The following is a 55,544-nucleotide window of genomic DNA, read 5'->3' on the forward strand; positions in this document are numbered from 1 at the left end:
TTTAATCCAAGCTCTTAGTTGTTCTATATATTCGTTAGAATTAAAAAATATATTTAATACTTGATTGGTAATATTTTATTTTCGATCTGATTTCTCTTTAATTCATCACTTAATAATAATTTTAATCAAATGGGCAATATTTTTAATTAACGCATTATTGATTGTGACCAATATTTTTTTATATTGTAAATTAAACTTAATTAGTCATTTATAAATATAAACAATCGATTAACCAAAATAACTTAGTTAATGTCTATTATCACACTTTATGATTAAACTTTTATAAGATTGAGCAAGATAATCAATAGTTGGGCAACCAAATGATTTCCACTCAAATCCAAATATCACTAAAGTTTGAATAATTTATTGTAGAACAAAACAATTTAAATCAACGTGTAGTGGTGCATTAAGTTATCCATAGATATAATGCTGGTAGCGTTAACTTATACTCTTAACCAAATTCATTACATGTTTTCCCTGTTGATAAAACCTTACCATCTGTTGATTAAAATCTTCAATATAGCTTATCTTATTCTTTAAAAAAGTTGTTCCCATTGTTAACAATTTAGAAGAACAACAAAAAACGGATTGGATGACATTGGGTTATCTTAGCGATTTTCTTGATCCACATGACCAACAAAAAACATTACAAGTTATCCAATAACAAGGCAAGAGGTTTTATTGCTAAAAAGAGCTATAGTCATTCAATTAATTTTATTTATAGTTTATACTTACACCAAAGTATTTACTTTGTTTTTAGTAATACCAAATTATTCACACAAGAAGATAATACAATAAAAATCAAAATTTTATTAATTTTTATTGAGATGATAAGGAATATCATGGATATAATACGTTTCATTCTCCGTCTACCCTACCGCATCTTATGTATCGGTCTAGAAGCGATTCTCTATTTTGCACTTTTTCTACTAATTGTTTTACGATCCTTATTATGGCTGATAAGCCCGATTATTGGTCAAATTAATTGGTCGATACCTAAGTGGTATCCACGTGCTAAAGATATCTATCAATCATCAATTAAAAGACTCAATAACTATAGTTTAATTATTGGTTGTGTTGTTATTGTGGGAATTATTGCCTATTTCAGTGGTAATTATGCCTACCATTGGTACTTAAATAAACCAAAACCTATTGAGCCAGCTCCCGTAATTGTTAATACGTATGGTATTTCTTTTTATGCGCCTAAAGAATCTGGTGTACTTACTAATCCTAATCAATCTTATTTAAAAATCCAATTTACTGGACATAAACGATCACCAGCTCCGATAGATAAAATTGGTAAGGAAATAACTGAGGGAATTCAAATTTCACCTGAAATTAAAGGGACTTGGAGTTGGCATGACGATGTAAATATCTATTTTAAACCAGAACAACCATGGCCAATAGGTGAAACCTATACGGTTAAATTGGATGATTCAAAGTTATTTGATTCTAACAATTTAATAAGTAAAAAGGATGATAATTTTACGTTTAATACAACCGGCTTTTCTTTTGGAATTACAAACAATGAATTATATCAAAATCCTATTGTTCCTGACGAAAAACAAGGTATTTATGAAGTAAAATTCTCTCATCCTGTCGATCAAGCAACCTTTGAAAAAAAATTAAAATTATCACTATTTGAAATAACAAATGGAAGATATGAGCCAAATAAATTTGTCCAAAATGTAAACTTTACAATTAATTATAATAAAGATAAAACAAGTGCTTATATAAAAAGTGATAAATTAGAACTTGCTGATATGGATAGGTATTTATCATTAAAAATTGCAAAGGGTGTAACATCTTCAATAGGAGGATCCCCAACAACTTCAGAAAGTTCGAAAAATATATATATACCAAATAAATATGATCTTAGTATCACTTCATCTGATATTTCCTTTGTTGAACTGTCGAATAATGAAATACGCCAAATTATCACAATTAATTTAGCTTATAATGTTAAAGCTAGTGATTTACAAAAAGCATTGTCAATCTGGCAGTTACCCAATCCAAACGCCAAATATAGTGAAGAATATTATGATAAAATCGATAACACATACAAAACTAAATATTTTATTGATAAAACGGTCCTAGATAAATCGAAAAAATTAACAACTAGATATATTGAGACTGACGATAATAGAACTTATCAAAATCAATTCAGTTTTGAAATAAACGGTGATCAACGTCAACAAATATTTATTACTGTTGATCCATCCTTAACGTCAGATGGTGGCTACACATTTAAGAAGAAATATGAGAAATTGATGCAAATTAATGAATTTGATAAATTGCTTAATTTTGCTGCTACTGGTTCTCTATTATCGCTATCAGGTGATAAAAAGATTCCTGTCGTTTCTCGTAATGTTAGTCAAATAAAGTTAGAACTCAAACGTGTTATTCCATCCCAATTACACCATTTAGTCTACGATAATGAAAGTGATTTTAGTTCAATGAATTTTGAATATTATAAAAGTGATAATTTTGTTGAAAAATATTCAATTACAAAAGATATTAAGGATAAATCAGGTGCTATTCATTACTCTGACTTTGATTTAACTCCATACCTTAGCAAAGATGTTAAGGGAAAAGAAGTTAATCACGGGGTATTTTTATTAAATCTCTATGCCAAAAATGATGATGTAATAGAAGATGAAGAATCTTACGATTATATCAATTCTCGATTCATATTAGTGACAGATTTAGGAATTATAAATAAAAAATCACTTGATGGCTCTTATGATCTCTTTGTGCAATCTATCCACAGTGGGTTACCTGTTGGCGGTGCTAAAGTTTCAATACTCGGTGCCAATGGTATTAAAATTACGACTTCTATCACCGATAACACAGGTCATGTCCATTTCCCACCATTATCAGATTACTATAAAGGTATTAAACCGTTATTATTCTTAATTGAAAAAGATAAAGATATTTCATTTTTGCCGATTTCAAAAGGTTATCGCTATTATGACAGAAAACTTAATTACTCTCGTTTTGATGTAGATGGTCAATACGAAACAATTGACCGAGGAGAGCTACATGCGCATCTATTTTCTGATAGAGGAATCTATCGACCAGGCGATACCTTCCACATAGGGATGATTATTAAAGCAGATGATTGGACTAAATCATTGAATGGAATTAATTTAGTAGCCACTATTTTTGATGCTAAAAATAACCATGTCACAACTAAAAAAATTAAAGTTGATGATTACGGTTTTAATGAGATTTCATTTAAAACAGAGGAAAGTTCTCCAACCGGACAATGGCATGTATATCTATATATTGATGATAATAAAAATTTAATTGATTCGGATAATGATGAACCAAATTTCCTAGGTTCTACTTCAGTGACTATTCGAGAATTTGAACCAGATAAAACTAAAGTTACCGCACAAATAGTAACTGAACACAAACAAGGATGGATTAATCAATCGGATATAATTGCAAAAGTGACAGCGAAAAATCTCTTTGGAACCCCAGCCCAAGAGCGTCGAGTTGAGAGTAAATTATATTTACAACCAACAAAATTTAGTTTTAAAAAATATCAAGATTATCATTTTTATCGAGTAGGTAATAATCGTAGTAATTTCAAAATTGAACTTGAAGACAATTTTACAAATGAAGAAGGGATTGCTGATATTGATTTGCATATTGAAGACTTTGAAGGTCAATATGTAGCCAAATTCTTGACTGATGTATTTGAACCAAATAGTGGTCGTAGTGTTGCTGCAACTGATTCAATTTTGATTTCTGCATCTGATTATTTAGTTGGAGCAAAATCTGATGGTCAATTAAATTATATTAAACGGGATAGCAAGCGTTTACTTAATCTCATTGCAATAAATCCAACTCTAGATCAAATTACACTAGATAATCTCAAACTTGTTACCCTTGAGAAAAAATATCTTTCTGTGTTAGTAGAACAGTCTTCAGGTGTTTATAAGTATGAATCTAAACGGAAGGATATTGTAATTTCACAAATTCCTTTTGAAATTGATAATAAAGGAACTATTTATCAGATTCCAACTAAAACACCGGGTAACTATATTCTTCAATTGTTAAATAACCAAAACGAAATAATATATCAAACCGAATATACGGTAGCCGGATCAGCAAATATAACACGTTCATTAGATCGTAATAGTGAATTAATGTTAAAAATTGACGCTAATCAATACAAACCGGGACAAGATATAGAAATAGCGATAACCGCACCATATACCGGAAGTGGAATCATCACTATAGAAAGGGATAAAGTTTATGCATGGAAGTGGTTTAAAACTAATACTACCAGCTCGGTACAAAAAATCACTTTACCTAAAGAAGTAGAAGGAAATGCCTATATCAATGTGCAGTTTATTCGTGATCCAAATTCAGAAGAAATATTCATGAGTCCTCTTAGTTATGGTATTGTTCCATTTAAGGTTTCAGATGATAAATTTATGGAGAAGGTAACATTAGAAACACCGAAATTAATCAAACCTGGAGAGACGATTCCAATCACAATTAAAACTAATAGCCAACAACGTGTCGCTGTTTTCGCGGTTGATGAAGGTATATTACAAGTTGCTGGCTATCAATTAAAAAATCCAGTTAAAAACTTTATACGTAAAAAAGCCTTATCAGTAAGTACAGATCAGATTTTAGATCTTATCTTACCTGAATATAAACGTTTACTAACTTTATCTGCACCAGGTGGTGATCAAGAAAGTGATGATAAACTTAATGCTCATTTGAATCCATTTAAACGTAAGACTGATGAGCCTGTTACCTACTGGTCCGGAATTATAGACGTTAATGGTGAAAAACAACTCGATTACAAAGTACCTGAATTTTTCAGTGGAAAAATTAGAGTGATGGCTGTGACAGTCGGTAAGAAAACAATGGGCGTTACACAAACGTCTACTACGGTTCGTAATGACTTTGTATTAAGCCCTAATGTACCTTATTTCGTCACGCCAAACGATGAATTTGAAATAAGTTTATTAGTTGCAAATAACATCACTGAAATCGGTAATGAAGAAATCCCAATTAAGGTTAAGCTAACCACAACGCCACATCTAGCTGTTTTAGATGAGTCAATTAAAACCGTCAAGTTAGCTTCAATGAAAGAAGGGACTTTAAGTTTCCGCTTAAAAGCAACCGAACAATTAGGTAGTGGTGATTTACTCTTTACAGCAACCTATAAAGATAAAACGATAACAAGACGAGTAAGTACTTCTGTTCGTCCGGTTAATCCTTATCGAATAAAAACGATTATGGGACGAATGGATGGTAAAACACAAACCTTTTCCGGGTTTAGACAGATGTATCCAGAATTTAATGAACAGAATGCTGGCGTCTCTTATTCTCCAATGATCTTAGCTAAAGCTCTTACCGAATACTTAGATGATTATGAATATTTTTGTTCTGAACAGATTGTTAGTCGTGCTTTACCATTGGTGATTGGCAATAAATATCCTGAATTCAATATGATCACCGATAAAACATTACCGTTTACCGCAGTAATACAAAAACTACAAAGCCGTCAAAATAGTGAAGGCGCAATTGGTTTATGGTATTCAACATACAATGTTGATCCATTTATTACACTTTATACAGTTCATTTCCTACTTGAAGCAAAAGATGCTGGATTAGTAATACCAAAAGATCTACTAGAAAATGCAAATAAATATCTTAAATTAGTTGCGGCTAGTAATTTAACTGATCCTTACAACTTGCGATTACGAGCTTATGCTATTTACTTGCTAACTAGACAAAATATCATTACAACTAATCAAATTGCTTCAATCATTGAGGATTTAAATCATAATTACAAATCTTGGTCTACAGATCTTACGGCGTTGTATTTAGCATCATCATACAAAATGCTGAAAATGGACAAACAAGCAGATAATCTTTTAAAACCGATTTGGAAGGATCTGTCCAAAGCCTATGATAAAGCATGGTGGAATCACAATTATTACGATCCATTAGTCATTGATGCTGGGAAAATCTATTTAATTGCAAAACATTTTGACAATAAAATCAATGATATACCAGCTCAAGCTCTTGAAAATATGACGTTAATGCTAAATGAGGAACGTTATACTACTCAATCGGCTGCTATGACTATGTTGGCTTTAGATAGTTATAATTCTGCAATTAAAGCACATGAGTTAGATGAAAACGATCTTACTATCACAACAAAATCTAACGATCAACAGGCAAAAATTGCAACTATTGCTAAATTGAAACACTTGTTAGCTAAAGGAAAATTCAATGATTCGATTGAGTCTATAAGCTTCCATAACGCTAAAGATTTGCCTGCATGGTATTCAATATCGCAGAAAGGCTTTGATCGTTCAATTCAACAAGAACCGATTAATAAAGGACTTGAAATTTACCGTGAATTTACAGATGACAAGGGTAAGCAAATTGATACTGTAAAATTAGGTGATACTATCAATGTAACCGTTAGAGTCCGTTCATTATCTAAAGAAGGATTAACCAACATTGCAATTGTTGATATGCTACCAGGTGGTTTTGAAGTTGTTCAACAAAAAGCGATTAATAATCATGCTGAATCTGAAAATGATAAGCAAAGTGATGAAGGTGAAAATAATAATTATGATTCTAAAGAACAGTGGATATCCCCAATTGCCATAGGTAAATATACTTGGTATCCAGACTATACAGATGTTAGAGAAGATCGCGTCATTATTTATGGTTCGACAAAAAATGATAAGATACAAACATTTAATTATCAGATAAAAGCAACCAATATTGGCCAGTACGCTGTACCTCCAGCTTATGGTGAAGCAATGTATGATCGGGATATTCAAGCTGTATCTAAAGGTGGAAATAAAATTATTATTGAACCTCGTTAATTAGCCACTAGCAGAGGGTAAACGCCTTCCCTCTGCTATTTTGTATTTATTGCATAATTACTAACATTAGCTTTTTAATTTTATATCACTATTGGTGTAATTAATAAAATGGTAAAACAATTTAGGTATATTGGGAATATTATTGTTATCCTTATTATTCTTTCTTCAATCGTAACAGCCTTTCGTTTAACTCCTAACCCACCGTTAAACCAATCGCTAAATTTTTCCACTATTTTATATGATGAAAATGACAAACTACTGCGCATAACTTTAGCAAATGACCAACGGTATCGAACATGGACACCTCTGGAAAAAATTTCTCCACATATCATTAATGGTCTACTATTACATGAGGATCAGTGGTTTTATTATCATTTTGGATTTAATCCGCTTAGTTTGATAAGGGCATTTTGGGCAACTTATATTGGGGGCGGTAATCGACAAGGAGCATCGACCATTACTATGCAACTGGCACGTATGCACTGGAAAATTAATACTAAAACAATAACTGGTAAATTACTGCAAATAGTTAGAGCTATTGAATTAGAGTTAAAATACTCTAAACATGACATTTTAGAAGCCTATCTTAATTATGCCCCTTTCGGACGCAATATAGAAAGTATTGGTGCTGCATCGTTAATTTATTTTGATAAAACTCCTGATAAAGTCAACTTACCTGAAGCGTTAACATTGACAGTACTTCCTCAATCACCTACTTATCGTATCGACAAGAAAAAAGGCATTGCAGGTGAAGCATTAGTTAATGCTAGACAACGATTATTTGAACGTTGGCAAGAACACTATAAAACCGAAGAAAATATAGCTGTGCTATTTGATTTACCACTAATGATGCGTCAACCAGAACAATTACCGTTTATCGCCCCCCATTTCACCAACCAAATACTTCAACAACAAATTCAAAAGCCGAAAACTGAACAACAAGTCATTAAAACTACAATAAAAATAGATCTACAAACAATTATTGAACAGCAAGTCAAAGCATTTATTGAACGCAATAAAATAAATGGAATTTATAACACTTCTGTGTTACTTGTTGATAACAACACAATGGAGGTGAAAGCATTAGTTGGATCTGCCGATTATTTTAATCATAGCATTCAAGGGCAAGTTAACGGAACTGATGCTAAACGTTCACCAGGCTCAACACTAAAACCTTTTATCTATGCCTTGGGTATGGATCAAAGTATTATTCATCCTAAAACAGTATTAAAAGATGTCGCAACAGATTTTGGATTTTATACGCCAGAGAATTTTGATCACCATTTTAAAGGTCCTATCTCTGTTACAGATGCGCTAATTCACAGTCGTAACATTCCTGCGGTACATGTTGCCGGTAAATTAAAAAAACCTTCATTTTATCAATTCTTAAAACAAGCCCACATTCGTGAGATGAACTCAGAAGATCACTATGGTTTAGCTTTAGTTCTCGGCGGAGGTGAAGTGACAGCCCAAGAATTAGCAACACTATATGCAATGTTAGCTAATCAAGGTATTTGGCAACCGTTAAGAATGATTAGAAATACCGATAATCAACCACGTTTAAGTCAACGCCTATTGAGTCCTGAAGCGAGTTTCATGACATTAGATATGTTATTAAAAAACACACGCAATGAAGATATTTTAGCTAAAAAGCAGCAATCTTTAACACCTATATATTGGAAAACTGGCACATCTTGGGGATTTCGAGATGCATGGACAGCGGGAGGATTTAATAATTATACCCTTATTGTTTGGATGGGTAATTTTGACGGGCATAGCAATAATGCTTTTGTTGGTGCTAATGCCGCAGCCCCTCTATTTTTCAATATTATTGATTCAATAACCGCTTATTATCCAAATCAAAAAGGTTATAAAAACACCATTCCACCTAACTTAACGCAAGTCGATATTTGTTTACCTAGTGGGAATTTAGTCACGCAATGGTGTAAGATAAAGGGTAAAACATGGTTTATACCAGGTGTATCACCGATTAATATTGATACAGTTTATCGTCCTGTTGTAATTGATAATAAAACGAATAAAGTGGCTTGCCCTCCTTTCAATCCGAAAGATACACATGTAGAAGTTTATGAATATTGGTCATCTGACTTAGTTAAAGTATTCGCCAAAGCGGGAATTCCCAAAAAAACACCACCTAATAGTGCGCATTGTGAAATAACACAAAATTATATAGGTTCTCCTCCACGTATTACTTCACCTTTAAAAAACGTTGTTTATAAATTAAGGCTAAGTAATAAAGAAAATGAGAAAATTGTGCTAAATGCGATTGCTGATGGTGAAGTTAAGAAATTATATTGGTTTGTCGATAAAAATTTTCTTGGTAGTAGTTCAGTTGAAAATACACTGGATTGGGTTCCTAACAAAAGTGGCATTTACAAAATATCTGTAATCGATGATCTAGGGCAAAGCGACAGCAGAAAATTAAAAGTAGACTTAATTGATTAATCAAAACAAGACTAATACTCTTATTAACGCTATAACTCAATATGAGCGTTAAACAAAGTGGTAGTATTTTTAATATTTTCATTCTTATTCATTGAATGTTGTTTATTCTTAATAATTTAACTCATTATTTCAGTTATTTTTTGATGGTTATCCTAATGGCGATTATCACATTTTATCGTTAAGCTTTTATAAGATGGTTCAATAAAGTCTATCGTTGCACAGCCAAAAACAACATCTACAAAGCCAATTACGGCTAATGGTTTATTTTTAAAGAGTTTTCCTGACCATTGCATCTTATATTCATGATCTTTATCTTTGCCATTCAAAGGCGTTGGCTGTGCATCGCCATTTTGATAATCATGATCAAATAGAATGCTATTGTTCTTATTTTTAACCACTAATCTTTCACAAGCTGGATAACCAAATGGTGCAAAACATTTTGTTACGTAGTAATGTAATCCATAAGCTTGAGCTACATAATCATAAGCTTTGTCATTACTCTCTTGCCAGTTTAATAAAGTTAGTTGCTGTTGAGCAAACGGATTTTTTTCCCCAATATAAACAAAAGAAGTTTTATAAGGATCGAAATCTGGCGGGAGCTGGTTAGCCATTATTGCAAATCCGAAATTATATTCAGTTTCATCTATTCCGCCTGAATAAACATCTTTTATAGCAAATGCCGACAATTGGTTAATGGAAAAACTATACAATTGATTTTTAACATAATCATATACGAATAAGGTGTCTGTTTCTGATATTTTACTTGCAGATAAAAAACGTTGTCGATTTTTTTTAGTTAATAAATATTGCTCTTTTTTGTAATTATCCGTTGGGTCTGGTTCAAAAATGTTAGTTTCTCTTCTACCATCCTTGTCATAAGGATTAAAGATGATTTTTTCCGATACGGATGTAAAATAGAATTTAGGCCCCATATGTTCTATTGGAAAAAGTTCAAATATATCTAGTGTTTTTTGTGTATTGCCAATTGCATAAAAGCTGCAACTCAATAAGAACAATAAACATATCGAAACTATTTTTTTTGGCATTTTATTATTTTTCCTGCTCTTTTAACCATGCTATTTCTTGTGCCCAAATATCCGGGTTAATCGTTTCAAGAATAAGAGGTATTTCATCAATCCGTGAGTCTTGCATAATAAATTTAAATGCGGTTTCACCAATGGTACCTTTACCTAAGCTGTCATGACGGTCAACATGGCTGGCGAGTTCACTTTTGGCATCGTTTAAATGCATACCACGTAAATATTTAAAACCAACAATTTTTTCAAATTCATCGAAAGTTTCTTTGCAGGCTTTTTCGCTGCGCAAATCATAACCGGCAGCAAAAGCATGACAAGTATCAATACAAACGCCAACACGGCTTTTGTCTTCTACTTTATCGATAATTTGCGCAAGATGTTCAAATTTATAGCCTAAGTTAGAGCCTTGTCCAGCAGTGTTTTCGATAACCGCAACGACATCTTTAGTTTTATCTAAGGTAATATTGATTGACTCAGAAATGCGGGATAAACATTCATCAACCGAAATTTTTTGTAAATGACTACCTGGATGAAAATTGAGTAACGTTAAACCTAATTGTTCACAACGTTGCATCTCATCTAAAAAAGCAGTACGAGATTTTGCCAATTGTTCACTATCTGGGCTACCTAAATTAATTAGATAACTATCATGTGGTAGAATTTGTTTACTGGTGAATCCATATCGTTCACAACGTTTTTTGAAACTATCAATCACTGCAGTTTCAAGCGGTTTTGCATGCCATTGCCGCTGATTTTTAGTAAATAGAGCGAAAGCTGTAGCGCCAATTTGATAGGCATTTATTGGCGCATTATCCACACCACCAGCTGCACTCACATGTGCTCCAATGTATTTCATATTTTTCCCCCTAATTATTCGTTTGAGCCACTATTGCGTTGAAGTTGATCACGTAAATTAGGTGGAACGCCCTTAATAACGAGTGAATCAGTTTGCGGGTCCCATTTTATACGTTCACCTAATAGGTCAGAGTTAAAACTTATGGTTAATCCACCACCACTGCCTGAGAATTTTTTCAATTGACGTAAGGCACTACGATCAACTGGGAATGTATCTTCTAAATCATATTCGCTATTTTTTACAAATTCCATAAAGTTGTTTTCGTTACTTGTTGGTAATTCATTAGCAAGATTTTTCAGCTCTATCTCTTCCCCTGCTTGTAATTGAGCTTGACAATAGTTATAGACATTTTCACGAGCACTAGTTTTATCTTGTTTGTCAAATTGCATCTCTTGACAGTAATCATCTACCGCTTTAACAAGGGTTTTATTTTGCGCTTTTGCGTCTAATCCTTCACTGGCACCTAAGTAGTCCATGAAAAAATCAGATACTTTTCGCCCTACTCGGCCTTTTAAGAAAGTTAAATAACGTTTTGATTCTGCTGAGGTTTCCCATTCAGTAATATCAATACGGGCAATAATATCAGCATGATCGATATCTAGATATTGGGTTTCAGAGATATTAAGCTCCTCATTCACTAACATGCTTAAGCAACTATTTAATACAGCAATAATTAGGTATTCAACTGCAAGGTATCGATAGTGGCAAAAAACAACTGTGCCACCTTCTGCAAATGGATATTTAGCTAATTCATTACGCAGCTGTTTGGTTGATTCTTGACTAAAATTAAGAAAATCTTGATTACCTAAACGTAACTCTTTAAGTGATTGTTCAAAAAGGCTTTCACTACTAAATAAACCATATGCTTTACTTTTATTGTTGTAAATTCTATTAATATCTTCAATCAAGTTAGCAACAGCTTGTTCATTACCGAGGAGTGAATCACGAAGTTGTAGTTCAATTTCAGTATCACTTTTTCTAATTAATTTATGTAGAACTATATTCTCAATTTGTACGCTCATGGAGATTCCTATTTGGATCGATAATTTAATGGGGTATATTTTAACAAAGCACTAAAAAAGTGCTATCATCAATTTGTAACTCTGCTAAACTAAGTAATATTGTTGTAGTCAATTTTATACTTTACGTATCCTTGTTCTAAAACTTCTTTATAACTTTTAACCTTTTATCAATGTGAATCAAAATGACAAACTCACACGATATTTATGATGATTTTAAACATAAAAAAATCAGCTTATTGTTTTGGCAATATGCGCTTCCATCTATTATCGGCACAACAGTGAATACGCTGTATAACATTATTGATGGAATTTTTATTGGCCATTGGATTGGTCGTGAAGCACTAAGTGGCGCTGGTATTATTTTACCAGTTATGAATCTTGCTGCGGGTATTGGCATGCTGGTAGGTATTGGTTCTGCCAGTCGAATATCTATATTTTTAGGTCGAGGAGAAATCGATAAAGCAGAAAAAGTTGCGGGAACATCTTTTATGTTAACAGCCGTACTTAGTGGTATCACTTTAGCCTTACTACTCTATTTTATCGATCCTGTTTTGCACTTTATTGGTTCAAGCCCAACCAACCATATTTATGCTCGTGAGTTTTTAGAAGTATTTTTACCGGGTAGTATTTTTATCACATTAACATTCAATTATAACAATATGATGCGCGCAAGCGGTTACCCATTTAAAGCAATGGTAACCATGTTTATTAGTGTGATTGCCAACATTATTTTAGCGCCAATTTTTATTATAGGTTTAGGTTGGGGAATGAGAGGAGCAGCTTTTGCCACTACACTCTCAATGTTCATAAGCTTTTTATTTGTGATGCAACATTTTATTAGTAAAAACAGTAATATAAAGCTATATCGTCGTAACTTTAGTCTTAATTTTAGCTACATTAAAGCAATTTTATCCATTGGCATGTCACCATTTGCTATGCAAGTTGCCGCCTCCGTGGTAGTTGTTTTTATAAACTGGCAGTTAACCCGTTATGCCCCCATTTCACATGTTTCTAGTGATGATGCGATCGCTGGTTATTCTAATGCTAATCGATTAATTACATTGATTATCATGGTTGTCATTGGTGTAAATCAAGGTATGCAACCGATTATTGGTTATAATTACGGCTCTAAAAATTATGTCCGGGTGAAAGAAACGTTTATCTATGCAGTTAAAATTGCCACAGTTATCACCAGTGTTGGCTTTATATTTGGTTGCTTTATTCCTGACGTGCTGGTTAGAGCGTTTAGTTCTGATGTCGATTTAGTGGCGATATCGGCTATTGCACTACGTTATACTACATTTTCATTTGCTTTTGTCGGCTTTCAGATGGTAACAACTAGCTTTTTCCAATGTATCGGGATGGCCAAGATTTCTATTTTGTTAAGCCTTTCAAGACAACTTTTAATTTTACTACCAACACTTTATATTTTACCATTATTCTTCGATTTAGATGGCGTTTGGGCAGCATCACCAACTGCAGACCTTTTATCAACGGGTATCGCTTATGCCGCATTATATTGGTATTTCAAATCGATAAAAAGAAGACATCGTTTAGCTTAAGCTCTTTTATATTAAACAGTTAGTTAATGAAGATTGATTTTATAACTCTAAAAAATGAAAAAGGCGGACTTGGTCCGCCTTTTTCATTTGAATTTAACTGTAGTTTAGTTAATTCTCACTAAAACTAAATTCTAATTAACCAAAAATTATTGACAAATTGGATGCTCCACACCACCTTCACAAGCTTTTTCAAATAAATCCATCGCTTTATCGTGATCTTTTTTTAGGTCAGCCATGCCATTTTCATACATGACAGCTAAATTAAACTGGGCTTCAGGTATACCTTGTTCAGCTGCTTTTTCATACCAGTATCGAGCTTTAATTGCATCTTTTTTAATACCTTGACCAAAAAAATACATATCACCTAAAAAAGATTGAGCATAAGACAAACCTTGTTCTGCTGATTTTTCAAGTAGTTCTTTTGCTTTTAATGGATCTTTTTCAACACCTCGTCCTTCTTTATACATGCCACCTAAATTTAATTGCGCATACTTATCATTTTTTGCAACACCTTTTTCATACCACTCTTTCGCTTTAGCGTAGTCTTGTTCAACGCCATTACCTTTATCATACATAGTACCTACATTGGATTCGGCTGTTCCACTGCCTTGTGCAATAGCTTTATCAAACCATTCTCTCGCTTTAACATAGTCTTTTTCAACACCATCTACCCCATTGAGGTATCTATAGCCTAACTCATTTAGTGCAACTGGATCATTTTGCTCGGTGGCAATTTTTAGCACTTCATCATATGGTACATTATCATATTTAGCTGCATTAACCGAACATGCAAAAAATAAAATTAATAAACCACTTGTAAGCATTTTTTTCATATTAGTTATTCCTTTTCATCCTTTAATATTTTTATATATTTACAACAAAAATAATATCATTATATTAGCAATATTTAATTGATTTTCAAATAGAAAACAATGTTGTTTTTAGAGGGCTTAAATAGGAATACAGACAGTCAAATTGGAAAATTAATCTATTCTTAGTTATCAGCAAATTAATAATTAGGATTAGTGAAATTATTGTCTTTAGTTCAATTAAAATCAATTGATAATACCGTTTTTAATTATTCATTACACTTGATAATGTAACCATAATCAAACAAATAAAGATAAATAACATACCAACCCAAGCTATTAATGACAGCGATTCGCCAACAATTAACATAGCGAGAATTGCAGCAATAACCGGTTCCAATAAGCTAATGGTAGTTGCTAAACTGGCAGATATTTTTGATAATCCATATCCATAGCATAGATATCCCAAAAACATTGGAATCAATGCCATATAACAGCCAACTGCAATATTATTCCATGCTGCAAAAAATGACGTTCCCGTTATTAACATCACTGGAATCAGTAATAAACCGCCACAACCAAATGTAGCACCCATGGCCGCTTTACTATCTATACCTTTTAACATTAATTGTCTTGCTGACCATGAGTAAAGAGCATAAGTAAAACCAGCAATAAGTCCTAATAAAATTCCCAAACCAAGATGATTATATTCAATTGTGAGCGAAGCATTTTCAGAAAATGCTAACATAGTCATGCCGATAATACCCAATAAAGCACCAATAACCCATTGTTTAGCCACTTGGAAATCACGACTAATATATTCAATTATGGCTGATAAGATTGGTGCTGATCCTATTGAAACAACTGTACCGATAGTAACACCCGATAAACGCATCGATGAATAAAATGCCAAAGGATAGATAGCCACGGCTAAGGCTCCTACAACTAAAAAACGGCTATGAGCTGTCAATAATGAGTGGTTTTGCTTGATATTATAAATAGCTAATCCGCATTGCAATATCCCCCCAATGCCCATTGCGAAGGAACCAATAAATAAAGGAGATAAAGTAGGAGCAAAAGTGGCTGCTGTGCCAGTTGTGCCCCATAATAGCGATGCCAAAATAACAGCAAAAATACCGAAATACTGATTCATCAACAAGTAAATTATTCGATATTTTGTACTTGCTCACGAATTTGCTCAATCAACACTTTGAGTTCAATTGCGCTTGCGGTTACATCAGCATTAATTGATTTTGAAGCAATAGTATTAGATTCACGGTTGAACTCTTGCATCATAAAATCGAGTCGACGACCTACTGCCTCATTTTTCTTTAAGATCGAATATGTTTCGTTAACATGCGTCATTAACCGATCTAGTTCTTCAGCGACATCAATTTTTTGGGCAACCATAACAATTTCCTGTTCTAAACGTGAATTATCAAGGTCAATATTAGCTTCTTCAAACTTATTTTTTAATCGTTCTTTTTGCCATTCTAAAATCTGCGGCATCCAAGTACGAATTTTATCAACTTCCACGCTTATCGCTTGTAAGCGCTGAGTAATTAATTCACAAAGCGCTTTACCTTCACGCTCCCGAACGGCGATAAACTCATCAATGGCGGTTTCAAGTAAAGCCAAAATTTCTTGCGAAATAGTATCCAAATTTTGTTCTTTGCTTGACATGACACCGGGCCAACGTAAAACATCAAGCGGATTTATTTGTCCCGTTTGATACTCACGTTTTATCCAGTCACCAGCTGTTAATATTTGTTTAGCAAGTTCAATGTTTAATGACAATTCTTGATGTTGTGCTGCTGGATCTAATTCGAAACGTAAATTACATTCGACTTTTCCGCGCGTTAATCGAGTACGAAGTCGTTCACGAATAATTGGCTCAAGAGAGCGAAACTGTTCGGGTAAACGAATATAGGTTTCTAAGTAGCGTTGATTGACCGAACGTAACTCCCAAGAAGCACTACCCCATGATTGGTTCAACTCTTTTCGCGCATATGCGGTCATACTAGAAATCATAATAGGTCCTAAATTTATAAAAAACTTGCTGGGCATTGTATCACAAATTCTGTATAATGTGCTCTTAGCTTAGGCTAAACATCAACGCTTTCTTGTTGATGTCCTCCTAAATGATTTAATAAGTTCAAAGATAAATTTTAAAATAAAACTGCTGGAGAATTGCATGCGCCCGTCTGGTCGATCCGCGGAACAAGTCCGCCCAATCAAAATAACCCGTCATTACACTAAGCATGCAGAAGGTTCTGTATTAGTCGAGTTTGGTGAAACAAAAGTACTTTGTAATGCAACAATTGAAGAATCTGTACCTCGCTTTTTAAAAGGTCAAAATCAAGGTTGGGTAACCGCTGAATATGGTATGTTGCCTCGAGCAACCAATTCAAGAACTCAACGTGAAGCGGCAAAAGGAAAACAAACAGGCCGTACGATGGAAATTCAACGCCTTATTGCCCGTTCATTACGCGCAATGATTGACCTAAAATTATTAGGGGAATATACCATTACATTAGATTGTGATGTTATCCAAGCTGATGGAGGCACTAGAACAGCATCAATAACTGGTGCTAGTGTGGCATTAGTTGACGCAATAAACATGATGTTAGAAAGTGGTAAAATCAAGCAAAACCCAATTAAATCTTTAGTGGCTGCCGTATCGGTAGGCATTGTTAATAGTGAAGCGGTATGCGACTTAGAATATATTGAAGATTCTAATGCCGAAACCGATATGAATGTGGTAATGACTGATGATGGTCGTATCATTGAAGTTCAAGGTACTGCCGAAGGTGAACCATTTAGTCATGAAGAATTATTAACTTTATTAGAACTGGCAAAAAATGGCATTACAACCATTATAGAAGCACAAAAACAAGCTTTAAAAGATTAATTGGAGAGGATCGATGAAATCATATAAGAGTGAATTTATAGAATTTGCTTTAGATAGGCAAGCATTAAAATTTGGTGAGTTTACCTTAAAATCAGGACGGAAAAGTCCCTATTTTTTTAATGCAGGACTATTTAATACCGGAAAGGATTTGGCGTTATTAGGTCGTTTTTATGCCGCTGCATTAATGGATGCAAATTTAAAATATGATGTCATCTTTGGTCCTGCCTATAAAGGTATCCCAATTGTCTCATCTACAGTTGTGGCTTTATCCGAGCACCACAATGTTGATGTACCTTATTGCTTTAACCGAAAAGAAGCTAAAGATCATGGTGAAGGTGGTAATTTAGTTGGTAGTTCTATTTATCAACAACGCGTCATGTTAGTTGATGATGTAATTACCGCTGGTACTGCAATTCGTGAATCAATGCGAATTTTAGAAGATAATCAATCTAAACTTGCTGGCGTATTAATCTGTCTTGATCGTCAAGAAAAAGGTAGAGGTGAATTATCCGCTATTCAAGAAATCAAACAAACTTATAGTTGTGACGTAATTTCGATTATCACTTTAGATGATTTGATCCAATATCTTTATCGTGATCCATCACGTAAAGACCAAGTAGTCCAAGTCGAAGCATATCGTTCTGAATATGGCATTAAATAACCAAGCGTCGTAAGACGCTTTTTTTATATTTGCAAGTTTTTACAATTATTTGACAACTTTTCAATTAAATTAATTATAATTTTTCCTATCTTTCTACATTAATTTACTTAAGCCCATTTCTCTAGACTGAATTAAGGAAATAAAATGAAAAAAACATTTATATTAATTTTGTTACTCAATATAAGCACCATATTTCCATCTCAGGCAAACTATAACGAGTTAAACGTCAGTAACTCTTATTTAGAACTGCAACAATTAAAATATGGAAAAGATCTCATTCCTGTGGGGCAAATTAATTCAAGTATTATTGATAGCATTAAATTAAAACCTGATACAGTTGAATTTTCTATTACTTTAGAAACAGAAGGTGCAACACCTACTGAAGCTTCAGATCTTAACGTTGAGACAATGAAGAAATTAAAAAATTACCTAAACACACTTAATATCACCGATGATAATTTAGTCACCATAGACTACAAAAACAGTGTTAAAACAATTGCGAAAGAAAACAATCAAGAAGATAACCATTATCAAGCGTTTCTTAATATTGTATTAACTATTGATGATAATGACAGTTTTATCAATCTAAATAAAGCCCTTGATAAATATAATATAAATGATATTTCTCAGCTTGAAGAAGAGAAGTTAACTAACTATTATCTATTCCAAATTACTGCAGTCGCTAATAGTGAAAGTAAAGCAAAAGAAGATCTATACCAAAAATATACTAATATCGCGAATGATTTAAAAAATATTGGTTTAACAAATGTTTCAATTAAGAGCTCGTTTGTCAGACAAATTGATACAGACAAAATTAATGAGCAACGTTATTTTGTTAATAACACTTTAAAAATAAAAATAAATAGACTCGATCTTATCGGTAAGATTATTGCCAAAGCACAAGAGTTAAAAATGAAAGTCAATAATGACATCTCTTATAGCGTATCACCAGAAGCCATTCAAACTGCAGTAAAAGAGCATGAAACTCTTTTATTAAACCAATTAACTACTAAAGTTCAACGTTTAATGGCTAAACAATATGTCGTTGGTGCACCTATTTCACTTGAAATTCAATCAAGATATCCTGAAGCAATTTATGAAAGAAATAACTCTAGTAGTGATCAAATGATGTTCAAAATGGTTTCAATGAAGAACTATAGTAATGTTGATATTTATACACCACCTGAATATGAAATCACCCTAACCTTATCAGGCTCATTCGAAACGCTTAAAAAGGTCGAGCACAACTGATTTAGTGTAAGTCTTTATAAGGTAATTAAGATTGATTAGATTAGATTTCATTTGGTTGATAATTTATTAACTAAATGAAATCTTGCAGACTATTTTGAATGACTTTGAACAAAGAATTTCGCATTATCGTAATGATAGATAATTTGTGAAAAATCGAAAGGTTCACCTGAAGAAGTATAAAAGATCTCTTCAACACATAAAGCGGGATCGCCAGCATTTAAACCTAAATAAGGAGCGATATCTTGATCCAATTTTATGGCTTTAAAATATTTGTCTGAAAAACCAATATTGACCTTACAAATATCTTTTACATAACTAAAGATTGAGTTTTCAGCAATTTCTTTATTTAAATAAGAAACAATTTTTTTTCGATAATAAGATTGTTCAAAGCCATATACTTTACCTTCAACCAAACGCAACCGTTTTATATAATAAACATACTCATCATCTTCGCACTGGAGGTATTCTTTAACTTTGGCATTAGGTTGCATAACATCAACATTAAATACTTGCGATGAGCCAGGTAAATCATTGAGATCGACACTAAACCCATGACTTTCTAAGAAATTTAGATAACCTCGTTTTTTGGGTTGCCGAACAAAAATACCACTACCTTGGATTTGATAAATTACGCCATGTCTTTCAAGACGATTTAGTGCCTTAATAATAGTGGTTCGACTGACTTGATATTGCTGAATTAAACCTTCGATATTAGGCAACTGCGTACCTTTAGGCAAATTTTGCTGATAAATCGCTTGCTGGATTTTTTTCGCTACATCTTGATATTTTAACATTTGTTATTCTTTATTATTGTTATAAATAGTTTTTATTTTATACCTGTAAATTAATTATTAAATCAAAATTGCGAGAAAACGGGATCTAGATCACAAACAATAAAATTGGTCATTAACAATTTTTATTTTAGGAATAATATAGCCTCTCTTACCTGTTGAAAGGAGCTTAATTGATGTCATCTAAAATTAGAGATTATGATAAATTAGCAGTCGATATATTAAACGAATTGGGCGGTGAAAATAATATTGTTTCTGTTGCACGTTGTGCAACTCGCTTACGTGTCGTCACGCAATCTACCCCCGAAAATGCCAAAGAAAAAATTGCCAGTTTTTCGGGTGTTATCACGGTAGTTGAAAAAGGTGGACAAATTCAAATTGTAATAGGTACAAATGTTGACAAAGTCTACAATGCGTTTACTAAATTGATGAGTGGTAATAACAAAGTTGATGTAAATAGTAAAAGTAGTATTTTGAATCGTATCATCGCGACAATGTCAGCGGTTTTTGCCCCATTTGTCTATGTGTTAGCGGGAGCAGGAATATTACAAGGAATCTTGATTTTAATTAATCTGGCCTTTCCCGGTTTTGAAAAAACGAACACTTGTCAAGTATTTAGTTTTATCTCTTGGGCACCATTCACTTTTTTACCTATATTTATTGCCATTACCGCATCGCAACATTTCCGTTGTAATATCTATATTGCGGTAGCATGTTGTGCAGCACTACTTTCACCGACCTGGGCAGAGATAGCAAAATTTATTAAAGAAGGTGGAACATTTGATTTATTTGGTTTACCGTTGTCTGAAACCACTTATATGTCAACCGTATTACCACCACTGTTTTTAGTCTGGATACTCTCTCATTTAGAGCGTTTCTTAGAACCTAGATTACATAGCATTATTAAACCATTGTTCATGCCATTCATCTGTTTAGTTATCATGGTACCACTAACGTTACTAGTAGTTGGACCTCTTACTGCTGGGGCTGCACGCTATATATCAATCGGATACAACTATTTAGTTGATTTTGCTCCATGGTTAGCTGGTGCTATTATTGGGGCATTCTGGCAAGTACTTGTTATATTCGGCGTCCATTGGGGAATAACTCCAATAGTTTTAGAAAACATGAAGCTAAATGGTCAAGATTCATTCCAAGCTTATCAAACTATTGCGGTAATCGGTCAAGTTGGTGCGGCACTTGGATTCTATATCAAAACACGTTCTTCCGAGATGAAAGGGGTATCAATATCAGCATTTGTAACTGGTCTATTTGGTATTACTGAACCAGCAATTTATGGGGTTAACTTACGCTTCAAAAAACCATTTATTTACGGTTGTGCGTGTGCATCAATTGGTGGTATTGTCGCCGGTTTCTTTACACCTTACTTCTACGCTTATGCCCCATTAGCTGGTCCATTAACTATTGTTAATACGATTAATCCAGAACATTATAATTCAGTAATCGGTGTATCCATTGGTTCGTTAATTGCGTTATTTGGACCAGTTATTCTTATACAAATTTTTGGTACCAATGAAAATAACCAAAATAATGAAAAAATTGAAAATGATACGCCAAAAATTGTTCTTGATAAAATCAATATTACTAGTCCCATGATCGGTAAAGCATTACCTCTGAGTGAAGTACCAGATCCAGCATTTGCTCAGAAATTGATGGGTGAAGGTATTGCAATAGAACCAACTGAGAACCATGTTTATGCACCTTATAATGGTAAAGTGACCGCCGTTTTTGAAAGTTCAAAACATGCTATCGGTTTAACTTTAGATAATGGCGTAGAATTATTAATTCACGTTGGTATTGACACTGTTAATCTAACTAACAATGAATTTAGTTACCATGTGAGTATGGGACAACAAGTTAAAACGGGTGATTTATTAATTAGCTTTGATCCACAAGCAATTAAGCAAGCTGGTTACCCATTAATCACACCAATTATTATTGTTAATACTGATCAGTACCAATTGATCACATTAACTGAAAATAAAGACGTAAATATTGACGATATCATATTCGAAATTAAGCAATAACAAGGAACCAAAAATGACTAAGAAACCATTTTTATGGGGTGGCGCATTAGCAGCCCACCAATTTGAAGGCGGCTGGAATGAAGGGGGCAAAGGACCGAGCGTGGTTGATGTCATGACCGCTGGTGCTCATGGCGTTGCAAGACAAATCACTCAAGATATCGAAGCAGGTAAATTTTATCCAAATCACACTGCAATTGATTTTTATCATCATTATAAAGAGGATATTAAGTTATTTGCTGAATTAGGTTTGAAATGTTTACGTACTTCAATTGCTTGGACACGAATCTTTCCTAATGGTGATGAGTTAGAACCAAATGAAGCTGGTCTACAGTTTTATGATGATGTGTTTGATGAACTTATTGCTAATGGAATTGAACCGGTTATCACCCTTTCACACTTTGAAATTCCATTACATATTGCTCGTCATTATGGTGGATTTAGAAATCGTAAAACCGTTGAATTTTTCGAACGTTTCGCAATTAGTTGTTTTGAGCGCTACAAAAATAAAGTCAAATATTGGATGACGTTCAACGAAATTAATAATCAAATGGATACCAGTAATCCAATCTTCTTTTGGACTAATTCAGGTGTGCAAGTTAAACCTGGTGAAAATCCACAAGAAGTACTTTATCAAGTGGCACACTACGAATTACTAGCCAGTGCTAAAGCAGTGATTGCTGGTAAGAAAATTAATCCTGATTTTGAAATCGGTTGTATGATTTCGCATGTGCCAATCTATCCATATTCTTGTAATCCTGAAGATATGATGGCATCAGAAATTGCTATGCATCAACGCTTCTTCTTCCCTGATGTACATGTACGTGGTTATTACCCTGCTTATGCATTAAAAGAGTTTGAACGAGAAGGTTACAAACTTGACATCACTGAAGATGATTTAGCCTGTTTAAAACAAGGAACAGTTGACTACATCGGCTTTAGTTATTACATGTCAACAGTGGTAAAAGCTGATGCTAAAAATGAACATCGTGACAATATCGTCAATGGTGCGCTACCAAATGCGGTAGAAAATCCATACATTAAAAGCAGTGACTGGGGATGGCCAATCGATCCAGAAGGATTACGTTATACTCTTAACCGTTTATATGATCGTTATCAATTACCACTATTCATTGTTGAAAATGGTTTTGGTGCGATAGATGAACTAGAACATGATAACCAAATTCATGATAAACCACGTATTGAATACCTTGGTGCTCATATCAAAGCGATGCAAAAAGCGATGGATTACGATGGTGTTGATGTGATTGGTTATACAGCATGGGGAATTATCGACGTAGTATCTTTCACTACTGGTGAAATGAAAAAACGTTATGGCGTAATTTATGTTGATCGTGACAATGAAGGTAAAGGCAGCATGAAACGCTATAAAAAAGAATCATTTGAATGGTATAAAAATGTGATTAAGACTAATGGTCAAAGTTTAAAATAATCATTTAGCTATAAATTCAAAATAACAACCAAAGATCTGATTTATCAAAATGAAATCAGATCTTTTATCATTAACTATTCTCACCATAACCTAACACTAAAAAATAACTATTTGATCGTAAGTTAACAATCAAAATTGGAAAATTAGCTGTTTTTCAACTTGAGGATCTATTAAAGTGACATGAAAACCAATTAATCTTATACCTCGATTATTTCGTCTTTCTAACCACACTTTATAAGCCTGCTCAATCAGATCATCCTTATCCAATTTTGACCAGACATGCTCTTGGGTTGTCAGTTGAAAATCATCAAATTTAAATTTGACACCTTGCCTTGCAATCGATAAATCAGCACGAACTTTGCTTAATCTTTTTTCGAGTTCATCAAATAACGGATCAAATTGAGCTAAACACTCATCCCAACTATAAATATCATCAACTAAAGTACGCTCTACGCCTACGGATTTACGTTGTCTATCATTACAAACTTCACGTTCATCTATACCTTGACAACGTTCATATAAAATTCGACCAAATTTACCAAACTGATTCAGCAATTTTGTTAGGTCATAATTGACCACATCCTTACAAGTATACAATCCCAATTCAGTTAGCTTTTTCTCAGTTACTTTACCCACACCAGGAATTTTTTTTAGCGGTAACTGCTCAATAAAACTCCCTACTTGTTCGGGTGTAATCACATATTGGCCATTTGGCTTATTCATGTCAGAGGCTATTTTAGCTAAGAACTTAAGTGGTGCCACACCAGCCGAAGCAGTGAGTTCGAGTTCTTTATATATCGCTTGACGGATATCTTGAGCAATTAAAGTGGCAGAGCCGTGAAAAAGTTTACAATCAGTCACATCTAGATAAGCTTCATCAAGGGAGAGTGTTTCAATAGCTTGAGTATATCGTTTAAAGATTTGCTGAATTTGAGTAGAAACTTCTTTATAAACAGCATGCCGACCGGGGATAACTTTAAGATTAGGACAGAGCTTAATTGCCTGTGCCATGGACATAGCACTATGGACACCAAATTGACGAGCTAAGTAATTTGCAGTTGATACCACACCTCGCTTACGCGGATCCCCCCCTACCGCAATAGGAATATTGCGATAACGGGGATTGTCTCTCATTTCGACAGCGGCATAAAAACAATCCATATCGACATGAATAATTTTTCGCATAATAGATGTAATAGCATTAAAAAAAATAACTGTATAAATATACAATATCACACCTTAACTTTATCTGCAAATTACTCACTATTATTTAGTTAACTTATCAAAATCAGTTAAGCCTTTTTTATCATGAGGATCGCCAATCCAACGAATTGGTTGTTCAAATTTCGGATTTATTATACTTTTTTCTGGAGTATAGGATTTATAACTAAGCCCAGCTAAATCAGACCAAGTATGAATCAAGTCTTGAGTACTGAATTTTCTATTCACATAGGACTGATAGTAATTGGGATGACTAGCTAGCCATTTGGGTGATTGCCATAGCATGAATGGTACAGTATACATCACCTTAGTAGGTGCTTTTTCATTACGACCTAGAATATCATGCGGAGCGGTCTGATAAACATCTTCACCATGATCCGAAAAATACAACATAAAACCATTTGGTTGACTATCTTTAAATAAATTAAATAGATTAGTTGTTACAAAATCATTATAGGTTATCGCATTATCATAACTGTTATAAACCTTTAACTTATCATTATCCAGTTTAAATGCTAAATCTGATTTATTATTAAAACGCTGATAATCAGTACTTTGAGGATAGCGTAATTCATATTTCATATGCGTACCAAGCAAGTGAATGACGATAAATTTCTTTTCAGCAGGATCATGTAATACTTTTTTAAATGGTTCAAATACCGATGAGTCATATTGTCGTGAACTTTGATTACGATCATTATTCATGTAAAACTGTTCATCAGCTTGTTTAGAAAACATAGTCAACATCGTATTACGTTTTGTCATCGTCTGTTGATTAGTGATCCAAAAGGTTTTATAACCAGCTTGCTTCATAAGGTGAATAAGAGATGGTTTGCTAAGATATAAATCTGGATTTTGTTCATCAGCCAAAGTTAGGGCTTGCTGTAATATTTCAATAGTATAAGGTCTTGATGAAACCACATCATTAAACACAACAAAATCAGGATTATCTTGCTTAAATTGTTCTATCAACGGTGTAGTATTGCGTTCATAACCATAAATCCCCATACGATTACGTGTAGTCGATTCACCAATCACCAATACTAATGTTCTTGGTATATCACCATTAGCATCCGTTAAGTTTTCAAACTTAGGCAATGTTTGCAAATGATTTAAAATATTCTCCATATTCGACAATTGTGAACGATAAGCTAAATAATTATTGATCAATTGCCACGGCACTGTGGTTTCCATACGCGTTAACAAATGCTGAGTTGCTTGTTGAAACGACATTTTTTTTATTACAACACTAATACACAGCGGCATTAATGCATAAATAACAATGATTATCGACACTAACCATTTAGTCATATTTTTAACATAAATAGGTTTGACTTTAAGCCATAGAAAAAAACCAAGCAAAATATAAATTAGCAATACTATAACTAACTTAATGCTTAAATATTGAGAGATAAACTCATGTGATTCATTGTAATTGGACTCAGCCATTACAAAAAAGACACTCTGTGAAAATTCTTGTCGATATATGATAAAATAACCAATAGAAATTAAAGATAATCCCCCAATTATAATGCCATAAACAGTAGCAATTTTTTTTGTATAACGAGGGAAAAATAATACTGGTACTAGCCAAATCATGCTGTAAATAATTGAATCACGTAAGCCAATAAAATTAGCATGTCCAGACAAAGCAATATAGAGTTGCAAACTGCAAGAGAAGTAACAAAAAAATAAAATTACATAGATCAATGAAGGCCAATTAAAACTTACAGAATTATCTAACTTTTGCATAGCTACCATTATTCACCATTAATAATGGTCACTAAACTAACAAAAGCAGATTAACAAAACCTTAAGAGCAAATAAAAGCCCCCGAAAAAGTGGCTAAATAATATATAAACAATTTGGATAGATTAGATTTACGTTAATAATCAATATCACCATTTTTAGATCAAGAATTAAGCTTATTTTTTAAACTTCGCATAAATGCATAATCTACTTCAAGCGAATAACAGCCTTGTTGCCAATTTGAAAGATAATTAATTTGTTTTTGATTTAATTTTATAAAGATAGTGTTTGTATTTTTCTCTATAGTGCATTTTTTAATCGCTAGCGCCAACTCTCGCCGATCGCGTGTTTTCAACGGCTCACTGCTGGCTATAGCCTTTTCGTTCGCAAAGCTTTCTTCATGGCAATGTCGCTGAAACCACAAACTATAACTTTCATGATTATAAGCATACGGATAACTTACCCCAAATTCAGTTATATTAACGTTAGATAGCCGTTTTGCTAGTGACTAGTGTATTCAGTGGAAATGCACAGGTCGTTATCGGTTTGTTTTTAAGTGTTTTTAATTTTATTACCCGTACTTTAAATGGATAACCTAGCAATTCAGTTAATATATACACGCCTTGATTATATGCACGTAAAAACACCCCTTCTTTAAATCATAAAACACCTTCAAATTGTGATTGTTCTTCTAATTTTTGAATAAAATTCATTACTACCCTTTTTATTTGTAACAATTATACTAAAACTTTCTAATAGTAATATTAAGTTAAATATGTATTTATTCTTTGTAGACCGCTCGTAAAGACTGATTTTTTCCCAAACTTGTATTTGTCCTATCCATGCGTCAGCAGCAAACCGATCAGATAAGCCTGCAGCTATATCTGATGATACTGCATATTGATCTCTTGGATAAAACCAAAGTAATCCACTGTCCGGCTAGTCAGAATCGGGATAGCTATATTTAATTGACATCCCCGATTCACTAAATAATCCTCCACCAATATGACGCCAATAACGACCTCCATCCGAAAAAGATGGTTTTATGAGGAATAATTTATAAATAAAAGTTTCAAATGATAAGTACTTTTAACTAAAATCCATATTTTCGAAAATGCATTAACTATTATACATTTAACCGACTGTTTAATAACGTATTTCACTCCATGTATCAAAATCATCTACGAGAATTATCACTAAAATTCATCCACATTGTATTTTATTAATATTATTCTCTTATTGAATACATACGCCTCTTAGTTGTTGAGCGTAGGCCCAAACACCTATTTGCCCAATCCATGCGTCAGCAGCAAACCGATCAGACAAACCTTTAGCTATATCTGATGATACATCATATTGATCTCTTGTATAAAACCAAAGTAATCCACTTCTTGGCCAGTCAGAATCCGGGTAACTATACTTAGTTGACATTCCCCATTCACTTAACAATCCCTCACCTATCGTCCGAGTAAATGCATCCCATGCCAGTGGGTATTTCGTCCATGAAGCTGGTGCATTCGGGGAATTTGACATTTCTGCCCGTGAAGGTATATTTTGTTCCCCTCCACACAAATGTACTATTTGTTCATATGTATAATGATTATCTCCTTGACCATGTGGTACAGCCCAAACTCCTGATAAATTAAAGGAATAGACTTGTTCGGGTATTTGTTCACTATGCTTGAACTTCGCGGTTATAGTCACCAGTCCTATTGGTTTTTTTTTCAACATAACATTACCCGCTTTATCAACAACCACACTATCTTTAGGATTTGCGGAAACGTTATAATCAAAATCCTCTTGATGACCAGTCATAACTAATTGAAATTTCGCTCCTGGAAAACCAGTGGTAGGGAAATGAGGAGAAGCTGACACTTTAAAACCATTAATTGGATCAAAAACATTCGCATTATAACCACCACCGCAATAACTATTTCTTACTCTCGAATTATCAAAATTCCAACCTCTTGTCACTCTAAGATCTACAAAATCTTCATCCAAAGATAATTCAAATTCATTATCAGCATAACCCGTCAAAATACATTCTATCCTACCTTGGTATTCAATTGGACGGGCACTTCCCCATGTCATAGTAGGAAAAGTTATCATCTGATTTGGTTTTGCATAACAAATGTCAGGTTTAGCCATAATTTTATATTTTTGAGTGATATCAACATATTCGCTTTCATTAGGAACACCATATTCGGAATAGGTTTTTACTTTCGTTGTAATAGTTAAAGTTAACGGCATGGAAATGTCACTACCACAACCAATTATTTTTTCATTATTTTCGATTTTTATCCCTTTATTATCAAACCAACTATAGGTTGTTTTTTCTACGGTGAACGGAGTGTTATTGCGAATGCCATCACCATCGGTATCATCATAATTAGCCGTCACATCTAAATCATCCATTGCATAATCCTTAATAATAAAGTCCTTAATTGTTAAATTACCATCAAACTGATTGATTTGTGTGTCACTTAAGTTATTGGTATTTGAACTATATAAAACACCATTAACAGTAAAACCATGTTTTTTCGATGCCCCTTCAATATCGACAACTTTCGGTTTATTACCAATAATGACATTTATACTATGTGCTGTAAGTGCTAGGCTTTTTTGACTGACGCCTAAAAAGCATAAAATAAATAAAATATAAATAAACGGTTTAACCAGAGATAAACAAACGGATAATAATGAAGAATTTGTTAAAGAAAAAATACAACACATTGTATTTGCTATCAAATCTCCACCAGGTGAAAGCTGAACTAAACAGCGTTTTGTTTTTTTTGTTCTTTGGCTAAATTGATATGGACTAAGACTAGATATTAACTTGGATTTTCTGTGAAAAGATAAACTATCGAGAAAAAGTAAACTTGAATTGAGGTAATTAGCTGAAATTAAATTATAGGTTGAGCAGGTTTGGTGTTTGGTGTTTGGTGTTTTAAATTATAATGCATATTCGACATCCTGTCAATTAACTTTATGTTTAATTTGATATTTTATCTTCAATTGTTAGTTTGATTAACTAAATAATGATCGATAATCCTACTGAAAATTGTTTAAAATTATAAAGACATAAAAAAACCTCGCAACCACTTTTTGAGGCTAAATTGTTAAATTTTGTAAATATTATTAGTAAGATAACCAGCTAAATCACAGTTTTTAATTATTTAAAAAACTCTCCTCAACTTTTTCAACTTAAAATCCTAACTTTCAATACCTAATAACTCCGCTATCTTTTGATTTTCATTAAGCTGATTTGGTGCAGCATTAAAAATAATTTTTCCATTATCAATAACGAGGCAACGTGAGAAGTGGTTAAGAGAATCATCTAAATAATGCGAGACCATCATTAAAGTAAGGTTGAATTCGCTACAAACTTGATTAACAAGAGCCAGCATTTCAAAACGTAATGCTTGGTCAAGCGCAGAAAATGGTTCATCAAGGAGTAAAATTGGACGATGTTGTATTAAACAGCGTGCCAGTGCAACACGTTGCCGTTGACCTCCTGAAAGTTGTTCGGGATAACGTTGGTTAAAGCCTTCCAATCCGACACGCACTAATATGTCACCAATTATTGTCTGTTCTGCTCGGCTAAGTTTTAATAATGGTTTAATACCTAACGCTATATTTTGTTCGACGGTAAGATGGCTGAATAAATTATTGTTTTGGAATAGCATCGATACCGGTCGTTTACCCGGTAAAGTGGTAGTAACATTTTGCTGATTGAGAATGATTTGTCCGCCATTGGGAAAAATAAACCCGGCTATTAAACTGAGTAATGTACTTTTGCCTGCACCGCTTGGGCCAACAATGACCACTCTTTCTTTAGCGGCAATATTAAGCACAAAGTGCATGTTGAAGTTATCATATTGATACTCAGTATTTTGAAGTTCGATCATAATCCATAACAACCAATAAGCTAAATGATAAAATTAATAAAATTGCCGCTGTTACTATACTTTCTTTGTAATGATAATGCGATATCTGTTGATATAAATAATAAGGTAAAGTGGTGACTGACTGCCCACCAAATAAGGCAATTACACCAAAATCGCCCAATGACAATATGCCAGCAAATGCAAAACTCATTAATATTGTTCTTCTTAACCCTCTAAAATCAATTAGATAAAAGTGAGTTAAACCATTAATATTCAGTGATTGGGTAAGTCGCCAATATCGAGCGGTAATATCATACATTGGTACGGCAAGATTTTTTATAATAAATGGTAACGCCATCAATCCATTACAAACCATCATCAATAAGCAGATAAAAATGGCATTATTACTATAGTCAAATAGTAATAAAAATAATCCTGATGCCAATACCATACTTGGTATGGCTAGAATAAGTGATGCAATTAATAATAGTCCATTACTCAATCGAGGTTGTCTATTTATCAGTAATCGACTATTGGTCCAAAGTAATAGTAACCCCAGTATCATGGCAATAATTGATGAACCAAAAGCAATAATGATTGAAAAAAGTAAAGCTTGCTGTAATGAAAAGGTCAACAATGAGAATTGAAAGAAATAGATACCTTGAAACAGGATAGTCAGCATAGGTAACAATATAAATAATCCACCGATCAAAATTAGCACTGAACTAACAATTTTTAATCCTTTGGGTAAAGGTAAACGATAGTCTGTTTGAGTAAAGTTTACCGTTAATTTTTTATCGATTCTGTTTATCTTTTGCATTAATCCAATGAAGGCAATACAACAAACTAGTTGTAAACAGGCAAGTAATGCTGCTTGTAACAGATCAAAATCACGAATTGCTTGATAAATAGCAACTTCAAGCGTGGTATATTTAGGCCCGCCACCTAATGCTAAAACAATGGCAAAACTTGAAAAACATAACATAAAAATTAATGCCGCCATAGGTAATATTTGTCTACGCAGTAATGGCCATTCAATAATCTTAAAAAAAGTTACACTGGTAAAATTTAATTGTGCAGCTAAATGTTTTTGTTCAATAGGTACGCTTTGTAAGGTTTGATAAAATAGGCAGCAGGCATAAGGGAAATTCAGGAATACATGCGCCAATAAAATGCCTTGTAAACCATAAATTGAAAATGAGAATGGTATCTGTAATATTTGGCAGACACTAGATAATAAACCTTGTCGCCCGTAAACCGATAGTAAACCAGTCACAACAACTAGTGTTGGTAATATAAAGGTAATAGGCATCATCTTCAATAACAACTTTTTACCTTTAAAATCCACTAAAGATAATGCCTTAGCCATTAATATGGCTGCGATTAGTGATAATAATGTCGACAATACAGCTTGGTAAAAAGTTATCCATATAATATGCAATATGTAACTATCAAAATAGATGCTTAAATTTCCTGACTGCAAGGCAAATTTCCAGATAGCGAGAAGTGCTGAACTTAATATGATTAAAATTAAACTAGCAGCACTGATACCTGGTAATAACGATCTGAATTTTAACATTAATAATACTTAACTATTTACTTATTGCTGACTGCCACTCACGAATCCAACCTTTTTGATGTTTTTCAATCTCTTCCGGTGTAAATTCTAGCGATTTATCAATGGTATTAATTTGCTTATAAGCATCGGGTAGATCCGTCTTAATAATTGGATACATCACATTTTTTTCAGCAAATTGACGTTGTATCTCAGGTGTTAGCAAGTAACGTAAAAATTGTCGAGCTAAATCAGCTTTTTGGCTATATTTAATGATGCCAGCCACTTCGACTTGGCGATAGTGACCTTCAGCAAAAATCGCGGCGGCGTAGCTATGATTATTTTCATTAATAATATGTGCTATCGGCGATGTGCTATAACTTAATACCAAATCCGCCTCATCTTTTAAGAACATACCATAGGCTTCACTCCAACCTTTAGTTACTGTGACCGTATGTTTAGCCACTTGTTGCCATGCATTTGCCGCCTCGTCACCATAGACCTTTTTCATCCAAAACAATAAACCTAGTCCTGGAGTGCTGGTTCTAGGATCTTGATAAATGATTTTCCAATTAGCTTGGTTTTCGACCAATTCATGTAATGAATGAGGAGGATTTTTAATCTTATCTTGATTATAGATAAAAGCGAAATAGCCAAAATCGTAAGGAATAAAACTATCATCCCACCAATCAGTATTGAGGTTATCGGGTTTACTAATTTGATGCGGAATTAAAATATCCGCTTGCTTGGCTTGTGCTAATAGATTGTTATCTAATCCTAAAATAACATCAGCATTTGTTTTGTCGCCTTCAAGGCGAATGCGATTTAAAACAGATACACCATCCCCCAATGTGACAACATCAAGTTGGCAATTACATTGCGCTTCGAAGCCTTTTTTAATTGCTTCACCCGGCCCCCATTGTGACATAAATGAGTTGTAACTATAAACAGTTAGAGTTGGTTGTTGTGCATTTGCTAAATGACTAAATAGTGAAAATGAAAATATAACAGATAGTAAAAAGTTTTTACGAAACATTTTGCCTCCAAAGTAATGTGTAAAAGACAAAAGGTTTGAGTAGATATAATAACTCAAATCCCTCCGCTGGCATTATCCAGTTCAGGTTCGACGAGTTATGTCAGTTTTTCTGACACTCTCAGCCCTTCAGGGCACCCCGTTGAGAACGATGAATAGTTTAGTAGTAGCAAATAGAATTGTAAACAAGCGATGTGTTGATAAATACAAATTTATACAAATTAAAACACGGTAAGATTATAGGCAATCAGTGACAATTGTTGTGTTTGTCGGTATTATATGCCTCATTTTATGATTATTGATTAGGTACAATGTGAACATTCAACAACTATTAACGCAACGAGTTTCGCAAGCAATGATTATGGCTGGTGCAGATAAAAACTGTGATGCTTTAATCAAGCAATCAGCCAAAGTTCAATTTGGTGACTATCAAGCAAATGGTATCATGGCTACCGCTAAAAAATTGGGTATGCCACCACGCGCATTGGCAGAAAAAGTATTACAACATCTGGATATTGAAGATATTGCCGATAAAGTAGAAATTGCTGGACCGGGTTTTATTAATATCTTTTTAAAAAATAGTTGGATTGCCGAGCAGAACGAAGTAGCATTAAGTAGCGATAAATTGAATATCACCTTACCGGCTAAACCACAAACTATTGTGGTTGATTACTCAGCACCAAACGTAGCAAAAGAGATGCATGTTGGTCATTTACGCTCAACGATTATTGGTGATGCGAGTGTTAGAGTCTTAAATTTTCTTGGCCACAATGTGATTCGAGCTAATCACGTTGGTGATTGGGGAACCCAATTTGGTATGTTAATCGCTTACCTTGAAAAAATGCAAAACGAACAGGCCCACGATATGGATCTATCGGATCTAGAATCTTTTTATCGTGCAGCAAAAAAACATTATGACGAAGATGAAGTCTTTGCTGAAAAAGCCCGTAATTATGTCGTTAAGCTTCAAGGTGGTGATGAGTATTGCCGTGAAATGTGGCGAAAACTGGTTGATATTACCATGACGCAAAATATTGCCACATATAAACGACTCAATGTCACACTTTCACTAGAAGATACCATGGGTGAAAGTATCTATAACAGTATGCTTCCGGGCATTGTTGCCGATCTTAAACAGAAAAAATTAGCCGTTGAAAGTGAAGGCGCTATCGTTGTGTTTTTAGATGAGTATAAAAATAAAGAAGGCGAACCAATGGGTGTTATCATCCAAAAACGAGATGGTGGTTATCTTTATGCAACAACCGATATTGCTTGTGCCAAATACCGTTATGAAACGCTACACGCGGATCGTATTTTATATTATACCGATTCACGCCAACACCAACATTTAGAACAAGTTTGGGCGATTGTACATAAAGCAAAATATGTCCCAGAATCTTTAAAACTTGAACATCATATGTTTGGTATGATGTTAGGTAAAGATGGTAAACCATTTAAAACGCGTTCAGGTGATACCGTTAAACTAAATGATTTACTCGATGAAGCAACTGAGCGAGCAGCAACATTAATTAAAAGCAAAAATCCTGATCTTTCTGATACCGAGCTGGCTCAAGTGGTTGATGCAGTTGCCATTGGTGCGGTTAAATATGCTGATCTATCCAAAAATAGAACGACTGATTATGTATTTGATTGGGATAATATGCTGTCATTTGAAGGCAATACAGCGCCTTATTTACAGTATGCCTATACCCGTGTACTTTCAGTATTTAAAAAATCAAATATCAATGAAGACAATCTAGATGGTCATATCGATTTAGGTACTGAAAAGGAACGCGCATTAGCAATTCGTTTGAATCAATTTGATGAAACAATCACAACTGTTGCCGCCGAAGGTACGCCACATGTTCTTTGTGCGTATCTGTATGATATCGCTACCCTATTTTCAAGTTTTTATGAACACTGCCCTATTTTGGCCGCAGAAAATGAAAGTTTAAAAGTTAGCAGATTGAAACTGGCCTTATTAACAGCCAAAACGCTTAAAACGGGTTTAGATATGCTTGGCATTAAAACCGTTGACAAAATGTAAGCTTATTTGCCACCGATATGATTAAATATCGGTGGTTTTGTTGGTATTTAGTTATCCGCTTAGACATCAACCTGTTTAGCTATACAAATCGATAATCCATCAACCTGCTCCTTGGCAAAATTAGCAAATTCAACAAAATGTGGCGTTGTATTATGTAAGTCAATCGCCTGCTGTGATTGCCATGTTTCTACTACTATATAAATATTGGGATTCTCAATACTTTGATTCAGCTCATACCGAACACAACCATGTTCAGCTCGACTACCGATAACTAATCGTTTAAATATAGGTTTAAATGCTTCATGATACTCTGGTTTTATCGTAATGGTGGCAATAATGTTTAGTTGTGACATATTCTACCCTTATAAGTAAACTTGTTTTGTAATGATTGAAATCCTACTGTTAAGAATAAACAGCTTTTAATAATCATGCTAATCTCATTTTTTCGACCACTATACTTATTATTAAATAGTAAGTTAGGCATATGTAATTTAATAGTTTACTCTTTGAAATTATAAATAGACTTTTTTTAGTTTGAAAAATCTAAAAAATAATACTTTAACCTTTTCATTTATTTAAATATTTTTAAAATTAAAATACTTGATCTTAACAATGAATCCATTAAAATCTTTCCCACTTCGGAAAAATAATAAAGTGTAAACTTCCATGACAACTTGTGTTTTCATTGCTATAAGAAATATCCTAACAGGTTTATTTTGATCCTCCTTTTTGGGGGATTTTTTTTATCCATTTTTTATTAAAACTTAATAGTAACCAAATTTTAGAGGCGCATTATGACCGATAATAAACAAATGTTATCAACTAGTCGAGATCAGAGCTTGAAAGCATATTTGATGAACAAAATTAAACAAAATGGTGGTTGGGTTAATTCACATATGCATGCTGATCGTGCTTTTACTATCACTGTAGATAGTTTTGATGTCTACCAAAAACAGACTTTAATTGAAAAATGGGACACGCTTGATAAAGTGAAAGCAGCAATGACCGAAGATGATTATTATCGGCATTTTAGCATGGCGGTTGAACGCATGATTGAACAAGGTGTTACTGCCATGGGTTCATTTGTTGACATTGATCCGATTGCCGAAGAGCGAGCAATTAGAGGTGCGCTACGAGCTCGTGAAACATATAAAAACGATATTACGATTAAATTAGTCAATCAAACTCTTAAAGGAGTCATTGATAAAGAAGCCCGATACTGGTTTGATAAAGGTGCTGATTTAGTAGATATTATTGGTGGTTTGCCGCGTCGAGATGAGCGAGATCATGGTGATGGAATGGGATTAAAACATTTAGATGTGTTAATGCAAACCGGTAAAGCATTAGGCAAAATGGTACATGTCCATGTTGACCAGTTTAACTCATCAGATGAAATCGAAACCGAGCAACTTACTGATAAAACCATTGAGCATGGTATGCATGGTCGCGTGGTGGCTATTCATAGTATTTCAATTACCGCTCATAGTTTAGAATATCGTCAAAAACTCTACCAAAAAATGAAAGAAGCTAAAATGATGGTAATTGCTTGCCCATTTGCTTGGATCGATAGCCCGCGCCGTGAAGAACATGGCCCTACCCGCAATTCATTAACGCCAGTCGATGAACTTGCTGCCGCCGGGATACCTGTTGCTATTGGAACAGATAACGTCAGTGATTATATGTTACCTTTTTCAACCGGTAATATGTGGGAAGAGCTTAAATTATTAGTCACTGGCTGTCGTTATACAGATTTAGATAATGTGGTAAATGTTGCCACCAAAAATGGGCGTATGGTATTAGGCATTGAATAATTGTCTGATTAAAAATTTAACTGAGATTTAATCATCTTTAAAAATAAAAATCCCACCCAGAGAATAACTGAGTGGGATTATATTTATTGATTATTATTTATAATTGATGAATTGCTGAAGAAAGCCTAGAAAGGTAATTGCTAAGACTTGATTTTATATCATCTTCTGCTTGTTGTCTTAATTCACTACGAGAATAGTAATTACCGTCTGTACTATCAAATTCGTAACTAGGTTTATCACCGGTGTAGGTATACTTAACTTGTCTTGAACTTTTTTCAGCTGAAAATCTGTCATAATAACCACTTAATCCAGAAATATTTACGCTAAGGTTTAAACTATAATTATTTACTAATGTTTCAGTTTGTAAATTATATTCTTTTTCACCATTCTTTTTAGTGTCATTTGTTACTGAACCACCATCATCCGAATATCTCTCTTCTTCGCTAAGATTAATAGTAATGTCACTATTTCTGCTGTTGTTAACTAATATAATAGCATCATCATTTTTGAAATAATCTTCAACAAAATTAGAAAATGAATTTGTATTACCAGTCACATATAATCTTTTTTTACCTTGGTCAGCATAGCTTATTGCTTTTTGTTGCGAATCTCGATAATTACCATACTTTGCATAAGTATTCGCGGCATGTTGATAATCTTTTGCTGCTTGTCGATATTGATAACTTTGAGTCGCATTTTTAGCTATTTTTTCACCTTGAGAATAAGAATCAAACGCTTCTTTTTTTCTTGCTTTTTTTTCATAGTAAAGAGTTAATTTTTCAGTATCTTTGTAATGTCCTAATGGCTTATAAATAAAACTAATAGTTCTAAAACAAGCTAGCGCTGCATGATAATCACCACTCCGTATTTCCTGTTTAGCAAGATTGTATAATATTTGTGCCGCAAGCTGCCTATATTTAGTATCAGCATGAATATAGGCTTTTTCGATATTTTTATCGTAATATCTATCTAAAGATTTTTTATATAACGCTGCTCTTTCTTCATAATCACCAGCAGAATTAGTTGGGATAGCATTTGCTTGTTGAGTATAAAAGTTAGCAATATTTTGTTTTAGACGTTCACTAGGATATTTATCCAAAAAGAATGCTAATTCGGAACTGTAAAAGTGATCACTCAAACGCTGATTAAGCTCTAATAATTTCTCATATGTTTCTTGACGTTGTTCATCATTGCTCTTTGTGGTATTAGCTAATTCATTTTCATATTTATTCATCACCTCGGTAACTAACTGCCGCAGCTGTGCGGCATCAGTTTGCTTAAAGTTTGCTTCACTTTTTTTCTCTATTTTTGTCGCTAATAAATTGATACTTTCAATATAACTTCCTTCAGCGTATGCTTCTTGAAATGTGCGTTAGTGCGCACAAGAAACTAATAAAAATATTGATAAAGAAGCCAAACTAATTTTCATTAATTTTTTAATTTTCATAAAGTTTTCCTTTATAGGTATGAAAGATCTTGAGCAATACTATCAAGTATTGATCTTAATTCAGCACTTTGTTCGCTTTTAGCTCTTTGTTCTAATTCATGTGGAGATTCTAAAACACCTTCGTTATAGTCATGTACATGTGAAGGTACCTCTCCCCCCCAATAATGAACCTCATATTTTTCTGAAGATTTTTCTATAGTAAATGAGCTACTTGAATTAATAAGTCCTGTAATGCTTATTTCAGTCAATAATGTTAAGCTATTGCGATAAGTTCTGGTTGACTCGTTGTAAGACACTTCTTTAAAAGTTTCGACCTGAGTTGTATGCCCTTGAGCATCGGTCTGTTCTACATATTTATCAAATACTTTTTCGCGTTTTATTTCCATGTTATACGATTGTTGAGGGGAATAATAACGGCTATTACAAGTCACATTAATTATGATATCTGCACCAGATGGAGAACTGACAAAGGAGAGATAATTAGCAGAAAAAGCTGAGCTTACATCAGAACAGTGATCGTCTGAATGAAAATAAACCGATATTAAACCTTTATCAAGATACTTTTCAGCTAAAGAAGCTGCATCTTTATAACGTCCAAAACGACTATATACGTCTGCGGCTTGCCTATAATATTCGCCAACTGAACGAAAAGTTGAGCGTTTGTCAGCGCCTTTTGCCAGCATTTTTCCTTTTTGATAAGCCTCTTCGGCCATTAAAGTAGCGTGTTTTTTAGCATTATCATAAGCGCGTTTATTACTGTCTTTATATTTACCTAGTGGTTGATATACTGATGATGCTTGACTAAATGCCTCAGACGCAGCGTTATAATCTTTCTGTTTTTCTAAATTTCTACCTTGATCATAGAAATCTTTAGCGGCAATCTGCATATATTTGCTATTAGCATTTTTATATAAAGTAGCAATATTTTTATAACTGTAGTAAGACAAACCACTTTTATATAACTCAGCTTTTGTATGATAGCTATCAGAATCAGTACCTGTGATTGATTTACCATAATCATAAAAATCTTTAGCAATAATTTGCCTCAAACTTTCAGCAGGATATTTATCAAAAAAGTTCACTAATTCCGCACTGTAAAAACGGTTAGTTAAGCGCTTATTCATCTCTAACAGTTTTTGATAGATTTCAATGCGTTTTTTATAATCAGTATTATTGGTGCTGGCTAATTCATCCTCATATTTATTCATTACATCAGTGACTAACTGACGCAGCTGGACTGCATCAGTTTGCTTAAAGTTTGCTTCACTTTTTTCCTCTATTTTTGCCGCTAATAGATTGATGCTTTCAAGATAGTTCCCTTCAGCATAAGCATCCTGAGATGTGCGTTCGTGAGTACAACTCATTAATAAAAACATTAATAAACCGGCAATAATAATTCTTATCATGTTTTTCCTTGTTGAAAATTGTCCATTAAAGGGAACAAAGATCTTGAGCAGTACTTTCTAGCAATGATTTTAATTTAGTGATCAGTTCTCTTTTTGCTACTGGTAGTAAATCATCATCATTTTCATAATAGCTTGAAGCTCTTGCATAGATAGTGTCAGAAAAGTCAATAATTCCTTCCATCCTTACTACTGTCTCTAGACTTAAACTATTGTTATTAGTATCCAATTTCGTATAGTAAGTTTCATCTTTTAACGTTGGGATTTGAATCCTATTCCCTTGAGCATCGATATGTTCTATGTATTTATCAAATACTTTTCGGGTGTTTGGTATGTCAATCTGTGATCTTGTACTGTCATATTCTTTATCAACAGTTATTTTAATTTTGAGATCAGCACCAACTGGAGAAGAAACAAAGGTGACATAATCCTTATTTAGTAACAATTTTACCTCAGAGCAGTATTCGGAAGCATAGCAATAAACTTTTATTATCCCTTTGCGTTTATAGGTGTTAGCTAAAGAAGTAGCATCTTTATAACGTCCATAATGACGATAAGCATCCACAGCTTGCTCATAATATTTGGCAACTTGACGAAATTCTAGGCGTTGCATTGCAATTTCTGAAAGCATTTTTGCCTGCTGATAAGCCTCTTCTGCCATTAAAGTAGCCTGTTTTTTACCATTATTATACGCACGTTTGTCACTGTCTTTATATTTACCTAGAGGTTGATATACTGATGATGCTTGACTAAATGCCTCAGCTGCAGCTTTATAGTCGTTTTGGGTTTCGAAATTTACCCCTTGGTCATACAAATCTTTAGCAATGTTTTGCCTCAAACTATCAGCAGGATATTTATCTAAAACGTTTACTAATTCCGTACTGTAAAAACGGTTACTTAAACGCTTATTCATCTCTAACAGTTTTTCATAGATTTCAATGCGTTTTTTATAATCAGTATTATTGATGCTGGCTAATTCATCCTCATATTTGTTCATCACATCATTAACCAGCTTACTGAGTTTTTCGGCATCAGTTTGCTTAAAGTTTGCTTCACTTTTTTCCTCTATTTTTGCCGCTAATAGATTGATGCTTTCAAGATAGTTCCCTTCAGCATAAGCATTTTGAGATGTGCGTTCGTGAGTACAACTCACTAATAAAAACATTAATAAACTGGCAATAATAATTCTCATTTTATTTTTCCTTATTAAAAATTGTCCATTATAGATATGAAAGATCTTTGGCAATATCGTCTAATCTTGAGTTTAGCTCGGATAATAAATCTCTTTTGGCTTGAGTATATAAATCATCTTTCGATTTTAAGCGGCCATCATTGTGATTATGAAATTTGGCAGGTACATTACCACTATAAATATAGTCATGTTTAACTGAAGTTTCTTCAATTTTAAATGATTTGCTATAACTATAGATACCGTGAACCTCAATGTTAGCAGTTAGGGTTAATTTGTTACTATGAGTTACTGTTTGTAAATTATATCGTTGATCTTTGTAAGTTTTGATTTGAGTTGTATTACCGTTTTTATCTTTTGCTTCAATATATTTATCAAAGACTTGCTCAATCTTAGTTTCGTTGGTTACTGATTTATCTAGAACGACAAAATCACTTTTAAAGTCAATTCGGATATCTATCTCTGCACTACTCGAGTAATTGGCAAATTGAATATAATTTGCACTTAATTTATCTCTTATTTCATCGGTGAAGTTTGAACCATAGTAATAAACGTTAATTATGCCTTTTTTAGCATAAGTATCAGCTAATGAACTCGCGTCAAAATATTGTCCATATGGCCGATATATAGATGCTGCTTGCGCATAATACTTGGCAACTTCTCGATATTCATAACGCTTTGTCGCATTCATTGCCAGTTGTTTGGCTTGTTGATAAGCCTCTTGAGCCTGCTGGGTAGCATATTTTTTGTCATTATCTTTCGCAAGTTTGTCACTATCTTTATATTTACCTAGTGGTTTGTATATCGATGAAGCCTGACTAAAGGCTTGAGCAGCAGCTTTATAATTTAACTGTTGTTCGAATTGTTTACCTTGGTCATAGTAATTTTTGGCTGCCATCTGCATATATTTAGTATTGGCATTTTTATATAAAATAGCGGCATTTTTATAATTGTCGTATGACAAACTATTTTTATATAATTCGGCTTTTGTTCGATAACTTTCACTGTCATTGCCAGTAATGTAATTACCATAATCATAATACTCTTTAGCAAGAGTTTGTTTTAATTGCCTAGTGTCATACTTGTCATTGAAAAAACTGATCTGATCAGAATAAAAGCGATGACTTAATATCTCTTTCATAGTTAATAAATGCTTATATGCATCTATTTTTTGTGGATAATCATATTGATGGAAGTGGTTTAGGTCTTTTTCATAAAACTGCATTACACTACTAACTATAGTTTGTAGACGCTTAACGTCCTGTTGATCAAACTTTGCTGGCCCTTTTTCATCCAAACTGGCAGCTAAAAGATTGATACTTTCTATATAGCGACCTTCCTTAAATGCATCTTCAGCTGTTCGCGTATGGCATGCCGTTAATAAAAATATACAAAAGATAGCAATAATCTTGCGCATAAACTTCCTTTCTTTACTTATTTTTTACTACTAGTTATTTTAAGTATTTCATATCCATTTTTTGATATGTTTATATAAAAATGGCTATTTTTATCAGTTTATTAAAAAACTGTTGGTTGAGTTTATGCTAAACTTTTAACTAATTATTAACTTTTGTTGCTACTTTTTTTACTATTTGTTATTAATTATTAACAATAAATGCTATTAGTGGTTTTGGTTAATGTTTAAAATTAATTGGCGGGATGATGTTACCCTTAAATAAAATAATCATTTTTATTTAAGGGTTAGCAAAATTTTACATTCGTGTTGGTTTTTTATTCACTTTTTGACGAGCAGTTCGACTAGACTGATTGAGTTTAATACGCTTTGGTCTAACAATACGTTTGTCAGAGGAAGATTTGGTTGTAAAGCTTTTTATTTCAGCTGGTAAACCAACTAACTCACGTAAGTAATTGACAGAATCAATACCTAATTCCATCCATGTACCTCGAGATAAACCTTTTGGTAAAGTAATATTACCATAACGAATGCGTAACAAGCGACTAACTTGAACATCAATTGCTTCCCACATACGACGGACTTCTCGATTACGACCTTCGGTAATAACGACATTAAACCATTGATTCAATCCATCACCACCTTGAGGTTTAATTGAGTTAAATGCAGCTGGCCCATCTTCTAACTGAACACCTTTGCGAAGTTGATTAAGTTGTTGATCGGTAATATTACCAAATACTCGAACAGCATACTCACGTTCAATTTCATGCCGTGGATGCATGAGGCGATTAGCCAATTCGCCATCCGTTGTGAATAGCAATAAACCCGATGTATTTATATCAAGTCGACCAATGTTAATCCAGCGTGCATTTTTTAAGCGAGGTAATCTCTCAAACACGGTTGCTCGCCCTTGTGGATCATTTCGAGAACAGATTTCGCCTTCAGGTTTATAATAAGCTAAAACACGACAAACCTCTTTTTCTTTACTTCTTAACTGAACTAAATGACCATTGATACGAATTTTTGGACTAGCATTGACATCTACACGATCACCTAAAGACGCAATTTTACCATCAACACTAATTTTTCCAGCCACAATCATAGCTTCAATTTCACGACGTGAACCATTGCCTAAATTTGCCAATACTTTTTGTAATTTTTCAGTATTATCTGATTGTGAACTTTTACGATTCGACGTTTGGCTTAATTTGGTATTTTTTTTACGAGCGATATCGCTTTCTTGCTCAATTAGTTTATCTGCTCCTCGTTGTTTTTTGGAAAATGCAGATCTATTTTGTTTCATATAATCCTCACTGTTACCTTCTCAGGTATCATTTATTAACTCAATAACTCATTGATATATTATTAATTAGTTTACTCAAATGGTCTAATATCACCACTACCTTGACGAATAATATCTGGATAATCGTTAGTTAAATCAATCACTGTTGTAGGCTGTTCACTAATATAACCACCATGAACGATAGCATCTAGTTGGTGACCAATTTTATCTTCAATTTCTTCGGGATCAGACTGAGCTTCATTTTCATTAGGTAAAATAAGCGTAGTTGTCATTAAAGGTTGTCCTAATAATTCAAGAAGCGCTAAATCAATTTTATTATCAGGAATACGCAGTCCAATCGTTTTGCGTTTTTCATTCATCAAACGTCGTGGTACTTCTTTGCTTGCTTGTAGAATAAAAACATATTTACCTGGGGTATTATTTTTTAATAATCGAAAGGTAGTGTTATCAACAAAAGCATAAGAAGAAAGCTCAGATAAATCTCGGCACATTAAGGTAAAGTTATGGTGTTTATCTAAATTACGGATTTGACAAATACGATCTACACCATATTTATTATCAAGTAAACAACCTAGCGAATAACCTGAATCAGTAGGAAATGCAATGACGCCACCATCATTTAATATTTTGACGACTTGATCTAATAACCTTGTTTGTGGGTTATCAGGATGAATATAAAAAGTTTGGCTCATAATATTCTTCTTTATTGATAGCAGGTTAAAATAATGTGAGGAAAGTTTTTTTTCATCACGGTTTATAGCGCTAATTGATACTATTTTAGTTCAATATGTTTATTATATCCAGTTATGCCAAATAGGTGTAACGCTACCAGGCAATGGTGTAGTTTTACCAAGGTCAAGATAATTAAGCAAATCATGGAAATCCGAACCTTGTGACGCAAGTAATTTAAATTCATTAGCCAATTTTGCTAATCGCTGTAAATCATCTTGAGTTTGGCGGCTCTGAGAAACTTCAATACCATCACCTCCATATGATTTAAATTCACTAATTAATAATTTTAGTTTAGTTAAGGTCAAATCATAACGTGTCGGGTGAGCTAAAACCGCTTGTCCACCTGCCGCATGTATCGCATTAACCGCATCAGCAATACTGCACCATTTGGCAGGAACATAAGCATAACCACTTTTACCCAGATATTTTTTAAATGCTCGTTTAATATCTTTAACATAATTATTAGCGACTAAAAAGCGCGCAAAATGAGCTCGAGATACAATATCACCTTTAGAAAATTGTTGAGCTTGCTCATAAGCATTGCCTATGCTTACTTTGGCTAATTTTTCACTAATACTGATTGCTCTATCAATACGACTTTGTTCTTGTGCAGTTAATAATTCAAGCAAGTGAGAATTTTGAATATCGATATTCAAACCAACAATATGAATTTCATTATTCTTCCACATTGTTGACACTTCAACCCCATAGATTAATTTAACCGGCAAATTATCTCGTGCTATGGTCGCTTTCGCATCTAACAACCCCTTGATAGTATCGTGATCGGTAATCGCTAGCATATTGATTTGATTATCAGCAGCTCTTTTGACCAGTTCACTTGGCGTTAAAATTCCATCTGATGCTGTTGTGTGCGAATGTAAGTCAACAATCACTTTTTTCTCGAAAATTATTTTTAAACGTGTAATATACCACACAATTTGCACGACCACTAAAAGGTATATTATGAAAGATCAAATTCTGCTTGCTCAGCAAGATACGCTAGCTATTATTCAAGAACTTTTAGAAGATGGAAGTGATCCACATGCTCTGTATATTATTGAACATCATATTTCATCACAACACTTTGATAAACTAGAAAAAGTTGCTGTTGAAGCTTATAAATTAGGCTATGAAGCAACCGATCCTGATGAAGATGTTGATGATGCAGGTAATGTGGTAATTGGTTTTGATATTATTACGGAAAGTCCGTTAAATGCGGAATTAATTAATGCTCAAATCGCCGAAATTATAACTCTGGCAAACCAATTTGGTGTTAATTATGACGGTTGGGGAACCTATTTTGAAGATGGTAGTGATGAACAATTCGATGAAGATGACGTTAGCGAGACCATTCATTAATAAATAATCAGCTATTATTTATGACTATTCTTATCCGCCAACAGACGGATAAGAATAGTGTTAACATTTAGTTTAGTTGTTCAACACGGCTAGTTCGTTTATGATCAGCCGTTACAGTACGAAGCAAAACCGAAGCGTTGTTATTTATCGCTACAGGGCCATTGTAAGCCTGCCAATTTTTACCTTGATCTGTCGAATATTCGATAGTTAAGCCCGGAAAAACAACATTAGCAATTAATTTACCGTTTTCAATTTTGGCGCCAGGCAATGGTAAACGATAGTCAATAGCAGCAAGATCTAATTTAGTTAACTCACGTTGGCCAATTAAATTAGCAAATTGATTCCAATCATTTAGCAGTTTTTGCTGATCAACATATTTTGTTTTACCTTTTTCAAATTCGCGATCTTTTTGATAATTAGTTTCCCAATCAGCTTTATGCCATGCACGCTCTGCAACACTAAGCAATCTTGGATAGGTCATATAAGCCATTTTATCTTCTGTACGAATATTTTCAGTCCAGATTTGTGCTGATAATCCATAGGCTCCTGGCCAATCCATGGTACCTTTGGCTGCAAAAGCGTCACCATTGCGATCAAACGAAGTTTCAGCATTTTGCGGTAAATTATTCGGTGCAAAACTGAATATTTTGCGTTCATCATTGAAACGTGAAGCCCAATAGTAGCCACTTTCTTTAGGATTAACTTCATAAGGCATATCTAAATAAACATAATCAGGATTTGAAACTATCACTTTGTAGCCTTTATTGGCAAACTCATTGACTGAATCGTATCCTCCCCAATATAAGTTATCCCAGAAATTGACAACAACATCATCAGTGGCAAAAGCTTTGGCATTGGTAGCGAATTTTACGCCATCTTGCCAAGCTTGCATGCGATTAATACCATTATTTTTAATGATTTTACTTACTTCGATAGCAAAATAACTTGGCAAATGCTCGATATTTTCTACAACACCTTTACTAACAAAAGTTTGGCACGCTTGTGATTTTGCCCATGGATGATCTTCAACGCTCTGATCTATTAAGCCTTTACCCGCCTCTTTTTTAGCTGCATGGATATCTTGATAACCGTTGCCGAAGTGAATATTTTTAGCTTCATCACCACCAAAATGCCATGTTGAAATCGGTTGTCCAGCTTCAACGTGCATTTTGGCAATTTCACTAATAACTTTATTAGCAAATTTTTTCGAAGAATCTAAACATGGATTTAGATAACTTTGGCGATTGTAGAATTGCACTGTAGTAGTATTCGAAGTATCAGTAGGATCAAGTAATCGATATTCATTCGCTGCTTCGGTTTTTCCTTGCTTCATTAAGCGTTGATATCTCACTTCCATTGACAAAATAGCTGCTCTAGCATGTGCAGGCATATCTATTTCAGGGATCACTTCAATGAATCGGTCATTGGCATACTTGACTATTTCAATATAATCTGCACGACTAAGATAACCACTACCATTATTATTACTATCTGGACCTGAACCTAATTGGGGTAATAAGCACTGCTTTTCAGTTAAATCATGACAACGTTTGCTACCAAAATCGGTAAGTTCAGGTAGATCTGGAATTTCTATGCGCCAACCTTCGTCATCACTTAAATGAAAATGGAACTTATTCATTTTATATTTTGACATCATATCTAGTAATTGTAAGATCGCTTTTTTACTTTTAAAGTTTCGACCGATATCTAGCATCATACCTCGATACTCAAAACGAGGCGCATCTTCAACTGAAAGTGTGTTAATAATTTGCGGTTTACTAACTGTGATTGACGATAATATCGATTCTACAGCATAAAAAATTCCACTTTCATCAAATGCTATGATAGTAGCGCCCTGTGGACTTATATCTAACTTATAACTGCCATTTACACCTTTTTCAAATGCAGTTTTTTCAATTGATGCATTGACTTTAAATCCTTGCTTTGTCACCGCAATATTTAATTGTTGGAAATGATTTGCTAACACTAATTGGCTCGGTTTTGCTAAGTCATTAAGTATAAGATTAACACCACTTTGATTTAGGGTAATGGTTTCTTTACCAACAGTTAATTTAACTGGTGTTGGTAAAATTTGACCTTTTAATAAATTAGCATCAATTTTTTGAATATCATTATTACGTTGATAACGGTTTTCGGGGGTCATTAATATATTATGGTCATTAGGTGATATCTTCCATTGTTCACCTAATGGTGCCACAAATGCCGATAAATTATCTGAATCAGTATTGGTGTTGGTAATTATTTTAGGTTTAGCATCAGTTGAAGTCACATACCATCGAGGCATGACATCACTCTCACTGATCTGCCAATATTCACCAATAATTGGGATAGCTACTACTGAATTGGCGGGAATATTGGTAAATTTCTCTGTTGGTTCTAATTTATGTAAATCGCCAGTTATATGGGTTATTTTATACTGTTCATTATTTACTGCTAAAATCATTCGAATATTATGAAAATAGATTGCCCAATCTTTACTTGTTATTGCTGGACCAGTGTTTTTAAGCATTAGAGTAACTTTGTTACAAGCAGCCCAATCTGCACCTAATGCAGCACAATCTACCCCATCATTAACGGCATTATTATCGACTATTTGATAATTTAAATGGAGTTGTGAACTAAGCCTATCAACAATTTTTTGTGATGCGTTAACCGATTGCATAGCTCCGAGAGTTAATAATGTTGCTATAGAAGTAGCAAGCATAGCTGATTTAAACTTTTTCATAACGGTTACCTATTTTTGTTGAGCGTTAAACACTGTGAATGGAATAGTGACAATAAACTTAATATCACGTTCATCTTGGAAAATATTGCCATAACCACCGCCCCAGCTGTTGATATGATTTTCATGGTTGTTATATTTAGTGTAGTGTAATTGGAATGAAGTATCTTTAGCCCATGTATCTTGAATTGTATAACCTAAATCAAAATTATAAGCCGATTCTACTAAACGATTTTTTTGATTTTTTGCTTTTGAATCTGGTTTGGCATCCCAACCATAAGCATAAGATGCACCAGTTTTCCAACCAGTCAAATAATGATTTAGATGGCCTAAATCATATGTCACCTCAAAAAATGCTGCTTTTTCGCCATTGGCATTAAAGTCAGAACGAGAATTCCACCAAACATCTAATCGCCCATTAGATGAGGCATAATCAGGCGTCATACGTTGTAAAAAGAACCCTTGTTCACCTTCTGCTTTTACCGACACACCTTCAAGTCGTAAACCAACAGGACCAACTTGGTAACCTAAAGTCGCTGCTTGTAACCACGCTAAACCATCATAAACATTGGCGCCTTTATGAGATTGGTCTTTAGCACCATAAAACTGATAACTCATGGTTAAAGGATTATTTAACACATCTGTTTTATAAGAAGCTTTCGCAAAAAATTGATTCATATAATTCTGAGCTTGGCCAAAGGCGCTTTCGAGTACAAGATCATTCTTAAAATCATATTTCATGCCGGCTGAGTGTAAAAAATCGATTTTTTTACCCTTTTGCCAACGTTTGAATTCATAGAGGCGTTTATACCAAGGCGCTTTGTATTTATCTGTCCACATATAGGACATGGATAAAGCACCAGCAGCATCAAAATCAAGTACGGTGCCAACTTCTGCTCCCCGATAAGTACCTGGTAATAAACTCCAGTGTGGAGCTAACAAAGTTTGCCCAGACGGTTGAATATAACCTGCTTTGACCCAAAACAGTTCATCAAGTTTAAAATTAAGTTGAACTTTATAAAAACTTAAGCCACTGACATCTTTTTTCCAATCTTCATCCCAACGCGTATTTGCACCACTAAAACCAATTTCATTCGGATGCCCTTTACCACCATTACTGACTTCCCAAGCACCATAACCGCCCAACTCAATAGCGAGTCGATCAGCGATATAACCTGATCTAAAATCTAAATTAGTATTAAATGACGAATGTCTGAGATTTTTTTCATATTTATGTTCATCAAGATTTTTTCTTTCGCGATCACGATTCCAGAAAAATACATGACCAGTTAATGATGCATCATCAATAAAATCATTAGTATATTCAGCTTGTACCGGACATATATTGGTTAATACGGTAATAGATAAAAAAAGCTTAGTAAAAAGATTAAAACGACAAGATAAAATCGGTAAATTATTATGATTCATAGTTGCTTCCCTAAAATTATACTGTGTAACTGACCACAAAATTCCCTAATATTTAATTGGTTTTTATAAGTCAAACTGAATGTATTACTACTTTGAATTGCTATTTGAACAACATTTATGAAACATATTTAACGTTGAAATAGGATAAATATGCATTTTTATAATGCATAAACATATTTTAGTTCGCAAATTAATTGATCTAAATCCGTGATCTAAATCACCAAAAAAATAAAATTTTAGCTTTTAAAAGTAAAATTACCCTTACTTTTTTCACGCTAAAAATTAATTATTCTTCAATCAAAAATTCAAAAGGTACCAACTAAAAATAATAGTTCTGAATAAAGACATTAATAAACAGGTAAATAATAAAAAAGAGAAATGTATAACATTTCTCTTGATAATTGATTTCGATAAAACTGAAAACAGTTGTTTTAATTTTCGGTATCTAATTCTTCAAAACTTTTCACCAATTCATCAATTGCTTTCATCTGTTTTAAGAAAGGTTCGAGTTTTGCTAATGGTAATGCAGAAGGACCATCGCATTTTGCACTACTCGGATCAGGGTGAGACTCTAAAAATAGTCCAGCAATACCAACGGCCATTCCCGAACGAGCAAGCTCAGTAACTTGACCACGACGACCACCTGATGCAGCGCCCATTGGATCACGACATTGTAGAGCATGGGTAACATCGAAAATTACTGGCGAGCCATTACTGGCTTTTTTCATGATATTAAAACCAAGCATATCAACAACTAGATTATCATAACCAAAGCAACTACCGCGATCACAAAGAATCACTTGGTCATTACCTGCTTCTTCAAATTTTTCGACAATATTACCCATTTGACCAGGGCTAACAAATTGTGGTTTTTTAACATTAATTACGGCACCTGTTTTAGCCATTGCAACAACTAAATCAGTTTGCCTTGCTAAAAAAGCCGGTAATTGTATAACATCGACAACATCTGCCACAGGTTGACACTGTTCTTCCGTGTGGACGTCAGTGATAATTTTAACACCTAACTGCTGTTTTAATTCTTGGAATATTTTCATTCCTTCTTCTAATCCAGGTCCTCGATAAGAGTGAACTGATGAACGATTTGCTTTATCAAAAGAAGCCTTAAAAATGTAAGGAATATTTAATTTATCGGTTACTGTTACGTAGTGCTCACATATTCTCATCGCTAAATCGCGAGATTCGAGCACATTCATACCACCGAATAACACGAATGGTAAATCATTTGCTACCGTAATATTACCGACTTTTACTCTTTTTTGTTTAATCATAAATTTAATCCTAGTTAAGGTTTAAACCAACGACCGAGGGTGACTCTGTCATTGCCACTATAGTCGGTGATGGTTTCAACTAATTGAAATCCGTGTTGTTTAAAAATAGTTTGCACCGCTAAGCCTTGCTTCCAGCCATGTTCAATAAGCAACCAACCGTATTGATTTAAATGCTTGGTTGCACCTTGAATAATGACTTTAATATCAGCAAGGCCATCATCCTCAGAAACTAAGGCGCTTCTTGGCTCATAGCGAATATCGCCTTGAGATAGGTGAATATCAGTTGGCTCGATATATGGAGGATTACTGGTTATCATCGAGAATTTACGATTTTTAATTGGTTTATACCAATCACCCTGTAAGAAATAAACATTGTTTACGCCTATTTGATTAGCATTTTCTTGGGCTAAAATCAAAGCATCTTTATTTTTTTCAATTGCAGTAAATAAACAATCTGGTCGCTCAGTGGCCATAGCAATAGCAATAGCACCAGTTCCTGTTCCCAAATCTAAAACTTCACAAGGGACTTTAGGTAAATACTCTAAACCTAATTCAACAACTTTTTCCGTATCAGGTCTTGGAATTAAAGTCGAATTTGAAACATTAAACTTCAATGACCAAAATTCCTTTTCTCCAGTGATATAGGCAATAGGCTCTCCTTCTTGACGTCTTTTTAAATAGCCATCTAAAGCAATTAGTTCATCATCAGTTAATAATGTTTCACTAAAAGCCATCAAAAAGGTACGTGTTTTATGTGTGACGAAACTTAATAAAATTTCAGCATCACGTTTTGGACTTTCGCTGTCGGTTAAGGATTGTGATGCAGATTTAAGCCATTGTAAATAGGTCATTCATCCTGTTCCGATAAAGCTGCAAGTTGATCTGCTTGATATTCTTGTACAATTGGTTCAATCAACATATCTAATTTACCTTCCATGACCTCATCTAGACGATAAATAGTAAGATTAATACGATGATCAGTAACTCGGCCTTGAGGATAGTTATAAGTTCGAATACGATCTGAACGATCACCTGAACCAAGTAAATTACGTCTGGTTGACGCTTCCTCTTGTTGACGTTTACGCATTTCAGCATCTTGAATACGGGCAGCTAATACCGACATCGCCTTAGCTTTATTTTTGTGCTGTGAACGTTCATCCTGGCATTCAACTACTATTCCAGTTGGAATATGGGTAATACGAATTGCTGAATCAGTAGTATTAACATGCTGACCACCAGCACCTGATGATCGATAAGTATCAATTTTCAAATCTGCAGGATTTATTTCTGGCATTTCAGCTTCTGGAATTTCTGGTAAAACAGCAACAGTACAAGCCGAAGTGTGAATCCGCCCTTGAGATTCAGTCTCTGGTACACGTTGAACTCGGTGACCACCAGATTCAAATTTTAACTGTCCATATACACCATCACCACTTACTAACATAATAACTTCTTTATATCCGCCATGTTCTCCATCATTTGAACTCATGATTTCGACACGCCAATTGCGAGATTCAGCATATCTAGTATACATTCTCGCTAAATCACCAGCAAAAATAGCCGCTTCATCACCACCAGTACCAGCCCGCACCTCAACAAAACAGTTATAATCATCATTTGGATCTTTAGGTAACAATAGAACTTGTAATTGTTTTTCTTGCTGCTCTACTTGGCTTAATGCTTCGTTTAATTCTTCTTGAGCCATTTCACTCATTTCCGGATCAGAAAGCATCATTTTGGCAGTTTCAATATCTTCTTGTGTTTGCTTCCAATTAGCAAAGCATTTAACCACATCGGTTAACTGTGCATATTCTTTTGAAAGGGTACGAAATCGGTTTTGATCGGCTATAACCGCTGCATCAGATAGTAATGCTTGAACCTCTTCATAACGCTCTTGTAGCGTTTCCAACTTACTGATAATTGAAGGTTTCATAACTCTGTATTTTTGCTAATGATTAAATGAATTAGCTCGGCATTATATACTTAATTGCCTGTAAAATACAGTTCCTACTTATTTATGACGAAGCTAAATTAATCAATGAATAACAACATATTGGTATTAAATAATTAATTGTCTCTTTAAATAATGATTACATGTATCAGCAATTTTCTATTTGTTAGTTTCAAAATGTTTTAATATTTTTAGATATTCAAGAATAAATCAACCAAAACCATATTAATTAAAGCTTTCACTTGTTAGTGAAAAATGATTTTTAAAGTGATAAATCTTGCTAAACGGACTAATCATTTCATAATTTAATTTTGTGATCTATTCACCATAGCATGATTGCTTAAAGTTAAATAGCTATTGGGATTTATCATAATTATAAAGTCATTAAGAAAAATAACTCTATCTATACCCTTTTTTATTTGAACAAAATAGTAATATTTCAAAGGCGAATATTATTAAAACCAATTGCCAAAACAGAATCTACAATCATGATTAAACTGACTGTTAATGAAATAGCTGATTCCCTTTTTAGCCGATAGAAATAAATGATATTTACAACTAAGATAAGCATTAATTTATTGGTATAATATCTAAGTAATTTTATTGTTAAATTTAAATTAATATCTTAAAAATCAGATTAATAACTGAATTCTGAAATGTTTTTTATTACTGATTGAAAGTTATTATATCAAGTGTATAGTTATGTTATATCCGGTGGAGATTACTGTGAAAAAAATTTTAAAAGGATGCGAAAATGAACCAAACTATATGGAAACTAGACAATACTATCAAACACTATGATTGGGGGAGTATCGATGGCATAACCAATTTATTTGCTATTCCCAATCCGACGTCGGAACCTATGGCTGAAATTTGGATGGGCATGCATCCACTTGGTTGCTCTTTAGCAATTGATGAAAAGCTAGGTAAAATAAGGCTTGATAAGTTAATAAAAGACAATCCACAGCAAATTTTAGGTAATAAAACCTTTCAGCATTTTGGTTCACTCCCCTTTTTATTCAAAATTCTTTCAGCAAACAAAGCATTATCTATTCAAGTTCACCCAACATTGGAAAATGCTAAAATTGGCTTTGCAAAAGAGAACCAACAAGGTATTGCTAGTGATGCACCCAATCGAAATTATAAAGATCCCAATCATAAGCCTGAACTTATTTATGCATTAACTCCATTCAAAGCTATGCGTTCATTCCGTGCTATTGATGAAATTATCATGTTGTTTGAAAAAATTGCCTTATCCAATTTAACTATCCCAATATCACAATTAAAAAACCACCGTCATCCTGACCAATTAAAACATTTTTTTGAATACTTATTAACTCTTCCAACTCAAACAAAGACCGCATTAATTAAACAGCTTTTGATGAAAATCAGTACATTTAATGACGAACCCTATTTAACCATTAAGACTCTAGCTAAAGATTATCCTGATGATATTGGTTTATTCATGCCATTATTATTAAATGTAATTGAACTGAAACCAGGACAAGCTATGTTTCTATCAGCCAAAACACCGCATGCCTACCTATCTGGTACCGGTCTAGAGATTATGGCTAATTCCGACAATGTATTAAGAGCTGGCCTCACCCATAAATATATTGATAGTTTAGAACTAATTAATAATACTAATTTTGAAAGTATGGCGTTAAATCAATTATTAACTAAACCAGTTATCAAAGATAATAAAATTGATTTTCCCGTACCGGTTGATGATTTTAAATTTGAGATCATAAAAAGTGACCAAAATTTGCATAGTGAAAAAGTAGATAGTGCGCAAATTGTGTTATGTCTTGATGGAGAAATCACCTTATCAACTGAATCACAGTCATTAATTTTACACAAAGGTGAATCGGCTTTAATCGCTTACCAAACTGATGTATATCATTATCAAGGTTTAGGCGTATTAGCTAAAGCATTTGATTAATAAGTTAATAACAAGATAAATACCATTTATTGGCATACAAAAATAATTTGCAAAAATCCTGACAAAGGATTTTCCGTACAAGAAAATTATGCAAATTTGGTATGACAATATATTCAATCTATTGGATTTGATAGCGTAATAAACGAATAATCATTAATTAAGGTTATTTTTTATATTTATTTTAAAATTAGTGGGTTATTTTTGATTAAAAAACCCCTTTCCTCAAAATTTTCTATTAAGATTAAATGAGCTTTTAAATCAATCATAAACAATAATTTTATGAATAATTAAAAGATTATGTT

39 protein-coding genes and 1 riboswitch are annotated in these 55,544 nt (G+C 33.6%); of the genes, 13 read left to right on the top strand and 26 right to left on the bottom strand.

The genetic code is table 11. The features are described 5' to 3' along the window. Positions 1-553: 553 nt before the first annotated feature. The 3 genes from B6D18_RS12985 to pbpC all read left to right on the top strand — a co-directional run bounded on the left by B6D18_RS12985 (position 554) and on the right by pbpC (position 9,341). Positions 554-664 (top strand): DUF1698 domain-containing protein, encoded by a 111-nt coding sequence (locus B6D18_RS12985; RefSeq protein WP_371328873.1) that lies wholly within the window; start codon positions 554-556, stop codon positions 662-664. 178 nt (positions 665-842) lie between these two features. Next, on the top strand, positions 843-6,875 hold the full coding sequence (locus B6D18_RS05685) for an alpha-2-macroglobulin (protein WP_158092527.1): 6,033 nt from the start codon (positions 843-845) through the stop codon (positions 6,873-6,875). Between the two features lie 108 nt (positions 6,876-6,983). Then, positions 6,984-9,341: a penicillin-binding protein 1C gene (gene pbpC, locus B6D18_RS05690; RefSeq protein ID WP_086363565.1), complete on the top strand. Its 2,358-nt coding sequence runs from the start codon at positions 6,984-6,986 to the stop codon at positions 9,339-9,341. Positions 9,342-9,493: 152 nt separating this feature from the next. Here pbpC and B6D18_RS05695 read toward each other — a convergent pair whose 3' ends face one another. From B6D18_RS05695 to yejK, 3 genes are read right to left on the bottom strand one after another with little or no spacing between them, the layout of a single operon-like run. Further along, positions 9,494-10,387 carry a hypothetical protein gene (locus B6D18_RS05695; protein WP_086363566.1) on the bottom strand — a complete coding sequence of 298 codons (894 nt, stop codon included), beginning with the start codon at positions 10,385-10,387 and terminating at the stop codon, positions 9,494-9,496. 4 nt (positions 10,388-10,391) lie between these two features. Beyond that, positions 10,392-11,234: a deoxyribonuclease IV gene (nfo, locus tag B6D18_RS05700; protein WP_086363567.1), complete on the bottom strand. Its 843-nt coding sequence runs from the start codon at positions 11,232-11,234 to the stop codon at positions 10,392-10,394. A gap of 14 nt (positions 11,235-11,248) precedes the next feature. Beyond that, the gene (gene yejK, locus B6D18_RS05705) at positions 11,249-12,256 is read right to left on the bottom strand and encodes a nucleoid-associated protein YejK (RefSeq protein WP_086320544.1); all 1,008 of its coding nucleotides are present in this window, start codon (positions 12,254-12,256) and stop codon (positions 11,249-11,251) included. A gap of 182 nt (positions 12,257-12,438) precedes the next feature. Between yejK and B6D18_RS05710 the strand changes: the two genes are divergently transcribed. Then, positions 12,439-13,818, top strand: coding sequence for an MATE family efflux transporter (locus B6D18_RS05710; protein WP_086363568.1), 1,380 nt, complete (start codon positions 12,439-12,441; stop codon positions 13,816-13,818). Between the two features lie 146 nt (positions 13,819-13,964). On the opposite strand, the gene B6D18_RS05715 is transcribed toward B6D18_RS05710, so the two are convergent. The 3 genes from B6D18_RS05715 to B6D18_RS05725 form a co-directional block, all read right to left on the bottom strand. Further along, positions 13,965-14,651 (bottom strand): tetratricopeptide repeat protein, encoded by a 687-nt coding sequence (locus B6D18_RS05715; RefSeq protein ID WP_086363569.1) that lies wholly within the window; start codon positions 14,649-14,651, stop codon positions 13,965-13,967. A gap of 241 nt (positions 14,652-14,892) precedes the next feature. Continuing rightward, on the bottom strand, positions 14,893-15,780 hold the full coding sequence (locus B6D18_RS05720) for a DMT family transporter (protein WP_086320546.1): 888 nt from the start codon (positions 15,778-15,780) through the stop codon (positions 14,893-14,895). Between the two features lie 11 nt (positions 15,781-15,791). Further along, entirely contained in the window at positions 15,792-16,658 is an 867-nt protein-coding gene (locus B6D18_RS05725) for a YicC/YloC family endoribonuclease (RefSeq protein ID WP_086320547.1), read from the bottom strand. A 163-nt stretch (positions 16,659-16,821) separates the two neighbouring features. On the opposite strand from B6D18_RS05725, the gene rph reads away from it, so the two are divergent. The 3 genes from rph (at position 16,822) to B6D18_RS05740 (ending at position 19,450) form a co-directional block, all read left to right on the top strand. Then, positions 16,822-17,538 carry a ribonuclease PH gene (gene rph / locus B6D18_RS05730; RefSeq protein WP_086363570.1) on the top strand — a complete coding sequence of 239 codons (717 nt, stop codon included), beginning with the start codon at positions 16,822-16,824 and terminating at the stop codon, positions 17,536-17,538. A gap of 13 nt (positions 17,539-17,551) precedes the next feature. After that, positions 17,552-18,199 (top strand): orotate phosphoribosyltransferase, encoded by a 648-nt coding sequence (gene pyrE, locus B6D18_RS05735; protein WP_086354000.1) that lies wholly within the window; start codon positions 17,552-17,554, stop codon positions 18,197-18,199. A gap of 144 nt (positions 18,200-18,343) precedes the next feature. Further along, on the top strand, positions 18,344-19,450 hold the full coding sequence (locus B6D18_RS05740; RefSeq protein ID WP_086363571.1) for an SIMPL domain-containing protein: 1,107 nt from the start codon (positions 18,344-18,346) through the stop codon (positions 19,448-19,450). A gap of 89 nt (positions 19,451-19,539) precedes the next feature. Here the strand turns inward: B6D18_RS05740 and B6D18_RS05745 are convergent, their stop codons facing one another. Then, the gene (locus B6D18_RS05745; RefSeq protein WP_086363572.1) at positions 19,540-20,244 is read right to left on the bottom strand and encodes a GntR family transcriptional regulator; all 705 of its coding nucleotides are present in this window, start codon (positions 20,242-20,244) and stop codon (positions 19,540-19,542) included. 173 nt (positions 20,245-20,417) lie between these two features. Between B6D18_RS05745 and B6D18_RS05750 the strand changes: the two genes are divergently transcribed. Then, on the top strand, positions 20,418-22,289 hold the full coding sequence (locus B6D18_RS05750) for a glucose PTS transporter subunit IIA (RefSeq protein WP_086363573.1): 1,872 nt from the start codon (positions 20,418-20,420) through the stop codon (positions 22,287-22,289). A gap of 13 nt (positions 22,290-22,302) precedes the next feature. Further along, positions 22,303-23,739, top strand: coding sequence for a 6-phospho-beta-glucosidase (locus tag B6D18_RS05755; RefSeq protein WP_086363574.1), 1,437 nt, complete (start codon positions 22,303-22,305; stop codon positions 23,737-23,739). Between the two features lie 129 nt (positions 23,740-23,868). On the opposite strand, the gene dinB is transcribed toward B6D18_RS05755, so the two are convergent. The 6 genes from dinB to thiB form a co-directional block, all read right to left on the bottom strand. Then, positions 23,869-24,924: a DNA polymerase IV gene (dinB, locus tag B6D18_RS05760; protein ID WP_086363591.1), complete on the bottom strand. Its 1,056-nt coding sequence runs from the start codon at positions 24,922-24,924 to the stop codon at positions 23,869-23,871. Positions 24,925-25,005: 81 nt separating this feature from the next. Continuing rightward, entirely contained in the window at positions 25,006-26,712 is a 1,707-nt protein-coding gene (gene cptA, locus B6D18_RS05765; RefSeq protein WP_086363592.1) for a phosphoethanolamine transferase CptA, read from the bottom strand. Between the two features lie 1,233 nt (positions 26,713-27,945). After that, the gene (locus B6D18_RS05775) at positions 27,946-29,442 is read right to left on the bottom strand and encodes a hypothetical protein (RefSeq protein WP_086363576.1); all 1,497 of its coding nucleotides are present in this window, start codon (positions 29,440-29,442) and stop codon (positions 27,946-27,948) included. Between the two features lie 479 nt (positions 29,443-29,921). After that, positions 29,922-30,617, bottom strand: a complete 696-nt coding sequence (thiQ, locus tag B6D18_RS05780) for a thiamine ABC transporter ATP-binding protein ThiQ (RefSeq protein ID WP_086363577.1) — start codon at positions 30,615-30,617, stop codon at positions 29,922-29,924. Next, entirely contained in the window at positions 30,595-32,175 is a 1,581-nt protein-coding gene (gene thiP, locus B6D18_RS05785; RefSeq protein WP_086363578.1) for a thiamine/thiamine pyrophosphate ABC transporter permease, read from the bottom strand. Before thiP ends, thiQ begins: the two co-directional genes overlap by 23 nt. A 13-nt stretch (positions 32,176-32,188) precedes the next feature. Beyond that, the gene (gene thiB / locus B6D18_RS05790) at positions 32,189-33,187 is read right to left on the bottom strand and encodes a thiamine ABC transporter substrate binding subunit (RefSeq protein WP_086363579.1); all 999 of its coding nucleotides are present in this window, start codon (positions 33,185-33,187) and stop codon (positions 32,189-32,191) included. A 40-nt stretch (positions 33,188-33,227) separates the two neighbouring features. Beyond that, positions 33,228-33,336: riboswitch (TPP riboswitch) on the bottom strand. Positions 33,337-33,497: 161 nt separating this feature from the next. Here thiB and argS point away from each other — a divergent pair. Continuing rightward, positions 33,498-35,231 (top strand): arginine--tRNA ligase, encoded by a 1,734-nt coding sequence (argS, locus tag B6D18_RS05795; protein ID WP_086363580.1) that lies wholly within the window; start codon positions 33,498-33,500, stop codon positions 35,229-35,231. Between the two features lie 59 nt (positions 35,232-35,290). Here argS and B6D18_RS05800 read toward each other — a convergent pair whose 3' ends face one another. Further along, complete coding sequence (locus B6D18_RS05800; RefSeq protein WP_086320186.1) at positions 35,291-35,584, bottom strand: putative quinol monooxygenase; 294 nt, start codon at positions 35,582-35,584, stop codon at positions 35,291-35,293. 441 nt (positions 35,585-36,025) lie between these two features. Here B6D18_RS05800 and B6D18_RS05805 point away from each other — a divergent pair, with 441 nt between their 5' ends. Continuing rightward, positions 36,026-37,042: an amidohydrolase family protein gene (locus B6D18_RS05805; RefSeq protein ID WP_216818874.1), complete on the top strand. Its 1,017-nt coding sequence runs from the start codon at positions 36,026-36,028 to the stop codon at positions 37,040-37,042. Between the two features lie 97 nt (positions 37,043-37,139). Here B6D18_RS05805 and B6D18_RS05810 read toward each other — a convergent pair whose 3' ends face one another. The 7 genes from B6D18_RS05810 to B6D18_RS05840 all read right to left on the bottom strand — a co-directional run bounded on the left by B6D18_RS05810 (position 37,140) and on the right by B6D18_RS05840 (position 45,465). After that, complete coding sequence (locus B6D18_RS05810) at positions 37,140-38,276, bottom strand: hypothetical protein (RefSeq protein ID WP_086363581.1); 1,137 nt, start codon at positions 38,274-38,276, stop codon at positions 37,140-37,142. Positions 38,277-38,500: 224 nt separating this feature from the next. Further along, the gene (locus B6D18_RS05815) at positions 38,501-39,895 is read right to left on the bottom strand and encodes a hypothetical protein (protein WP_086363582.1); all 1,395 of its coding nucleotides are present in this window, start codon (positions 39,893-39,895) and stop codon (positions 38,501-38,503) included. Positions 39,896-39,920: 25 nt separating this feature from the next. Then, complete coding sequence (locus tag B6D18_RS05820; RefSeq protein ID WP_086363583.1) at positions 39,921-41,084, bottom strand: hypothetical protein; 1,164 nt, start codon at positions 41,082-41,084, stop codon at positions 39,921-39,923. A gap of 28 nt (positions 41,085-41,112) precedes the next feature. Next, positions 41,113-42,498: a hypothetical protein gene (locus B6D18_RS05825; protein ID WP_086363584.1), complete on the bottom strand. Its 1,386-nt coding sequence runs from the start codon at positions 42,496-42,498 to the stop codon at positions 41,113-41,115. A 295-nt stretch (positions 42,499-42,793) separates the two neighbouring features. Further along, positions 42,794-43,798, bottom strand: coding sequence for a 23S rRNA pseudouridine(2605) synthase RluB (gene rluB / locus B6D18_RS05830; RefSeq protein ID WP_086363585.1), 1,005 nt, complete (start codon positions 43,796-43,798; stop codon positions 42,794-42,796). A 71-nt stretch (positions 43,799-43,869) separates the two neighbouring features. Further along, positions 43,870-44,490, bottom strand: coding sequence for an L-threonylcarbamoyladenylate synthase (locus B6D18_RS05835; RefSeq protein WP_065613282.1), 621 nt, complete (start codon positions 44,488-44,490; stop codon positions 43,870-43,872). 102 nt (positions 44,491-44,592) lie between these two features. Next, the gene (locus tag B6D18_RS05840; protein ID WP_216818876.1) at positions 44,593-45,465 is read right to left on the bottom strand and encodes a PHP domain-containing protein; all 873 of its coding nucleotides are present in this window, start codon (positions 45,463-45,465) and stop codon (positions 44,593-44,595) included. A gap of 28 nt (positions 45,466-45,493) precedes the next feature. Between B6D18_RS05840 and rraB the strand changes: the two genes are divergently transcribed. Beyond that, a complete protein-coding gene (gene rraB / locus B6D18_RS05845; RefSeq protein ID WP_086363586.1) occupies positions 45,494-45,889 on the top strand; it encodes a ribonuclease E inhibitor RraB in 396 nt (131 codons plus the stop codon). A 67-nt stretch (positions 45,890-45,956) separates the two neighbouring features. Here rraB and B6D18_RS05850 read toward each other — a convergent pair whose 3' ends face one another. The 5 genes from B6D18_RS05850 to prfA all read right to left on the bottom strand — a co-directional run bounded on the left by B6D18_RS05850 (position 45,957) and on the right by prfA (position 53,282). Next, the gene (locus tag B6D18_RS05850) at positions 45,957-48,635 is read right to left on the bottom strand and encodes a beta-N-acetylhexosaminidase (RefSeq protein WP_086363587.1); all 2,679 of its coding nucleotides are present in this window, start codon (positions 48,633-48,635) and stop codon (positions 45,957-45,959) included. A gap of 9 nt (positions 48,636-48,644) precedes the next feature. Continuing rightward, positions 48,645-50,060, bottom strand: coding sequence for an OprD family outer membrane porin (locus B6D18_RS05855; protein WP_086363588.1), 1,416 nt, complete (start codon positions 50,058-50,060; stop codon positions 48,645-48,647). 431 nt (positions 50,061-50,491) lie between these two features. Then, entirely contained in the window at positions 50,492-51,346 is an 855-nt protein-coding gene (kdsA, locus tag B6D18_RS05860; protein ID WP_086363595.1) for a 3-deoxy-8-phosphooctulonate synthase, read from the bottom strand. A 17-nt stretch (positions 51,347-51,363) separates the two neighbouring features. Continuing rightward, positions 51,364-52,200 carry a peptide chain release factor N(5)-glutamine methyltransferase gene (prmC, locus tag B6D18_RS05865; protein WP_086363589.1) on the bottom strand — a complete coding sequence of 279 codons (837 nt, stop codon included), beginning with the start codon at positions 52,198-52,200 and terminating at the stop codon, positions 51,364-51,366. After that, positions 52,197-53,282: a peptide chain release factor 1 gene (gene prfA, locus B6D18_RS05870; protein ID WP_086359489.1), complete on the bottom strand. Its 1,086-nt coding sequence runs from the start codon at positions 53,280-53,282 to the stop codon at positions 52,197-52,199. The genes prmC and prfA overlap by 4 nt, the downstream gene beginning before the upstream one ends. Before the next feature lie 772 nt (positions 53,283-54,054). Between prfA and manA the strand changes: the two genes are divergently transcribed. Further along, a complete protein-coding gene (gene manA / locus B6D18_RS05875; RefSeq protein ID WP_086363590.1) occupies positions 54,055-55,242 on the top strand; it encodes a mannose-6-phosphate isomerase, class I in 1,188 nt (395 codons plus the stop codon). Positions 55,243-55,544 lie beyond the last annotated feature (302 nt).

The organism is Gilliamella sp. A7 (genome assembly GCF_002142015.1).
GTDB classification, from domain to species: Bacteria; Pseudomonadota; Gammaproteobacteria; order Enterobacterales; family Orbaceae; genus Gilliamella; species Gilliamella apis_A.

Coding starts and splice junctions, on each gene's coding strand:
- B6D18_RS05685 (WP_158092527.1), top strand. CDS start 843: ATGGATATAATACGTTTCATTCTCCGTCTACCCTACCGCATCTTATGT.
- pbpC (WP_086363565.1), top strand. CDS start 6,984: ATGGTAAAACAATTTAGGTATATTGGGAATATTATTGTTATCCTTATT.
- B6D18_RS05695 (WP_086363566.1), bottom strand. CDS start 10,387: ATGCCAAAAAAAATAGTTTCGATATGTTTATTGTTCTTATTGAGTTGC.
- nfo (WP_086363567.1), bottom strand. CDS start 11,234: ATGAAATACATTGGAGCACATGTGAGTGCAGCTGGTGGTGTGGATAAT.
- yejK (WP_086320544.1), bottom strand. CDS start 12,256: ATGAGCGTACAAATTGAGAATATAGTTCTACATAAATTAATTAGAAAA.
- B6D18_RS05710 (WP_086363568.1), top strand. CDS start 12,439: ATGACAAACTCACACGATATTTATGATGATTTTAAACATAAAAAAATC.
- B6D18_RS05715 (WP_086363569.1), bottom strand. CDS start 14,651: ATGAAAAAAATGCTTACAAGTGGTTTATTAATTTTATTTTTTGCATGT.
- B6D18_RS05720 (WP_086320546.1), bottom strand. CDS start 15,780: ATGAATCAGTATTTCGGTATTTTTGCTGTTATTTTGGCATCGCTATTA.
- B6D18_RS05725 (WP_086320547.1), bottom strand. CDS start 16,658: ATGATTTCTAGTATGACCGCATATGCGCGAAAAGAGTTGAACCAATCA.
- rph (WP_086363570.1), top strand. CDS start 16,822: ATGCGCCCGTCTGGTCGATCCGCGGAACAAGTCCGCCCAATCAAAATA.
- pyrE (WP_086354000.1), top strand. CDS start 17,552: ATGAAATCATATAAGAGTGAATTTATAGAATTTGCTTTAGATAGGCAA.
- B6D18_RS05740 (WP_086363571.1), top strand. CDS start 18,344: ATGAAAAAAACATTTATATTAATTTTGTTACTCAATATAAGCACCATA.
- B6D18_RS05745 (WP_086363572.1), bottom strand. CDS start 20,244: ATGTTAAAATATCAAGATGTAGCGAAAAAAATCCAGCAAGCGATTTAT.
- B6D18_RS05750 (WP_086363573.1), top strand. CDS start 20,418: ATGTCATCTAAAATTAGAGATTATGATAAATTAGCAGTCGATATATTA.
- B6D18_RS05755 (WP_086363574.1), top strand. CDS start 22,303: ATGACTAAGAAACCATTTTTATGGGGTGGCGCATTAGCAGCCCACCAA.
- dinB (WP_086363591.1), bottom strand. CDS start 24,924: ATGCGAAAAATTATTCATGTCGATATGGATTGTTTTTATGCCGCTGTC.
- cptA (WP_086363592.1), bottom strand. CDS start 26,712: ATGCAAAAGTTAGATAATTCTGTAAGTTTTAATTGGCCTTCATTGATC.
- B6D18_RS05775 (WP_086363576.1), bottom strand. CDS start 29,442: ATGTGTTGTATTTTTTCTTTAACAAATTCTTCATTATTATCCGTTTGT.
- thiQ (WP_086363577.1), bottom strand. CDS start 30,617: ATGATCGAACTTCAAAATACTGAGTATCAATATGATAACTTCAACATG.
- thiP (WP_086363578.1), bottom strand. CDS start 32,175: ATGTTAAAATTCAGATCGTTATTACCAGGTATCAGTGCTGCTAGTTTA.
- thiB (WP_086363579.1), bottom strand. CDS start 33,187: ATGTTTCGTAAAAACTTTTTACTATCTGTTATATTTTCATTTTCACTA.
- B6D18_RS05800 (WP_086320186.1), bottom strand. CDS start 35,584: ATGTCACAACTAAACATTATTGCCACCATTACGATAAAACCAGAGTAT.
- B6D18_RS05805 (WP_216818874.1), top strand. CDS start 36,026: ATGACCGATAATAAACAAATGTTATCAACTAGTCGAGATCAGAGCTTG.
- B6D18_RS05810 (WP_086363581.1), bottom strand. CDS start 38,276: ATGAATAAATATGAAAATGAATTAGCTAATACCACAAAGAGCAATGAT.
- B6D18_RS05815 (WP_086363582.1), bottom strand. CDS start 39,895: ATGATAAGAATTATTATTGCCGGTTTATTAATGTTTTTATTAATGAGT.
- B6D18_RS05820 (WP_086363583.1), bottom strand. CDS start 41,084: ATGAGAATTATTATTGCCAGTTTATTAATGTTTTTATTAGTGAGTTGT.
- B6D18_RS05825 (WP_086363584.1), bottom strand. CDS start 42,498: ATGCGCAAGATTATTGCTATCTTTTGTATATTTTTATTAACGGCATGC.
- rluB (WP_086363585.1), bottom strand. CDS start 43,798: ATGAAACAAAATAGATCTGCATTTTCCAAAAAACAACGAGGAGCAGAT.
- B6D18_RS05835 (WP_065613282.1), bottom strand. CDS start 44,490: ATGAGCCAAACTTTTTATATTCATCCTGATAACCCACAAACAAGGTTA.
- rraB (WP_086363586.1), top strand. CDS start 45,494: ATGAAAGATCAAATTCTGCTTGCTCAGCAAGATACGCTAGCTATTATT.
- B6D18_RS05850 (WP_086363587.1), bottom strand. CDS start 48,635: ATGAAAAAGTTTAAATCAGCTATGCTTGCTACTTCTATAGCAACATTA.
- B6D18_RS05855 (WP_086363588.1), bottom strand. CDS start 50,060: ATGAATCATAATAATTTACCGATTTTATCTTGTCGTTTTAATCTTTTT.
- prmC (WP_086363589.1), bottom strand. CDS start 52,200: ATGACCTATTTACAATGGCTTAAATCTGCATCACAATCCTTAACCGAC.
- prfA (WP_086359489.1), bottom strand. CDS start 53,282: ATGAAACCTTCAATTATCAGTAAGTTGGAAACGCTACAAGAGCGTTAT.
- manA (WP_086363590.1), top strand. CDS start 54,055: ATGAACCAAACTATATGGAAACTAGACAATACTATCAAACACTATGAT.